The 57,671-nt window shown below is 44.4% G+C and carries 47 protein-coding genes, 3 tRNA genes, 1 other RNA gene and 1 pseudogene (2 of these 52 only partly in view); 20 read left to right on the top strand and 32 right to left on the bottom strand.

Features of this window, described 5'->3' with window-relative positions; all coding sequences use genetic code 11:
• The 3 genes in view from B143_RS0101315 to B143_RS0101305 are tightly spaced (at most 40 nt apart) and all read right to left on the bottom strand, a layout consistent with a single transcriptional unit that may run on beyond the window.
• Positions 1-200, bottom strand: the 5' portion of a protein-coding gene (locus B143_RS0101315; protein ID WP_018121870.1) for a DUF3553 domain-containing protein. 649 nt of this gene lie to the left of the window's left edge; 200 of the gene's 849 nt are visible here — the first part of the coding sequence; it begins with the start codon at positions 198-200; its stop codon lies beyond the left edge, outside the window.
• A gap of 37 nt (positions 201-237) precedes the next feature.
• Positions 238-921 carry a ribonuclease H1 domain-containing protein gene (locus tag B143_RS0101310; RefSeq protein ID WP_018121869.1) on the bottom strand — a complete coding sequence of 228 codons (684 nt, stop codon included), beginning with the start codon at positions 919-921 and terminating at the stop codon, positions 238-240.
• A 40-nt stretch (positions 922-961) separates the two neighbouring features.
• Complete coding sequence (locus B143_RS0101305; RefSeq protein ID WP_038195668.1) at positions 962-2,335, bottom strand: cryptochrome/photolyase family protein; 1,374 nt, start codon at positions 2,333-2,335, stop codon at positions 962-964.
• A 237-nt stretch (positions 2,336-2,572) separates the two neighbouring features.
• On the opposite strand from B143_RS0101305, the pseudogene B143_RS10140 reads away from it, so the two are divergent.
• Positions 2,573-2,707, top strand: a pseudogene (locus B143_RS10140) (integrase core domain-containing protein); the annotation flags it as partial.
• Positions 2,708-2,749: 42 nt separating this feature from the next.
• On the opposite strand, the gene B143_RS0101300 reads toward B143_RS10140, so the two are convergent.
• The 5 genes from B143_RS0101300 to B143_RS0101285 all read right to left on the bottom strand — a co-directional run bounded on the left by B143_RS0101300 (position 2,750) and on the right by B143_RS0101285 (position 5,481).
• Positions 2,750-3,493: a Fic family protein gene (locus B143_RS0101300; protein ID WP_018121867.1), complete on the bottom strand. Its 744-nt coding sequence runs from the start codon at positions 3,491-3,493 to the stop codon at positions 2,750-2,752.
• A gap of 23 nt (positions 3,494-3,516) precedes the next feature.
• Positions 3,517-4,725, bottom strand: coding sequence for a tyrosine-type recombinase/integrase (locus B143_RS0101295; protein ID WP_018121866.1), 1,209 nt, complete (start codon positions 4,723-4,725; stop codon positions 3,517-3,519).
• Between the two features lie 165 nt (positions 4,726-4,890).
• Positions 4,891-5,244, bottom strand: a transfer-messenger RNA (tmRNA) gene (gene ssrA, locus B143_RS09835).
• A 67-nt stretch (positions 5,245-5,311) separates the two neighbouring features.
• Positions 5,312-5,387, bottom strand: a tRNA-Phe gene (locus B143_RS0101290).
• Between the two features lie 18 nt (positions 5,388-5,405).
• Positions 5,406-5,481 (bottom strand) — tRNA-Phe (locus B143_RS0101285).
• A gap of 139 nt (positions 5,482-5,620) precedes the next feature.
• Here B143_RS0101285 and B143_RS0101280 point away from each other — a divergent pair.
• The 4 genes from B143_RS0101280 to B143_RS0101265 all read left to right on the top strand — a co-directional run bounded on the left by B143_RS0101280 (position 5,621) and on the right by B143_RS0101265 (position 11,531).
• On the top strand, positions 5,621-6,769 hold the full coding sequence (locus B143_RS0101280) for a serine hydrolase (protein ID WP_018121865.1): 1,149 nt from the start codon (positions 5,621-5,623) through the stop codon (positions 6,767-6,769).
• Positions 6,760-8,286, top strand: coding sequence for an apolipoprotein N-acyltransferase (gene lnt / locus B143_RS0101275; RefSeq protein ID WP_018121864.1), 1,527 nt, complete (start codon positions 6,760-6,762; stop codon positions 8,284-8,286). Before B143_RS0101280 ends, lnt begins: the two co-directional genes overlap by 10 nt.
• 74 nt (positions 8,287-8,360) lie before the next feature.
• On the top strand, positions 8,361-9,569 hold the full coding sequence (locus B143_RS0101270; protein ID WP_018121863.1) for an efflux RND transporter periplasmic adaptor subunit: 1,209 nt from the start codon (positions 8,361-8,363) through the stop codon (positions 9,567-9,569).
• 3 nt (positions 9,570-9,572) lie between these two features.
• Positions 9,573-11,531, top strand: coding sequence for a MacB family efflux pump subunit (locus B143_RS0101265; RefSeq protein WP_018121862.1), 1,959 nt, complete (start codon positions 9,573-9,575; stop codon positions 11,529-11,531).
• 52 nt (positions 11,532-11,583) lie between these two features.
• Here the strand turns inward: B143_RS0101265 and B143_RS0101260 are convergent, their stop codons facing one another.
• The 5 genes from B143_RS0101260 to trpF all read right to left on the bottom strand — a co-directional run bounded on the left by B143_RS0101260 (position 11,584) and on the right by trpF (position 14,984).
• Entirely contained in the window at positions 11,584-11,991 is a 408-nt protein-coding gene (locus B143_RS0101260; RefSeq protein ID WP_018121861.1) for a YeeE/YedE family protein, read from the bottom strand.
• A gap of 8 nt (positions 11,992-11,999) precedes the next feature.
• Entirely contained in the window at positions 12,000-12,419 is a 420-nt protein-coding gene (locus B143_RS0101255) for a YeeE/YedE family protein (protein ID WP_018121860.1), read from the bottom strand.
• A gap of 62 nt (positions 12,420-12,481) precedes the next feature.
• Positions 12,482-13,975 (bottom strand): malate dehydrogenase (quinone), encoded by a 1,494-nt coding sequence (gene mqo / locus B143_RS0101250; RefSeq protein ID WP_018121859.1) that lies wholly within the window; start codon positions 13,973-13,975, stop codon positions 12,482-12,484.
• Between the two features lie 9 nt (positions 13,976-13,984).
• Positions 13,985-14,377, bottom strand: coding sequence for a cupin domain-containing protein (locus B143_RS0101245; RefSeq protein WP_026165662.1), 393 nt, complete (start codon positions 14,375-14,377; stop codon positions 13,985-13,987).
• A gap of 37 nt (positions 14,378-14,414) precedes the next feature.
• Entirely contained in the window at positions 14,415-14,984 is a 570-nt protein-coding gene (trpF, locus tag B143_RS0101240; protein ID WP_018121858.1) for a phosphoribosylanthranilate isomerase, read from the bottom strand.
• A gap of 411 nt (positions 14,985-15,395) precedes the next feature.
• Here trpF and B143_RS0101235 point away from each other — a divergent pair.
• The 8 genes from B143_RS0101235 to B143_RS0101200 all read left to right on the top strand — a co-directional run bounded on the left by B143_RS0101235 (position 15,396) and on the right by B143_RS0101200 (position 25,688).
• Positions 15,396-15,485, top strand: a tRNA-Ser gene (locus tag B143_RS0101235).
• Between the two features lie 77 nt (positions 15,486-15,562).
• Entirely contained in the window at positions 15,563-16,372 is an 810-nt protein-coding gene (locus tag B143_RS0101230) for a GIY-YIG nuclease family protein (RefSeq protein ID WP_018121857.1), read from the top strand.
• 159 nt (positions 16,373-16,531) lie between these two features.
• Entirely contained in the window at positions 16,532-17,680 is a 1,149-nt protein-coding gene (gene cfa, locus B143_RS0101225) for a cyclopropane fatty acyl phospholipid synthase (RefSeq protein ID WP_026165660.1), read from the top strand.
• 114 nt (positions 17,681-17,794) lie between these two features.
• On the top strand, positions 17,795-19,231 hold the full coding sequence (locus tag B143_RS0101220; RefSeq protein WP_018121855.1) for an SWIM zinc finger family protein: 1,437 nt from the start codon (positions 17,795-17,797) through the stop codon (positions 19,229-19,231).
• A gap of 13 nt (positions 19,232-19,244) precedes the next feature.
• A complete protein-coding gene (locus tag B143_RS0101215; protein ID WP_018121854.1) occupies positions 19,245-21,110 on the top strand; it encodes a hypothetical protein in 1,866 nt (621 codons plus the stop codon).
• Positions 21,103-22,209 (top strand): ATP-binding protein, encoded by a 1,107-nt coding sequence (locus B143_RS0101210; protein WP_018121853.1) that lies wholly within the window; start codon positions 21,103-21,105, stop codon positions 22,207-22,209. Before B143_RS0101215 ends, B143_RS0101210 begins: the two co-directional genes overlap by 8 nt.
• A 3-nt stretch (positions 22,210-22,212) precedes the next feature.
• Positions 22,213-24,525 (top strand): DUF5682 family protein, encoded by a 2,313-nt coding sequence (locus tag B143_RS0101205; RefSeq protein WP_018121852.1) that lies wholly within the window; start codon positions 22,213-22,215, stop codon positions 24,523-24,525.
• A gap of 8 nt (positions 24,526-24,533) precedes the next feature.
• Positions 24,534-25,688: a VWA domain-containing protein gene (locus B143_RS0101200; RefSeq protein ID WP_018121851.1), complete on the top strand. Its 1,155-nt coding sequence runs from the start codon at positions 24,534-24,536 to the stop codon at positions 25,686-25,688.
• Here B143_RS0101200 and B143_RS0101195 read toward each other — a convergent pair whose 3' ends face one another.
• Together B143_RS0101195 and B143_RS0101190 are read right to left on the bottom strand one after the other, a co-directional pair.
• Complete coding sequence (locus tag B143_RS0101195) at positions 25,689-26,000, bottom strand: single-stranded DNA-binding protein (RefSeq protein ID WP_018121850.1); 312 nt, start codon at positions 25,998-26,000, stop codon at positions 25,689-25,691.
• A gap of 3 nt (positions 26,001-26,003) precedes the next feature.
• Positions 26,004-26,465: a hypothetical protein gene (locus B143_RS0101190; protein ID WP_018121849.1), complete on the bottom strand. Its 462-nt coding sequence runs from the start codon at positions 26,463-26,465 to the stop codon at positions 26,004-26,006.
• Positions 26,466-26,727: 262 nt separating this feature from the next.
• Between B143_RS0101190 and B143_RS0101185 the strand changes: the two genes are divergently transcribed.
• Complete coding sequence (locus tag B143_RS0101185; RefSeq protein ID WP_018121848.1) at positions 26,728-27,780, top strand: AEC family transporter; 1,053 nt, start codon at positions 26,728-26,730, stop codon at positions 27,778-27,780.
• Positions 27,781-27,803: 23 nt separating this feature from the next.
• The gene (locus B143_RS0101180; RefSeq protein ID WP_018121847.1) at positions 27,804-28,805 is read left to right on the top strand and encodes a 2-hydroxyacid dehydrogenase; all 1,002 of its coding nucleotides are present in this window, start codon (positions 27,804-27,806) and stop codon (positions 28,803-28,805) included.
• On the opposite strand, the gene B143_RS0101175 is transcribed toward B143_RS0101180, so the two are convergent.
• A complete protein-coding gene (locus B143_RS0101175; protein WP_018121846.1) occupies positions 28,802-29,086 on the bottom strand; it encodes a hypothetical protein in 285 nt (94 codons plus the stop codon). The two genes, B143_RS0101180 and B143_RS0101175, sit on opposite strands and share 4 nt — an antisense overlap.
• Positions 29,087-29,182: 96 nt before the next feature.
• Here B143_RS0101175 and B143_RS0101170 point away from each other — a divergent pair, with 96 nt between their 5' ends.
• Positions 29,183-30,157, top strand: a complete 975-nt coding sequence (locus tag B143_RS0101170; RefSeq protein ID WP_018121845.1) for a hypothetical protein — start codon at positions 29,183-29,185, stop codon at positions 30,155-30,157.
• A 55-nt stretch (positions 30,158-30,212) separates the two neighbouring features.
• Here B143_RS0101170 and B143_RS0101165 read toward each other — a convergent pair whose 3' ends face one another.
• Entirely contained in the window at positions 30,213-35,735 is a 5,523-nt protein-coding gene (locus tag B143_RS0101165; protein WP_018121844.1) for an autotransporter outer membrane beta-barrel domain-containing protein, read from the bottom strand.
• A 21-nt stretch (positions 35,736-35,756) separates the two neighbouring features.
• On the bottom strand, positions 35,757-38,534 hold the full coding sequence (locus B143_RS0101160) for an ESPR domain-containing protein (RefSeq protein ID WP_018121843.1): 2,778 nt from the start codon (positions 38,532-38,534) through the stop codon (positions 35,757-35,759).
• Positions 38,535-38,735: 201 nt separating this feature from the next.
• Between B143_RS0101160 and B143_RS0101155 the strand changes: the two genes are divergently transcribed.
• Positions 38,736-40,019, top strand: coding sequence for an NAD(P)/FAD-dependent oxidoreductase (locus B143_RS0101155; RefSeq protein WP_018121842.1), 1,284 nt, complete (start codon positions 38,736-38,738; stop codon positions 40,017-40,019).
• Positions 40,020-40,076: 57 nt separating this feature from the next.
• Here the strand turns inward: B143_RS0101155 and nhaA are convergent, their stop codons facing one another.
• From nhaA to B143_RS09645, 3 genes are all read right to left on the bottom strand, one after another.
• Positions 40,077-41,228, bottom strand: a complete 1,152-nt coding sequence (gene nhaA, locus B143_RS0101150; RefSeq protein ID WP_008315184.1) for a Na+/H+ antiporter NhaA — start codon at positions 41,226-41,228, stop codon at positions 40,077-40,079.
• 145 nt (positions 41,229-41,373) lie between these two features.
• Positions 41,374-42,228, bottom strand: coding sequence for a KPN_02809 family neutral zinc metallopeptidase (ypfJ, locus tag B143_RS0101145; protein ID WP_018121841.1), 855 nt, complete (start codon positions 42,226-42,228; stop codon positions 41,374-41,376).
• Positions 42,229-42,312: 84 nt separating this feature from the next.
• A complete protein-coding gene (locus tag B143_RS09645; protein WP_051063855.1) occupies positions 42,313-43,143 on the bottom strand; it encodes a sulfurtransferase in 831 nt (276 codons plus the stop codon).
• A 73-nt stretch (positions 43,144-43,216) separates the two neighbouring features.
• On the opposite strand from B143_RS09645, the gene B143_RS0101135 reads away from it, so the two are divergent.
• The gene (locus tag B143_RS0101135; protein ID WP_026165659.1) at positions 43,217-43,861 is read left to right on the top strand and encodes an epoxyqueuosine reductase QueH; all 645 of its coding nucleotides are present in this window, start codon (positions 43,217-43,219) and stop codon (positions 43,859-43,861) included.
• A gap of 48 nt (positions 43,862-43,909) precedes the next feature.
• Here B143_RS0101135 and pyk read toward each other — a convergent pair whose 3' ends face one another.
• Positions 43,910-45,340, bottom strand: coding sequence for a pyruvate kinase (gene pyk, locus B143_RS0101130; RefSeq protein WP_018121839.1), 1,431 nt, complete (start codon positions 45,338-45,340; stop codon positions 43,910-43,912).
• A 131-nt stretch (positions 45,341-45,471) separates the two neighbouring features.
• Here pyk and hemN point away from each other — a divergent pair, with 131 nt between their 5' ends.
• A complete protein-coding gene (gene hemN / locus B143_RS0101125) occupies positions 45,472-46,848 on the top strand; it encodes an oxygen-independent coproporphyrinogen III oxidase (RefSeq protein ID WP_018121838.1) in 1,377 nt (458 codons plus the stop codon).
• Positions 46,849-46,939: 91 nt separating this feature from the next.
• Positions 46,940-47,737 carry a bifunctional hydroxymethylpyrimidine kinase/phosphomethylpyrimidine kinase gene (gene thiD, locus B143_RS0101120; protein ID WP_018121837.1) on the top strand — a complete coding sequence of 266 codons (798 nt, stop codon included), beginning with the start codon at positions 46,940-46,942 and terminating at the stop codon, positions 47,735-47,737.
• Positions 47,738-47,781: 44 nt separating this feature from the next.
• On the opposite strand, the gene B143_RS0101115 is transcribed toward thiD, so the two are convergent.
• The 10 genes from B143_RS0101115 to B143_RS0101070 form a co-directional block, all read right to left on the bottom strand.
• Entirely contained in the window at positions 47,782-48,192 is a 411-nt protein-coding gene (locus tag B143_RS0101115; protein WP_018121836.1) for a hypothetical protein, read from the bottom strand.
• Between the two features lie 76 nt (positions 48,193-48,268).
• The gene (locus B143_RS0101110) at positions 48,269-48,868 is read right to left on the bottom strand and encodes an IMPACT family protein (RefSeq protein ID WP_018121835.1); all 600 of its coding nucleotides are present in this window, start codon (positions 48,866-48,868) and stop codon (positions 48,269-48,271) included.
• A gap of 2 nt (positions 48,869-48,870) precedes the next feature.
• Positions 48,871-49,953 (bottom strand): phospho-N-acetylmuramoyl-pentapeptide-transferase, encoded by a 1,083-nt coding sequence (mraY, locus tag B143_RS0101105; protein ID WP_008315194.1) that lies wholly within the window; start codon positions 49,951-49,953, stop codon positions 48,871-48,873.
• Positions 49,954-51,303 (bottom strand): UDP-N-acetylmuramoyl-tripeptide--D-alanyl-D-alanine ligase, encoded by a 1,350-nt coding sequence (locus B143_RS0101100; protein WP_018121834.1) that lies wholly within the window; start codon positions 51,301-51,303, stop codon positions 49,954-49,956.
• Between the two features lie 6 nt (positions 51,304-51,309).
• Positions 51,310-52,794 carry a UDP-N-acetylmuramoyl-L-alanyl-D-glutamate--2,6-diaminopimelate ligase gene (locus B143_RS0101095; protein WP_018121833.1) on the bottom strand — a complete coding sequence of 495 codons (1,485 nt, stop codon included), beginning with the start codon at positions 52,792-52,794 and terminating at the stop codon, positions 51,310-51,312.
• A gap of 13 nt (positions 52,795-52,807) precedes the next feature.
• Positions 52,808-54,562 (bottom strand): peptidoglycan D,D-transpeptidase FtsI family protein, encoded by a 1,755-nt coding sequence (locus tag B143_RS09640; protein ID WP_018121832.1) that lies wholly within the window; start codon positions 54,560-54,562, stop codon positions 52,808-52,810.
• Between the two features lie 3 nt (positions 54,563-54,565).
• Positions 54,566-54,889 (bottom strand): cell division protein FtsL, encoded by a 324-nt coding sequence (ftsL, locus tag B143_RS0101085; protein ID WP_008315201.1) that lies wholly within the window; start codon positions 54,887-54,889, stop codon positions 54,566-54,568.
• Positions 54,886-55,812: a 16S rRNA (cytosine(1402)-N(4))-methyltransferase RsmH gene (gene rsmH / locus B143_RS0101080; protein WP_018121831.1), complete on the bottom strand. Its 927-nt coding sequence runs from the start codon at positions 55,810-55,812 to the stop codon at positions 54,886-54,888. Before rsmH ends, ftsL begins: the two co-directional genes overlap by 4 nt.
• Positions 55,813-56,118: 306 nt before the next feature.
• Entirely contained in the window at positions 56,119-56,463 is a 345-nt protein-coding gene (locus B143_RS0101075) for a DUF1622 domain-containing protein (protein WP_008315203.1), read from the bottom strand.
• Between the two features lie 8 nt (positions 56,464-56,471).
• On the bottom strand, positions 56,472-57,671 hold the 3' portion of the coding sequence (locus B143_RS0101070) for an ArsB/NhaD family transporter (RefSeq protein ID WP_018121830.1). Its footprint extends 45 nt past the window's final position; the window shows 1,200 of its 1,245 coding nt (coding positions 46-1,245); its start codon lies beyond the right edge, outside the window; its stop codon occupies positions 56,472-56,474.

Raw genomic sequence — 57,671 nt, 5'->3', positions numbered from 1 at the left:
CTAACAATTAAATTGCGGTGTCGAAAGCTAGCATCTTCAATGAGTTCTAATTGGACTCGATTCAAAGACAATCTTTTGGTTTCATTTAATTCTGTAAAAAAAATTTCAACAATGTCATGACGACTATCTTCAATCACGACGCCCACTCCCCATTGTGGTTGAGCTGGATGTTTAACTAATTGATCTTTAATTAATTGCATGCGTAATATCCTTTCTATTATAGTTCTTTAATTATCTCTATGAGAGCATCGCCTGATATGCCAATTGATCCGCTTTCTCGTTATATTCTATACCAGCATGGCCTTTGACCCACACAAATTCAATGTCCAAGATCTTTTGGTATTTTGCCAATTCTGCCATAAAGAGTTTCGAAATATCAGCATGCGCTTGATATTCGCCCCTTGCCCATTTACCCGTATTTTGCAAATCATGATAAATCGTAATCGCCTTGTATCCATGGCTAGATGCCCAGTTTAAAGCTTCTAAAGCCCCAAAAACTTCGGGTGCAATATTTCGGCTTGAAGCATACTGATCAGTCGCCATCTTCTTGCCAATCTCAACAGGTTTGATTTCATCCTGATGCAGGATATAACAGCCAAATCCAGCAAGAGGCACACCCGTTGAATCACTAAAGCTACCATCAACAAATGCCACAACCCTAGCATTTTTTAAGTCCGCAATCACGCGCTGATCATAATCCTCAATGATGGGCGCTATTTTACTTTTTACGCTTTTATTCTGACTTTTGTCTTTTTGTAGACTTTCTGTGCTTAATAAAAATGCCTCTGCATCGGCTAAAATCGGGAAACTTTTGAAGACAGCGCCTTTAAATCCATTCGTTTGAGCCTGACATTCTGCCCAGGTTTGATAAATCCCAGGCTGACGACCAACACGAACAGCATAGTATTTTTGTTGACTCATCAATCCACCCAAATGTATGACAATAAAAGGTGACTCAATACTACTCCGACAAACGTTTAAACGCCTCTATTGCCCTGATCCGACTACTTTTCAGATCCACAATGACATTTTTCTGCACTTTATGAATCTGCTGATGATCTAAATGCGATAATTCCGGGCACCATTGACGAATGAAATCACCCTTTGGATCAAATCGCTCAGACTGCGTCACAGGATTAAAGATCCTAAAATACGGCACGGCATCGGTGCCTGTAGACGCCGACCATTGCCATCCGCCATTGTTGGCAGCAAAATCGCCATCAATGAGATTTTGCATAAACCATGCTTCCCCTTTGCGCCAATCGATTAAGAGATTTTTTGTTAAAAACATCGCGGTAATCATTCGCCCTCGATTATGCATCCAGCCTGTTGCTTTGAGTTGCCTCATAAATGCATCGACGATGGGCACGCCTGTTTTGCCATTTTTCCAGGCGTCAAAATCTGCCTCATTGTCTCGCCATTGAATTTTTTCTGTTTTCTCCTGAAAAGCTCGATTCTTAGAAACATTCGGGAAATTCCACATGATATGGTAATAAAATTCCCGCCAATACAGCTCATTCATCCAAGTCAGAATGCCTTCATCGCCCGTTTTAAAATGCCCTTCATTGAGAATTAACGCTTCTCTCAATAACGCTTTGACAGAAACAACGCCTTGCGCAAGATAGGGTGATAAACGACTGGTGCCATCGATCGCAGGAATATCCCGATGATTATGGTAATGAAAAATATCCTCTTTTAAGAAATCTTGCAGCACGCCAAACGCTGCATCTTCGCCTGCTTGATACGCTAAATCATCAAACGCTTGGTAAGGATTCACCTGAATGTCATCACTTGTGAGCCCTGTTGGCACTTGCACAGGAATCTCACAATCATTCTCAAACGGTTGATGTTCCAACACTTCTATCAATCGCTTTTTAAAAGCCGTAAAAACCTTATAAGGGTTATTGTCTCCATTGAGTATCGAGCCGAGTTTGACCAATGTTTTATCGTGGCAATGATTAATCTTAAAACCACTCTTTTTTAATTGTCGATAAACCGCACGATCTCTTTCGACTTCATTAATGCCCACCTCATGATTAAAATACAGCGATGAGATTTGATGGTCGAGCATCAATTGATTGATGCGCTCTGGGATTTGTGCCCATGAATCTACTTCAATGATCTTTAAAGGAATATTTTTATGGTCAAGCGCCTTTTGAAGTGCTTGTAGATTTCTCCACATAAACGCCAGTTTCAATTTAGCATCATGATGCTTTTGCCAGTCTTCATGGGCAATGATAAAAAGTGCAATCGCCTGCTGATTTTGAGTCGCTTTATATAAAGCTTCATTATCATGAATTCGTAAATCAGATCGAAACCACATTAAAGATCGCATAATACCCCTGAGCTCTACTCAAAAATTAGATCATTATAATATAGCCTATAAATAAGATGGCTATTCAAAAAAGGCGTTTTTCGACACATACACGTGCAAGGATTGATTTAAGTTTTGAAGTCCTAAAAAAGGGGATGATGCTCTTGCTTTGAATCTACGAATTAAACCTAAAAGACGATTAAAAAGACATCAGTCTGAGCCCTTGAAAGAGCCCATTAAGGCTAATCAAGTTTGGTCTATAGTTGGTTGAGCCAAAATTTGTTTGATACGCTTGAAGAAGTACAAAATTATGCCACCAAGTGGCTTTGGCATTATAATCATGAAAGACCACATCAAGCTAACCAAGGAAAGCCACCTTTAATGGTTGCTTAACCTCTACTTTTAACTTCGGTTATTAATGGGAGGATTACCATATCACCCAACAATATCCCAATATCTTTCCAAAGATCTCAATTCTTCCTGGATAAATAATTCATTAATCAATGAATAATCTTGTGCTCGGCAAGCCAAATCCAATGCATCGTAATAAGCCAAGCGATTTTCAGCACGAATGATGACGGGTAGATAATCAGCTTGCATGAGGATCAAATTGCTTAATAAACGGCCTGTACGACCATTACCATCACTGAATGGATGAATTTTTACAAACTCGTTATGAAATATAGCTGCGCGAATCACAGGATGATATTGATTAAATTCTTCACTATTGAACCACTGAATCAATTCCGCCATCGCTTCAGGCACTTTGATATGGTTAGGTGGCGTTGTTGATGCTCCACTAATTACAACATTTTGTGTTCGATATGCTCCTGCATCTTTAACTGTGTTTTTCGTCACCAAATAATGCGTTTCTTTAATAATATTTTCAGTTAAATCTGCATCACTCTGAATGAGAGATTGGATATAATCAATTGCTTCCTGGTGATTGATAACTTCTAAATGCTCGCGTAATGTTTTGCCCTGGCCAACTGTTAATCCCTCAAGGATAACCTTAGTTTCATTCAGTGTCAGCGTATTACCTTCAATGGCATTCGAATGATAGATCCATTCAAGATTCATAGCTTCTTGCAACGATGAAAGTGTCAACTCAGGCAATGGACGTAAGCTATGGATCTGATCTCGCAAAGCATCAATCTTATTTAAATTTTCATTAATCATATCTATTCCTTACCTATATTCTTTTAATCATTCAAAATTAGATGCAATTCATCTAAAGCAGCAAGATTACCCTTTTGGGTTGAGCACTTATCAATAAAATCACTCCACCATTGCAATACTTCTCTTTTCTGTTTGATATATTTGGCTTTATTGTAAATCACACGCGTTTTATTTTCATCAGCATGAGCCAAACATGATTCAATCACATCTCTATTAAATAAACCTGTTTCATTCAAAATTGTTGAAGCTAAATGCCTTAATCCATGAATTGTTGTATCAATTCCATGCCTTTTAGCCAATGTTAATGGATATGAGATACTCATATGATCAACAAAATTACTTCGTGGAAAAATATAGGTACCACCTTTACTAAGCATTTTCATTTTATCTAATATAGCAATAGATTGGTGGGATAGAGGAATATAGTGATTGCGATCTATTTTCATATCCTCACCTTCAATTATGATGCATTGCTGTTTTTCATCATATTGATCCCACCTAGCTGTGGCAGACTCAACAGGCCTAGTGATATTTCTAAAGATGAATTCAGTACATAATCTACCTGACAAACTCACATTTTCATTCTGAAATAACTCAAAGAACTGATAAATTTTATCTTGATCAACAGACTTAAACTGTTTTGCTTTTCTTGTTTTAAATGCTTGATTAGACACTTGAATAACAGGATTATATTTACATAAACCTCTCGCAACAGCAAAATCAAATGCCATCTTAATAAATGATTTAGTTTTAATTAATTGAGCCAGTGCTTCTCGCGCTTCCACAGCCAAAAGAGCATCAACAACATGCTTAGCTTCAATTTCATGGATTTTCATATTTCCTATTTTGGGAAATACATCAGCAACCATTGTATTCATTGCTCTTGTATGATGACGCTCTGAAACACCATGCTTCCAACGTTCATACCAATCCATAAAAACGGATTCATATGTATGATTACTGCTGGTTTGAATGGCTTCACCATTGATTAACTGAAGCTTTAATGCATCACGCTTTATTCTTGCATCTGCTAATGTAATTAAATTTGCATCACCAATCGTATATGTTTTTCGTTTTTTATTATGATCATGATAATCAAAGCGCCAAACTTTACTCCCACTTGGATGAATGCAAAGTTGCAAGCCATTACCATCATATAATCTATAAAGCTTCTCTTGTGGTTTAGCATCTTTCACTTGCTTAACCGTCAGTGGTACGATGATTCTAGCCATAATAGTAGTATATCTATTGAGTAAAATTAATATACTACCATTTTTACTTCCATTTTACTCTAAAACAAACCCATTCAACCTAAACCATAAGCAATAAAAAAGCCACTCAAACTCAGTGTTTTAGTGGCTTTCCGTCAAATACTCTTAATCAGTATTTATGTTATCTGGTGGAGGCGGCGGGATTTGAACCCGCGTCCGAAAACTATCCATCCTTGGTACTACATGTTTAGCCGTGTCTTCAATTTAACTGTGTCTCATCCGACCGGCAGGATAACAAACAGCTGTCCTAGTTAGGTTTCGAGAGGGTGCTCCTAGGCAAACATCTCTCTAGATCGTTTAAGTTGACTGATGTTACCACCGAACGAACACAGTAGTAAGATCAGTTAGCAGGCTTAAGCTGCTAAAGCGTAGTTATTATCGTTTGCAATTATAACTGATTGCCGCGTTTTTACGAGACTCTCGACCTTCTCGACATGCACCTCAAACTTCAACATCCCCGTCGAATCCAAGAACGCCCCCATTTAAGTTTTTTTAGTATAAAACAAAAACAGTAAAATAGCAATGTATTTTACTGTTCTCTAGAATATGGTGGCTCGAGACAGAATCGAACTGTCGACACGAGGATTTTCAATCCTCTGCTCTACCAACTGAGCTATCGAGCCGTATTGTGTTTGCATTAATGGTGGCTCGAGACAGAATCGAACTGTCGACACGAGGATTTTCAATCCTCTGCTCTACCAACTGAGCTATCGAGCCATTTTGCAATGTTTCATCGCTAATGCAGGTGAGCATTAAACACTATTAATTCACTTTGGTCAAGCGCCGCACATGACTAACTTTTAGCCACATCGCACTTTTCTCTTTTTTGTCACCTAAAATATAAGGTTCATATCTTATGGAACCTGTTGAAATGCTACTGGCAAATCTTGAGACAAACATTCGCGCATCGATCGATGCAGGGCTTGATTCTGCGCAATTATTGATCGCTCAATCCGAAACCATCCTCCATCATCAAGCCTATGGCAATGCCACGTGCCAGACAATGTATGACATTGCCTCCCTCACTAAAATCTTTGCCACCACCTATTTGTATCAATATTATGCGCAAACGGCAGTGCTTGATCTCAATTCAACCTTAGCAGAAATTTTTCCTGCACAATTTGCTAATGATCAATTCACAGATAAAGCACACATCACCCTTCGCATGTTGCTTGCGCATGAAGCGGGCTTTGAACCGAATCCTCTATTTTATGATGCGCATTATAATCCTGCGCTCTTTTGTCAGAATCGGGCAGAATTTCTCCCAAAACTGTTATCTGCCCCGCTCATTCACACGCCAGGCACTCAATCCCTCTATTCCGATGTGGACTTTATGCTCTTAACCTTTGCATTAGAGCATCTTTATGGCGCGCCCTTTGATCACCTTTGGCGACAAGCCTTTTCTATGCTCAAACATGAGCGCATCACCTTTACACCGCTTGCACATGGCTATTCACACGATGACATCGCCCCCACAGAGTTGCATGGCAATACCCGCGATCATACCATTGACTTTGCCAACGTCCGCATGCACACAGTGCACGGCGAAGTGCAAGATGAAAAGGCATTTCACTGTATGGCGGGCATATCTGGTCATGCTGGGCTTTTTGCCAATTGCCAAGCGCTTTATCAAGCGTTGCAACTCATGACGGCACCACAGCCCTTTTTCATGCCAGAGATTCAACAGCAATTTGTCCACAGTCAACAACATGATCCCAGCTTTGGGCTCGGTTGGCGCCTCAATCAAGGGGGCGACATGCAATACCATTTTGGACAATTTGCTTCAGATCGCGCCTACGGTCACACAGGTTGGACGGGCTGCGTATGCGTCATTGACCCACAATATGATTTAACCATCCTCTACTTAACGAACCGAAAACATAGTAAAGTACTCAAGCCCAGAGACAATCCCCATCGCTTTTTAGGGGACATTTTGTGGGCAGGACAATATCGCAACATCATCAATGAGATTTATACGGCACTAGGATTAACGGCATGCAACTAACCCAACGCTTTTTACCCCCCATCATCGCCCTTTTATTCGGCGCATTGATGCCTTTGGCTTTTGCACCTTTTCATGCTTGGTATGTGGCACCGATTGCGCTCGCATCCTTCATCTATTCGGTGCAATCCCGCAGCGCAAAGGCAAGCGGTTGGCTGGGTTTTCTCTTTGGTTTAAGCATGTTTACGGTGGGATTGTGGTGGGTGCGCATCAGCGTCCATCAATTTGGCGGTGCGCCGCTCCCTTTAGCCATTGCGATGGTGTTGTTGCTCGCTGCTTATCTTGCCCTCTATTATGGTGCGCTTCTATACGGCGTACGTAAATTTAATTTTCCGCCCGCCCTACGTTATCTTGTGTGGCTGCCAACGCTGGGCACACTGTTAGAAGTGTTGCGCGCACATCTTTTCACGGGTTTTCCATGGTTGGCGCTCGGCTATTCACTGACGGATACACCCTTTGCCTTATGGCTCTTTCCCACTTTTGGCGCATTGCTCTCAAGTTTTGTGATCTATTTTATGGCAGGATTGCTGCTGTACATCGTTGTGCATGTCAGATCCCTTAAAAACCTTGTGCCAATGGCCATTGGCATCGTTGCCATTGCTCTGATCACCGCTATTTTTTCACGCATGAGCGACCCGATTGAGGATCAATCCGAAACCCTCAACATCGCTTTAGTCCAAGGCAACATCACGCAGGATCAAAAGTTTGATGAAGCCCATTTTTATCAATCCATTCAAACGTATGTGGATCTCACCAGTACTGTGATTGAGCAAGCAAATCTTGTGATCTGGCCAGAAACAGCCGTCGTTGCCTATTATGATCAAGTCTCTGATTTGATGAATAATCTTCGTCATTGGTCTGACCTGACGGACACTGAGATTTTAATCGGCATCCCGAGAGAAAATGCAGCCCTTGAACAATTTAATGCCTTTGTCCATCTAGGGCAAACGGCAAACGCGGATCAATTTTATGATAAGCATCGCCTCTTGCCTTTTGGCGAATACATTCCTGCCCCTGCCATCTTTGGCACCATTTATGATTGGATCAACATGCCGCTGGTGGGCTTCACAAAAGGCCAAGCGCAGCAAGCGCCCTTCACCTTCCCACAATTTAGCACACAAACCACCGGTTCCATTTGCTTTGAGGCCGTCTTTGGGGAATCACTGCGTTATCAAGCAGAGCAAAGTGGCTTTTTAGTGAACATCAGTAATGATGCATGGTTTGGCGACTCCCTTGCGCCGTGGCAACATTTACAAATTGTGCAAGCGCGCGCCCTTGAGTTTGCCCGCCCCATTGCCCGCGCCACAAATACAGGCGTGACGGCATTTGTGGATCATCACGGCAACATCATCGCCAAAGCGCCGCTTTTTACCGCCACCACCTTAACCCATGACATCACAGGTCAACAGGGATTGACGGCATATGTCAAACTTGGGGATACCCTTGGCATTAGTTTAATGGGCGCATTGCTCATCCTGCTTGTGCTCTATCGCATCCTCAAACGCCGCAATGACCCGTAAACCTTTACATTCTCTATACAAATTTATCGGTTTTCTTCGCTATAATCCCGTGCACACTGTTAGGATAGTTCATCATGAAAATCAAACGCACAAAAACTGTGATCTTTACCCTCATCGCGGCGCTCGCGGTGGGTTATGGCGTGTATCAAAAATATTTCACCAAAACGCCCATTTACTATTTAACCGACACCGTCAAAACGCAAGATTTAGAAGTCATCATTTTAGCTGATGGCAAACTAGAAGCCTCTGAACAAGTGGAAGTGGGCGCACAGGTTTCAGGGCAGATCAAAAAGCTCCACGTTAAATTAGGCGATGTGGTGACAAAAGGGCAATTACTTGCAGAGATTGATGACCTGCCCCGCCAAAATGCCGTCAAAGACAGCGAAGCACGCCTTAAAAATGTACAAGCGGCAAAAGTGGCAAAACAAGCACAAATCGTCAATGCACGCATTAATCTACAGCGCCAACAAAACCTCATTAAACAAAAAGCCACCGCCCAATCTGAAGTGGACATGGCAGAGGCCAATCTACAAGTACTAGAAGCTGAGCTTGAGTCATTAGATGCACAAATTGCCCAAGCAAAAATCGCGCTAGACTCCGCACAATTGGATTTAGATTACACTAAAATCATCTCCCCAATTGATGGCGTTGTGGTGGCCACCGTAGTGAAAGAGGGGCAAACCGTGAATGCCTCACAAACAGCGCCCACCATTGTGAAAGTTGCGGATTTAGACACCATGAACATCAAAGCACAAATCTCTGAAGCGGACATCACCAAAATCACACCGGGCATGAAGGCATATTTCACAATTTTGGGTGAACCAAAAAATCACTATCCTGCCACGCTAGAATCCACAGAGCCTGCGCCCGAGAAATTCCAAACCGCCACAGGCAATACAGCCACCACCGCCAGCAATGAAGCCATCTATTATGCAGGCATTTTAACGGTGGACAACCATGAGCGCCGCTTTAGAATCGACATGACGGCGCAAGTTTACATTGTGGTTGATGGCGTGACGAATCAACCCACCATTTCCACCATGGCAACGCGCTTTAAACCCTCTAATCTCCCCATGCCAGAAGGACGATTGCAGCCGAATGAAGCTTATGTGTGGGTCAAAAATAGCGATGGCACCATTGCCCCGAAAAAAGTGACGTTGGGCATCAGTAATAATATCCACACAGAAGTGATCGATGGTTTAACGGGCGATGAGGTGATTGTGCTCTCTGAAACGAGTTCAGATGCCAAAAATGGCCCCAACCGTATGCCGCGAATGAGGTAAGCCATGGCACTCATTGAGTTATCTGGCATCACCCGCGCCTTTCAATCAGGGGATCAAACGGTACAAATCCTTAAAGGCATTGATCTGACCATTGAGGCTGGGGAAATGGTGGCCATCATTGGCGCATCGGGCTCGGGCAAATCCACCTTGATGAACATTTTAGGCTGCTTAGATCAGGCTTCTACCGGCGATTATCATTTCCATGGGGAAAACATTGGCCACTACGATGATGATCAATTGGCAGAGCTGCGCCGTGAGCACTTTGGTTTCATCTTTCAGCGTTACCATCTATTATCTACGTTGAATGCTCAAGGCAATGTGGAAGTGCCCGCCATATATGCAGGTTTTTCGCCCCATCAACGCAAAACCCGTGCCGATGCCTTATTAGCCGCCCTTGGACTCAAAGAGCGCATCAAATATTATCCCACGCAGCTTTCAGGCGGTCAGCAGCAACGCGTCAGCATTGCGCGTGCTTTAATGAATGGTGGCGAGGTGATTTTAGCCGATGAGCCCACCGGTGCACTTGACAGTGAAAGTGGCGAGCAAGTGCTCAAAATCTTGCAAGAGCTCAATCAAGCGGGACACACGATTATTTTGGTCACCCATGATCCGAATGTTGCCAAGCATGCCACACGCATCATTGAGCTCAAAGATGGTCATGTGATCCGTGATGAGAAAAATACGCCGCCCACTTTACCAACCCATGCGCCTACTGTGGATCTTCCGCCTTTGACCAGCAAACGCGGCGCATCGTGGATCTTGATGATGGATCGCGTGCTCAATGCCTTTCGTATGGCATTGATCTCTATGTCCATGCAGCGAATGCGCACCTTTTTAACCATGCTTGGCATCATCATTGGCATTGCCTCTGTGGTGCTCGTCATTGCCCTTGGGCAAGGCACCATGAACCAAATTTTAAGCAACATCAACTCGATGGGCACAAGTACGCTCACCATTTATCCCGGCAGCGGCTTTGGCGATGCTCGCTCAGGGCGCGTGCGCAGTTTAACGCCACAAGATGTGGAATTCTTAAAGCAGCAGCCCTTTGTCAAAAATGTGACGCCCGTTGTGGCAACATCCGCCCTTGCCCGCTATGGCAATACGGAAAAAAATGTCTCCGTCATGGGTGTGGGCAGCCAATATTTTGAAACTGAAGGCTACACGCCCGCAGAAGGCATCTTTTTTGATGAAACCAGTGAAGAGAATTTAAGCCTTGAAGTGGTGATTGATGAAGGCACGCGTGATGAACTCTTTAGCGATGGCACCGATCCCATTGGCGAGGTGATCATCATGAACCGTTTACCGGTGCGCGTCATTGGTGTTGCCACCTCAAAAGCGCAACGCGCTGGCGGCTATAGCAATCTTAATGTAATGATTCCCTATTCTACCGCCATGAAGCGCTTACTTGGGCAGAGCTATCTTCGCAACATTACCGTCACTGTGCAGGATAACATTGACATGAAATTGGCAGAGCAAACCCTCACCAATCTCATGACGCAGCTCCACGGCAGCAAGGACTTTTTCATCTTCACCGCCGATTCCTTTAAAGAACTCTTAGAAGAAACCACGTTTATGATGCGCTTTTTGATCTTCTCCATTGCCATGATCTCCCTTGTGGTCGGCGGCATTGGTGTGATGAACATCATGCTTGTCTCTGTGGCAGAGCGCACCAAAGAGATCGGCATGCGCATGGCGGTGGGTGCGCGTAAAAGCGACATCTCCATGCAGTTTTTAATTGAGGCGGTGCTGGTGTGTCTGCTCGGTGGCATCGTGGGAATTTTAGTGGCATATGCTGCGGGCTTTGGCATCAATCAATTGAAGATGGATTTAAGCGTGGGCTTTTCTGCAAGCTCAATCATTATTGCCTTAGGGGCATCGAGCGCCATTGGCATGCTCTTTGGTTATTTCCCGGCACGAAGAGCCGCACAACTTGCGCCGATTGAAGCACTTGAACGATCTTAATGCCCAACAAAAAAGCTCAGCCATGCTGAGCTTTTCTTTTAAAGCCGACCCATTATTTTTTAAATAATCGTGGGATGAATAAGCCAATGATCATGGCTGCGGCAAAGATTAAGCCATCGCTGCTACCTTCACCGACTAAAACCAAAGCAGGTGCAGGACAAATACCCACCAAGCCCCAACCCACACCAAAGATCAATCCGCCAATGATGAGTTTTTGATCCAAAGGCGTATTAGTGGGCAAATGATGCGGCTCACCTAAGAGCGTTTGACCGCGTTTTTTAAGGATCGTGACGGCAATGAAACTCACCACCAAAGCGCCCACCATCACCCACATTAAAGCAGGATTCCAAGCGCCAAAGACATCTAAGAATCCTTGTACCACCGCGGGATTGGCCATCCCCGATAAAATCAAACCCAAACCAAATACGATGCCTGCGATCAATGAAATCAATGCGTACATATTGCCCCCTACAGTCTCAATAAATGTTTCACGAAAAAGACAGCAATGCCGCCCGCCACCATAAAGATCATCGTCACCACCACAGACGTTGGCGACAAACGTGAAATGCCACAAATGGAGTGTCCGCTTGTACAACCGGAGCTTAATGCAGCGCCAACGCCCACAAGTAAGCCTGCCACAATGAGCAGAATTTTATTATTCGTGATTTCTGGCACAGGTAAAGGTGCGATGAGACTATAAATCCAAGGGGAGATGATCACACCCACCACAAACAGCAAGCGCCAACTTGTCAAACCACAGCGGCTCAATAGATTGCCTAAAATGCCACTGACGCCCATCACGCGCCCTAAAAAGAGAAAATAAATTGCGGCGGAGAGCCCAATGAGCAATCCGCCGAGCAATGCAGGCAGAGAAAAAAATGATGACATAATGTTACCTTATGAAAATGAATGTTGAATAAACATTAATTATACACTTGGTAACATAATTATCACATCTTTAGCTTCAATACTTCTGTCGTTTCGCTTCTAATGTCGCGGCATGCTTGTGCATCCACTTTCAAATCAATGCCATAGCTTGGGATCATCGCTTTTAAACGCGCTTGCCAATCGGTTTGTGCCATATCATCAGCAAAACATTTATTGAGCACATTCAGTGCCATTTGTGCCGCAGTTGAAGCACCAGGCGATGCCCCTAACAATACTGCCAAGGATTTGTTTTCATTGGTGATGAGCTCTGTACCAAATTCCAACACGCCTTTTTTCTCTTTATTTGGGCGAATGATCTGCACTCGCTGACCCGCCACCGCTTTATTCCAATGGATGCGCTCTGCATTTGGATAGAAATCTTTTAATGCATTGAATTGACTTTGTGAACTTTGCAACACTTGACCAATTAAATATTTCGTCAAATCCCAGTTGTCTTTTGCAACCGCTAGCATCGGCTCAATGTTATTGCCTTTGATGGAACCGAACAAATCCATGTACGAACCGTGTTTTAAGAATTTTGTGGAGAAACCTGCATAAGGACCAAACAATAGTGAGCGTTTACCATTGACCACGCGCGTGTCTAAATGCGGAACAGACATTGGTGGTGAACCCGTGGAGGCTTTACCATACACTTTTGCTTCATGGCGTGAGGCAATCGATTCATCATCACAACGCAACCAAATGCCACTGACTGGAAAACCGCCATACCCTTTACCTTCAGGAATGCCCGATTTTTGCAACAAATCAATGGAGCGGCCACCTGCCCCAACGAAGACAAATTTGGCAGAAATGTCACATTTTTGGCCAGATTTTAAATCCTTCACCATAACGCGCCAGCCGCCTTGGCCATTGTCTTTTAAATCCAACACTTCGTGCTGGTAATTCACCGTGAATCCTGGTTGCTTCACCAATTCTTTCATTAATAAGTGAGTTAAAGCGCCAAAATCCACATCCGTGCCTTCTAAAGAACGCGTGGCGGCTAATGGTAAATCTGTGCCGCGCCCTTCCATGATCAAAGGTGCCCACGCTTCGATCTGTGCGCGATCTTCTGTAAATTCCATCGCCCCAAAGCAATGATGCTCGGACAATTGTTTAAAACGTTGACGCAAAAACTGAACATTTGCATCGCCCCACACAAAGCTCATGTGTGGGCATGGCGTGATGAAATCACGAGGATTTTCGATCTTGCCTGCTTTGACTAAATATGTCCACAATTGGCGTGACACATCAAACTCAGTATTGACTTTCACAGCTTTACTGATGTCAACCGTGCCGTCTGATTTTTGTGGTGTGTAATTTAATTCACAATGGGCAGCGTGACCTGTACCCGCATTATTCCATGGAAACGAACTCTCTTGTGCGCAATCTTCTAAGCGTTCAAACATCATTATATTTAACGACGGTTCGAGTTCTTTTAAAAATGTGGCGAGCGTCGCGCTCATAATCCCGCCGCCAATTAAAACGACATCCGCCTGTTCTGTCATGGATTGACTCATCACTTCTCCCTATTTCTTCACTGTTGGCACAAAACATAAATCAGCATCATCTTGATACACCACATAAGCACGTCGCCAAGGCTCATCGCCAATTAAACGCCATTTATGACCTGTACCGCTGTTATCCTGCGCCAATAGTATATCACCTTGATGGAGTACAAATGTAGCGCCATTTTTCATTTCGAACTCTAAAGTGCCTGATAATGTAATGACATATCGTGGCACGGGATCTTGATGCCAATCATATGAGCCCCCTGAGGTTGTTTCACGAAACGACAACTCTTTGACAGGAATGCTAAAACTTGCGTGATCCCCACGCTCCCCCGATTTTAATGTTATAAAGCCCTCTTCAAACTGAGAGTTACCATCGTCACCTGTCCACATCCGAACGCAACGTATCATCACCACTCCTCCTTTTTGTGGTTAATTGGTTATGCTGTTATACCATCATTTTAACATTCATCTCAAAACCTAACAGCTTTTTAGCCACTTTTGGCGGTGTTGTATCATTCACCCAGTTGCCAGAGAGAAAGACATTCTCCATGTTTAAATGCTCTAAAAGCGCCCAATTAGGTGTCAATTGTTCCCCAACATGGCCACCAAGGAGGTAAAAGTCCACATTTTGATAATTCATTTTCGGGTTACCATCACACATATGAGCGATTTTAATAATTTTAATGTGCATCGGTAAACGCGCTCGAAGGTCATTGATAAAACCCTGTGTTTCCCAACCATTGAGCAAAACGGCAAACAATGGAATCTGCTCACTCACATATAAGATGTCCTCAAGGTCAGAATTTTGAAAAATGCCAATGAGCGGAATGGGCGAAGCCTCTGCAAACTCAAGCGCTGCATCAATGGCAATGCCATAAGGCGATGTGAGCACAAAAATGAGTCCTGCATAGGTTGCGCCCATCTCTATAGCAATTTTTAGATCATCTGCATTCGTAATGCCACTGATGATGGATTCAGTTGCGGGTAATGTTTTCAATTGTGTCAGTGAGGCCATCTCATTTTCCTTAGGTATAAAAAAAGCCCGCAGTGTGCGGGCTTCGATGATTGTTTGTGTGGTTATTTTTGGTACACGCAACAACATCTCCCCGCGAAGTGGAGATAATAATCGTAATAAGTTGCGAATAAATGTGTCATAACGTGCCCAAAAAAACAGTGAATCTTGATCATAGCGCGTTTTTATCCTTTGTCAATCTTTCACATCAACACTGCATCATGATTTTTTTACGCATAGATATGCATAATTTTGCTTAAGTTTTAGGCATAATACATCTTTTAGAGGAATAATTTATATTTTATAATCAATTAGATAAATCAAATTTACACCTTAAATCAGCCATTGATCAAAAAAACTACAACATAAAAACTTGCAACAATGAAATTTTTATATATAATGAGCTTCTCTTTTGGAGGCGTGGCCGAGTGGTTGAAGGCACCGGTCTTGAAAACCGGCAACGGGTTAAACCGTTCGTGAGTTCGAATCCCACCGCCTCCGCCATATTGAGAAAGCCCTTAGCAATGCTAAGGGCTTTTTTATTGTCTGTTATTCTTGATCATAAAAAATGGGACATTACTATGATTAAACTTAATGACATTTTAAAATTAGATGACTTGATAAATACCAAAATCCGTTTTAACTTAATGCTTGATGGAAACAGAAATCCCATTGATATGTTTAAAAATGGGAATGTTGATCGCATCATGACAGGTCAATATTGGAACTATAAACGTAATAAATCCTATAAAGTTGGGCAGATCAATCTTGGATTCATCAAAATTAATGCGTCAGAAAATCAATGGCTCTTATTTCACATCGGTCGAGTGACAAAAGATTTAAATATTCTTAATGGTATGGGTTATGAATATGAATCACTGCCTGAATATGAGCCTTACATTGGTCGCTTGATTATTTCATATAAGAATAAAAGCCAAATGATGATCAGAAATGCACTGTCTGTGATTGATGATTGTTCTGTGCATGAAATTCTACCTGATATTTTCAATGAGGATTTATTTCCCGGATATGAAAATATAGATCTTTCATGGCATGATCTTGCTCGTGTCCTTGACAAGGATACATGGAAAACTGCACTGAGAAACCAAAAAGGTGTTTATTTAATCACCGATCAAGCAACAGGAAAGATGTATATCGGCGCAGCTTATGGCGAAGATATGTTATTGAATCGTTGGCAAGCTTATGTGAGAACATATCATGGCGGCAACGTTGGACTCAAAGTGCTAACGGATGACTACATCAAACAAAATTTTCGTTATTCTATTTTGGATATTTTCAAATCCACAACAAATGATAATGTGATTTTAGCGCGAGAAAACTGGTGGAAGCAGATATTATTAACCCGAAAATTTGGTTATAACTTTAACTAATTCATGCCAATTGCACCCAAAACTCACCATTAAAATTATCAATCCCCCAATCATATAATTTTAGATAATATATTGATTATTCATTTTTTAATCATTCATATAAATACCATCCCCACAATCGAAAGATGATTATGAACAAAATGACCATGGGAGAATGTTATGAGTCAAATGACAGAGGTAGCATCAAAAAAAGTTGCGCATTCACAACGCATCATTGAAGAAATGCTCCATAAAGCGGGGATCGAGATCAATGGAACACGTCCTTATGACATCACAGTCAATCATCCTGATTTTTTTGATCGCGTGTTGCAACAAGGCTCCATTGGCCTTGGCGAAAGCTATATGGACGGTTGGTGGGATTGTGAGCGCCTCGATATTTTCTTCACGCGCGTACTAAGTGCAAAATTAGACGATCAATTACCAAATAATTGGCATGACACTTTGAGAATCCTCGCCGCGCGCATTTGGAACCTACAGAACAAAAGCCGTGCATGGATCGTGGGTAAAGAGCATTATGACCTTGGAAATGATCTGTTCATGCACATGCTAGATCCTTACATGCAATACTCCTGCGGCTATTGGAAAACCGCCACGGACTTAGAAAGTGCCCAGCGCGATAAATTAGAACTCATTTGCCAAAAACTTGAATTAAAACCCGGCATGCGTTTATTGGACATTGGCTGCGGCTGGGGCGGATTGTCTGCTTATGCTGCACAACATTATGGCGTTTGCGTCACTGGCGTCACCATCTCAAAAGAGCAGCAGCAATTTGCACAAGATCGCTGTCAAGATTTAGATGTCACCATTTTGTTGGAAGATTATCGTGATCTCAATGATCAATTTGATCGCATTGTTTCCGTTGGAATGTTTGAGCATGTGGGCCCTAAAAATTATCGTGAATATTTTAATGTAGTGCGCCGCAACATTAAGGAAGATGGGCTCTTTTTATTGCACACCATTGGCTCAAAATACAATAAAATCAACGTTGATCCTTGGATTGAGAAATACATCTTCCCGAATGGCATTTTACCCTCCATGCAAAAAATTGCCGATGCCAGTGAAAATCAATGGGTGATGGAAGACTGGCACAACTTTGGCGCGGATTATGATCGCACGTTGATGGCTTGGTTTGAGCGTTTTCAAGCCGCTTGGCCAGAATTATGTGATCAATATACACCGCGATTTGAACGCATGTTCCGCTACTATTTATTGGTTTGCGCGGGGGCTTTTCGCTCTCGAGAAATCCAATTGTGGCAAATCATGTGGAGCCCAAATGGCGTACAAGGTGGCTTGAGAACACCTCGATAAATCCTTTTGATTTGCATGTTTTTTATTCACTTGCTTCTATTTTATTTGGGCGCGATTTTGTTATCCTACACGGAAATATATCGAGCTACATATCCATAACAGAAGTGAGTGAGTATGAACATCAACGAATCGAGCATTGTATCGCTCGCACCGAACGCAGCAGCCGCTAAAAATGGCTATGCGCTCTATGCGAAAAGTAAATTCAGTCAGATGCAAATCTCACCCGATCAAGATTTGATCTGGGCAGAGTGCGCAGGCAGCGGTAAAAATCCTTATTACTGCTCTGCTGACTATATTGATGAGCACAATCCTGTGTTCCGCTGTACGTGCCCGAGCCGTCAGTTCCCATGTAAACATGCCCTTGGCCTGCTCTATCTCTATAGCAATGCACCCACGCAATTTGCAGAGCATCCTGTCCCTGACGACATCGCCGCAAAGCGTGGGAAAATGGAGATGCGTGCGGAAAAGAAAAAGGCAGACGCTGCAAGCGCAAAAAGTGCTGACAAGCCCAAAAAAATCAACGCCACCACGGTGCGTAAGCGCATTGATCAACAGCTGCTTGGGCTGGATATTGCAGACACTCTCCTCAATAGCATTGTGCATTCTGGCTTAGCCGCATTAGATGGTCAGCTCATTGATGCCTATCAAGCACAAATTAAAGAGCTCGGAAATTACAACATCAATGGCATTCAAACGGCATTTAATCACCTGATTGTCGCCATTACACACATTGAAGCGGATGATTACACCATCGCCATTGATCAAGTCAATTACATCGCAACCCTTCTTAAAAAGAGCCGTGCGCATTTAACCACATGGCATGCAGAACCCACGCAATCGCCTGATGTGAGCTCCGCGATTGAGGAGCAAATTGGGCGCACTTGGAAAATCAATGAATTGGCAGAATTGCAACAATTTGAAGAAAATGCATCATTGATCCAGCTCTCTTTTAATGTCTTTGATCACACTGCGCGCAAAGAATTCGTGGACGAAGGCTTATGGCTCAATTTAAATACGGGGCGCATCTTCACCACCCTCAATTATCGCCCTTATCGCGCGGCTAAATACATTCAGCAAACGAATTCCACCGCGGAGATTCATACGCTAAATACCTTGTACATTTACCCTGGCGATGTCAATCCGCGCATTCGCTGGGAAGATCAAGAGTGCAAAACGCGCGCCGCAGAACCTAACGATTACGCCCGTACATTGACGTATGCTGCGACTGATTATGCTGAGCTCATTAAATCTGTGAAAAACAGCATTAAAAATCCGCTGGCAGATAAATATCCCGTTGCCCTCATTGCCTTTCATCGTGCTGCGCTCGTGGATGATAGGCCTGTTTTGATGGATCAAAAGGGTGCAACATTAGTGGTCAAAGATCTTAAAAACAGTGAGCCAACCACCACATTATTGGCCAATCTATTGCCAGAAACTGCGGACAATACTGCTTTAGTGGTGCGTTGTCACACGGATTTAGCCTCTGCAACCTTTGCCGTACAAGTGCTCGCCATTGTGCGTACAGATGGCATCATTCGCTTAATTTACTAATAGGACGCCATTTATGTTACTACAGCCTTTATCCGACCTACGCACAGAGGTCAATCGCTTGATGATCGCGGGCAGCCGTTTTGCTCATCATGATCCGCGCTTACAAAAATTACTGCCCATCTTTGAAAAAATGGGGGAAAAAGCCCCCATTTTTAAAAAAATTGCTGAGCACATCCACACCTTGGTCAATGCAGAGACACAAGACAGCGCCGCCCATTTAACTGCACTCTCCACCCTGCTCTATGCTGTGTTATACACACAAGGCAAAAGTGTGATTAATGGCGAGCAAACATCACCCCAACCGATCTTAGACATCGAAACCCTCAAAACGCCGCTGACTTATTTAGAACTTGCCCCCACCATCACCGCATTGAATACCACAGGTTCAGGGCGCTATGAAATCATCACAGATGCTTATGCGCGTGGCTTGATTCATGATGTGCGCCTATACAGCCACATCGCCCGCGGCATTGAAGATAAATATGCAGACATTGCTGATGAAGTCGCCGAGACCATCATTCCAGCCATTGGCGCACCGATGATTCCGTTTTTATTGGCAGACCTCACGTTAGTGGACAATAAAGGCAATGCGCGCCGCATTGAACTGCTTGATCAACTTGGGCACACATTCACCGATGAATGGATTGACAATATCCTCAATGGTAAAGCCACGAAGCTACAAGTGGCATTGATGCCAGCGCTCTCAAGAAATTTGCATCATCTTGATCATTTATTAGCAGCTGCCAAAAGTCAGAAAAAAGCGTTGAAAGAAGCGGCTTATCTTGGACTTGCGCGTTCACCTTTGCCAGAAGCTTGGGATTTCTTAATGGCGGCATTTAACACGCAAAAATTAAGCACGCTTGAGCTCATGGCTAACACGTTACAATCCCTCACAGATTTGAGAGGATATGATGCAACGTTCTTTGCCCCTCTATTGACTCAGATTGAAGCACTCAGCACATTTGAGTGGTCAGAAGATTATGGTAAAACTGCTGATATTTTCCGTCACATCAATGCGTATGTGCGTATTTTTGACCACATCTATTATCCTGAGCTCATCGAGCATTTAATCAGTTTCAGCCAGCAACTCAATGATTATGAAGGTCAGCGCAGCCAAAAACAGGGCGATGCCAATTTTAAACCCTTTTCAGAAGAATTTGATCGCCTACAATCCTCAATTGCCCGCTATTTTGGTGAGCTAAGATTGCCCGAAGATCATCCTGATTTTGAACGCACATTAAATGCTGTACTGATACAGGATCATTATGCACGAAGACTATTCATCGAGAATATGCGCCATTTAAGCTTCTGCCCGCATTTTATCTATCGTGCGTTTAAACAGCTCTATCCGATGGATCAGGTGATCAATTTTGCCAACATCCTCTGTTATTTGATTGACTCAGTGGACAATTCACCTTATACCGATGGCATTGCGCCACGTTTTTATGTGCTCTATCAATATGCATTGACGGCGCCTAATCCACAATATGCCGATCCACGCTGGGCTGATGATCTCTATGATTTTTGTTCCACACAAGAATTTTTAATGATGCTGCGCTCTAATTACACCAAACGTGGTCAAAATGCTCACAATGCCTTTGATGTCTTAGCACTACTGCATGGCCTTGAGCCGAAAGATAGCCCGCGCATGATTGAGTGCCTCACTCATATGATGCACTATTTATCCTACGATAAAATGGGCACAATTTTTGCATATTTAGAAGAACGCATGGGCAGTGCTAAAGCTGCGCCACGCATCATCGAAAAAATCAATGCAGAGTTTGCGCGCCTTGGCAAAAAGCCACAAGGCAGCGTTGAATATCTTGCCAACCTCACACAACGCGCCGCGGCGCAAAACAACGGAGTCACCCATGGCTAAAAAAGCTCAAAAAACCAACGATGCCCTGCGCTTACCTGCAGAACTTTTATATGCCCATGAGTTAGATGCCCTTAAAAAAGAGGATGCCACACAGGAAAAACCCGCCGGTTGGCAGCTCTCCCCAAAAGCCGTGCTTAAATTCATCGTGGGCGGTGAAGCAAATGGCGTGATCATCACACCAAAATACATTGGTCATGATCGCTTAGTGGAGATCGCCATTGCGACACTTTTAACCGATCGCTCCCTCTTATTAATTGGCGAACCGGGCACCGCGAAATCATGGTTATCTGAAAACTTAACCGCCGCCATCTGTGGTGATTCCGGTAAAGTGGTGCAAGGCACAGCCGGCACGACAGAAGAGCACATTCGTTACTCCTGGAACTATGCAATGCTTCTAGCGAATGGCCCATCTGAAGAGGCTTTGATCCAAAGCCCAATTTTCCGAGCAATGGAAACAGGTTCAGTGGCACGCTTTGAGGAGATTTCTCGCTGCGCCTCTGAAGTGCAAGATGCATTGATCTCTATTTTGTCTGAAAAAACAGTTTCTGTGCCTGAACTTGCCCGCGAACAGCGCGCACAACGTGGTTTTGCCATCATTGCCACTGCCAATACACGCGATAAAGGGGTCAATGATATGTCCTCTGCCCTCAAGCGCCGCTTTAACATCATTGTGTTACCTGCGCCAAGCACGCTTGATACTGAAGTGAGCATTGTCACTAAACGCGTGGCTGAAATTGCCAGCAGTTATCAACTCAAAGCGGCATTACCCACAAGCGCGGACATTGAAAAAATCGTCACCATTTTCCGCGAACTGCGTGAAGGCAAAACCCTTGATCAAAAACAGAAACTCAAATGCCCAAGCGGCGTGGTTTCTACGGCGGAAGCCATCTCTTTGATCACCAACAGCATGGCGCTTGCTGCAAGTTTTGGCACAGGCACCATTTGTGAAAATGATCTTGCCGCAGGGCTTCAAGGCGCGATTGTTAAAGATGATGAAAAAGATCAAATCGTTTGGAGAGAGTATTTAGAAAACGTGATGAAAAAGCGTGGCGCCAACTGGCGTGATCTTTACCACAGCTGCATTGAAATGAATGGATAATCTATGACGCCACAAATCTTTGGTGTGCGTCATCTATCGCCCGCGGCGGCGCACCATTTACAGCGCTATCTATCAAAAAAGCAGCCTAAATGCATCTTGATTGAAGGGCCAAGCGATGCGACAGATCTGATTGATCACATCATTAAACCAGAGGTTCGCCTGCCAATTGCCATCATGGCCTATACGCAAGCGTTTCCGATGGAGAGCATTCTCTATCCGCTCGCAGATTATTCCCCTGAATATCAAGCGATGCGCTGGGGCAAAGCACATGATTGCGATGTGGCATTTTTTGATCTCCCATCTGAAAGCTCTCTAAAATTTAGGCAATTGATGCGGGAAGCACAATCCTTGAGTCATGATCAGTCTGATGATAATGATGCGATGGATTTTTATCAGCATCAAAAAATGCTCTATGACACGATTGCTCAGCTCAGTGATGAGCAGGATTATGACAGTTATTTTGAGCGAAACTTTGAGCAAACGGCCGATGATGATGCCTATCAAGCGGCAATGCTCTATCAATCCGAACAAATTCGCGCACTGACGGAAAAGCAAGAGCACCATGCAAAACCGCTTGATCATGCCTATAACCACATCCGCGAAGCGTATATGCATCAAACGGTGCTACGCATTCAAAAGGAGAAGGGTTATCGCCTTGATGACATTGTGATGCTAGTGGGCGCTTATCATGTTTCGGGATTACAGCGTTTATTTGCCGCGCCCAATGTAGAGGCAATGCCGCCGCTGCCAAAAGTTGCCATCAAACAAACATTGATGCCCTACTCTTACTTACGTTTAAGCAGCCGCACCGGTTATGGCGCAGGCAACCGTGCACCCTATTATTTTGGCATGCTCTGGCAGGCGCTGCAAAACGGTACACAAGCGGAATTGTCCGCCAGATATTTGACCCACATTGCGCACCATTTACGAGATGAGGGACACAATGCATCCTCTGCGAGCGTCATTGAAGCGGTGCGCCTTGCCAATGCATTGACGATGCTCAAAGGTGGACAATATCCCGTTTTAAGTGATTTACATGAAGCTGCCATGACGTGCTTAGGTGAAGGCGAGATTGCTAAAGTCGCCGTTGCGTTAAATCGTGTGGACATTGGCACAGATATGGGATTTTTACCAGAAGGCGTTGGGCAAACGCCAATTCAAGAGGACATGGCAGAGCAACTCAAACGCCTTAAACTCAAAGAGTATCAAAACACTGTACAAAAAACTTTGGCCTTAGATTTACGGGAGAACATCCGTGTTAAATCAGAGGCTGCGGCATTTTTAGACTTGCATCGCTCCACATTTTTGCACCGCTTACAAGTCCTCAACGTTCCATTTGCCACACAAATACGCTTAACGCAGGACAATGCTTCATGGTCAGAAAAATGGGTGCTGCAATGGTCAACAGAAGTGGAAATCACAATCATTGAGAGCAACCTCAAAGGTGAAACCATCGAAATCGCTGCCGCTTACGAGCTACAGCAACGCTTAGAAAACTGTGACAACATCAGTGCAGCTGCACACATCATTCGGGCGATTTGTGAATGTNATTTAACCCACATGTTTGACAGCGCCATTGCTGCCTTGCAAGCCTTATTGGTGGACAATGAAGATTTTGATGCCATCAGTGATGCCTGCTTTGCCCTCAGCCATCTGTATCAATTTGGATCATTGCGCCGCATTGACACAGCAACCCTCAAGCCCATCATCGAACAGCTCTTTTTACGCGCCTCTCTCTTATTGTCTGATGCGGCAATGTGTGATTATCTCGCCGCTAAAAAGGTGGCCAGCAGCATACAAATGCTTGAGCGCGTGGCACATGATCTCTATGAATGGCTCAATGTGCCATTGTGGCAAACTCAATTGCGTACATTGGCGATGGAAGATCATCACAATACCTATTTATCCGGCACAGCCTTTGCGTTATTGCTCGAACATCAATTGGTGAGTGAAGAAGCATGCAGCATCGAAGTGGCCAGGCGATTTTCTCCCGGTGTTCCTGCTGATTTAGCCGCCACATGGTTTGAAGGCTTAGCCGCTTGCAATCGCTATGCACTCTTGTCACGCATTGCCATTTGGCGCGAGCTTAATGATTACGTCACACAATTAGATGAAGAAGGTTTTCAACGGGCGGTTGTCTTTTTACGCCGCACTCTTGGGCAATTTGAACCGAGTCAAAAGGCGAGCATTGTGGATTTACTCAATGATTTTTGGGGCACAAACGCCGCCGCGACTGCCGAGTTTTTACAAACTGAGCTCAGCACAGAGGAGCATGACGCGCTCGATGCCCTCAATGATTTTGACTTTGATTTTTAAAGGACAATATGGACAATCAAAATACGCAGCTTCGCCGCTGGCGCTTGATCTTAGGCGACAATGCGAGCACGCTAGAAGCCGCGCCATTATCAGATTCTGAACAGATCATGGATCAAGCCTTAGGATTGATCTATGAAGGCAATGGGCAAGATGATTCAAGTGCCCGCAGCGCAGGTCGAGGCGCAAGCTCACCTAAATTGGCCAAATGGCTGGTGGATGTGCGTAACCATTTCCCGAAAGATGTGGTGAGCGTGATTCAAGCCGATGCCATCGAACGCAAAGGGCTCACGCAACTGTTGCTTGAGCCTGAATCTTTGCAAAATGTCACGCCAGACATCAATATGGTGAGCAATCTCTTAGCCCTCAAAGATGCCATTCCGGAAAAGTCCAAAGATTCTGCGCGCGCGCTCATTAAAGCTGTCGTTGATCAAATCATGAAAAAGATGGAAACGGATCTTCGTCGTGCTGTGACGGGCGTTGTGAATAAAAAAGCACACACGCCAATCGCCAATTTTTCCAGCACCGATTGGAAAAGAACCATTGAGCGCAATCTTAAAAATTATGATGTTGCCACAAAGCGCCTCATTCCAGAACGATTTTTCTTCTTTGAGCGCAGCCAAAAGCAGAAAAATTGGACGGTGATTCTCGACATCGACCAAAGTGGTTCGATGTATGAATCCATCATCTATTCATCCATCATGGGGGCGATTTTTGCAAGCATGCCCGTACTTGAAACGCATGTGGTGGCATTTGATACCAACATCATGGATTTAACAGAATTGTGCCGAAACGATCCGGTGGATGCGCTCTTTGGCTTTCAAATGGGCGGCGGAACCGACATCAATAAATCCGTCTCGTATTGCCAAACCTTGATCACAGAGCCCAAAAAAACCATTTTTATTTTGATCTCTGATCTGTATGAAGGTGGCGTTCGCCAAGGTTTATTGCGCCGTTTAGCCAGCATGAAAGACGATGGCGTTATTGTCATCACACTGCTTGCCCTGACGGACAGCGGCCGCCCCGATTATGATAAAGCACTCGGTAAAGAGATCAGCAACCTTGGCGTGCCTTGCTTTGCTTGTACGCCAGATCAATTGCCCGAGATGATTGGCGCTGCATTGAAAGGACACGATTTGAAGCACTTTGAAACCACGACGCTATAATCATTCATCTAGCACCTGCAACACACCTTTTTGACCCACAATGATCTCAATATGTTCATGCGTTTGTCCCGTTAAATCTTTCGATGTGTGGGTTTGCAGGTGCCCTTCTAGATAAATCAATGTGCCTTGTGTTAAGGCAGCCGCTTGCTCGACCAAATGCCCATAAATTTTCACCACATGTTTTTCTACGTGTTTTTCCATCTCAATGGCGAGCGTGAACGTCACCATTTCGCTGCCTGTGGTGAGCATTTTTATCTCTGGGGCATTCAACAACTGCCCCACTAAAATCACTTGATTGATGCCAAACGTCATACATTAATCTAAACAGCTGAATCGCGCTTGATACACCTCTTTTGCTTGAGGCGTGATGATGCTCAATTGCCCAAACAAAATGGAGCTTTCGCCGTAATCCACAACGCGTGTGGTGTCAAATACCATAAAGAGATTCGCTTTTTGATTGTGCCAAATATAAGGCGTGGCAATGCCAATATTTTCACTGCTCACTTTAACGGGCGTATTTTTGAGTTTAACCACCATTTCCTCTGCGCCATCGCCAATGCCGCGCGCTAATGTTAAATCAGGCGCATCTTCTTTTGCATAAGGTTCATCGAGCACGATGTAGCAATAACTGTCAGGATCCGCATCTTTGCCATAGCCAGCTGCTTGATTAAACTCCGCCTTTGTCATTGATGGCGTTTGCAATAAACGCCCCTCTTTAGCATGCGCGATGGTGAGGCTCATTGTCATCGCCGTCATTAAGACCCATAATTTTTTCATTCTCTCTCCTTTCAAGGATTGTTTTCTATTGTTGTGATCTCTGATCTTAATCTAACCCTTTGCGCAGTGGTGTCAATCCTTTGCCATAAAATATTTATCCCCCGCCATGCAAATTAAATAAATAAATCCATTCCCTCTAGTATTTTCTTTATTATTATATAAAATATGTGTCGTTATTAATATTATAGATAATCATTATTATTCGCATTATCTGTGTAGCGGCTGCACATAGATGACTTTGATCAACATGAGGGCACACTCGATGGAACTTTTAGCATTGCTGCATAAAACCCTAAGTAATACTGCCATGATTGGTGCGATTTTCTCCACCATTTCAATCATTGGGCTTGGCTACTATTTTAGAAAAACGGGCATCTTTAACAATCAAGTGGGTAAAATCCTCTCCTCTGTTGTCTTAACAGCAGCCCTGCCCGCTTTGGCGTTCACCTCCTTCATGCAGGACAATGATCCACAAAAAATGGCCGATGGTATGACACTTTTGGTGTTAGGCTTTGTCATCTATATTGCATTGATCATTGTCAGTAAATTCTTTTATTTTAAATACGTGGGCGATGAGCAAACGGCACTTCGTAACTTGAGCATCTTTGGCTCGACCACATTTTTCAGTACACCCATTATCAGCAGCCTTTTTGGTCCTGTGGGCGTGATGCTGAGCTCTATTTTCAACATCAGCTATCGCGTGTTCCTCTACTCATATGGCTACATTCAAATGAGTGGCTTGAAAATGAGCAGCAAAAACATCAAAGAGATGTTCTTAAACCCAATTGTGATCGCAACCTTCGCGGGCTTATTCATTTGGGCATTTCAAAACTCATTGCCACAAGTGGATGTGACCACAAGTGGCGGCGCTGTGAAGCAATATGCCTTCCTTCGCATCGATCAAACTGCGCCTTGGTTACAACAAGCCATGAAATATTTGGCAGGGCTCGCTTCCCCATTGGCATGGTTATCCATTGGTGCAACCCTTGGACAAATCAACTTAAAACAGGCTGCGGAAAACAAAACTACATGGTATTACAGCTTCATTAAAGTTGTCTTGATTCCTGCGCTCATTTTGGTGGTGTTATTGTTCCTCCATGGCACAGGCATTATGCCAATGAGCTATGATGTGATCGCTGTTGTGGTGCTCATGATGATGGCGCCTGCTGCAACTGTTGTGACCACTTATGCCATCAGCTTTGATCGCGAAGCACTCCTTGCCTCAAACAGCTCATTGATCTCCACCATTTTAGCGGTGATCTTCATCCCGATCTGGATCGTGGTGCTTGAGCTCATTCAACACTATTTCTTTTAACTCACGAATCATAGGTGACTGATATGTTTAAAATTGCATGCTATGGCGTTAGACACAATGAAATTGAGTACTTTAACAAACTCAATAAATATAATTATGACTTAACGCTCATTCCCGACTTATTGCGCCATGATAACGTGAGCACCGCAGAACATCACGATGCGGTTCTATTGCGCGGCAACTCTGTGGCTGATAAACAAAACCTTGATGCGCTGCACAGTTATGGCATCAAATATGTCTTTACGCGCACTGTGGGTTTTAACCACATTGATGTGGAATATGCCCGCTCCCTTGGCATTCGCATGGCACGCGTGCCTTCCTATTCACCGACGGCAATTGCAGAGCTTTCCGTCACACTTGCGATGATGCTCCTTCGTAAAACAGCTTACATGACGGTGAAATCTGCCTATCGTGACTTCATCATTGATGATGAAATGTTCACGCGTGAAATCCATAACTGTACTGTGGGCATCATCGGACTTGGGAAAATTGGGCTCGCTGAAGCTAAACTCTTTCACGGTTTAGGTGCGCGCGTGATTGGCTATGACATTTTTGAGTCCGAAAAAGCCAAAGAGTTTGTGGAATTTATGACGCTCGATGAATTATTGCCCCAAAGCGACATCATCAGCCTGCATGTGCCGTATGTACCGGGACAAAATGAAAAATTCGTCAATGCAGAATTCATCGGCAAAATGAAGCAAGATGCCATTTTAGTCAATACCGCCCGCGGCGAGATTCAAGACAATGAAGCCGTGCTTGCTGCCCTTGAGAGCAAAAAACTCAGCGGCTTTGCCACGGATGTCTTCTCAAATGAAGCAGAATTTTTCCAACGCAAATTCATGCCTTGGCAAACTGTTCCTGATGGCACGGTACAAAAACTCATTGAACTTTTCCCGCGCGTTCTTGTGACCCCACATGTGGGCTCAAATACAGAAGAAGCGCTGTCAAACATGGTGGAAACCAGTTATGAAAACTTCCATGAAATGCTCACGCGCGGTGCTTGCATCAATGAGATTTGCCCTTAATTAACAATCCTCTGTTCTACTCGTTCCTTACCCCTCTTTGCACCATTTTGTGATGGTGCTTTTTTTTGCCATTTTTCAAGATACGTTAAAATGCGCGCCGTATAACGCACGGGAAACACCATTTTTGTATACTCTAAATGAAAACGCCCATGATAACGGCGGCGCATGTCCATCAACAATTCGACCGTATCATCATTCATCATTGCCTCAATGCAAAGGCTGCCTTCTGCTAAAGTGTGTACCGTTAAACGTGTATTGTGAATGTCATAGTGCTGTTGCATAAAATACCTCCATTGATTGAATGGATCGATTGTGACAAGTATCATGAGGCGAAAACAGACCATAACCCAGTATGTAACCGGGTAAGGAGAGTGTAAATGACTGAATCTATTGAAACCATTGAGGCACTTTATGCCATCTTACAGACCCATAAATCCCTAAAAAAGACGGATCATTGCCTGCGTTATTTGTGTGAATGCACCCTCAATGCCCATCAAAAAGGGGAAGAATTTCATGGATTATCACGCCATACGATGAAGGCGGACTATGATGATTCAAAGGGAATTGCGGACTATGTGCCCCCTGCTAATCTCAATAAATGGATCAATCAAAGCATGCTCAATCAGCAATGCGAACGCATTGTTTTACAAAATCGTGCAGTGTTTGAAAACATTGGGTATGTGCCATCCATTGCCGGCACCAACCCACAAGGCGGCAAAGGCAATGAAAATTTGATGTATATTGACATCCAACCGATTGCCAAAGAAATCCCGCCTGAAGAGATGGACCCCACATCGATCCGCTACCACAGAACACCTCCTGCCAATATTAAAATTGCATGGTACATGCGCCCTTTCATGCATCAAGGCACCTTTAGAAATCGTAGCCTTCGCGGCATGAGTTTTTATCTCATGTGGTTTTTATTGACATTGATGGCTCTAGCAGGACTCCTCATCATCATTGTTGGCGTTGCCCTTAAAACGGATCATCTCACCCTGTGGCAGCTGCTCTATCTCTCAATACCAATGGGCTATTTTTATTTGGTGATGCGTTATGTGACACTGCCCCTATTTCGATTGCCAGAATATCGCATTTTAAAGGCGCCGCCGTGGATGATCGCCATGAATCAATCTTCTGCTGAAATCGAAATGCACCGCGATGAACATTCACAAATCACAAGTTTGACACAATTCATTGGTGAATGCCCCATTTGCAGTGCTCAAGTGACATTGCGTGAAGGTTGGAAAGATCAGCGTTTACCATTGGTGGGCCGCTGTGGTGAAAGTCCGTTTGATCATGTGTATAGTTTTGATCGCGTTGAGATGACCGGTCGTTTATTAACGCGCCGTTGATCGAATATCCCGCCCATAAAAAAAGCGCCCGAAGGCGCTTTTTAATGCTGTTCACTTAGAAGTTATAACGCACCCCTAAAGTGACTTTGGTATCGTGATAGCTGTTTGAACCTGCGCGGTAACCCACATCACCCCAAACACTTAAGTTCTTCTGCACTTGGCCTTCAATACCGAGCTTCATTTCACCTAAGTTGCGTGAGCCATGTTGATCCACACGAACGCCATCAAAGCTGGCATAAAACGGTTTTGAATTGTGATAGTAATTCAATTCCATATAAGGCGTCACAACATTGCCATTGTCCAAGGTTTTCTCCATGAATAAGCGAGCCCCTAAACGCGTTTCAATGTTGTTTTTACTGCCTGTGATGCGCGTGCCTGTGGAATCTGTGATGCCGTTCATCTTCGCCCCCATCCACGTCACTTGCGCTTGTGGTTGTAGGTAAAGATCATCCGTCAATCCGAAGGTGTAACCGCCTTCTAATGAGGCAATGAAACCTTTGGTTTTCATCTTCTCGCTACTGATTTGATCACCGGTCACATTGTTGTCAAAGTAAACATATTGCAACGAGCCATCAAGGTAGAAGCCTTGCGTCAATTGATCGCCGAATGTCGCATAAAGCCCCAAGCCATAACCATCGCTGCTGCCTTTAGAGTTTAAGCCATTGTGTTGCTGTTGACTCTTGATTTTGCTGTGACCATATGCCCCAAAGACACCCACTTTAATTGGCTGATCATCCATCGTTGCGCGAAGGATATCACCACCGATCATCATACGATAACTGTCAATCGTGGTGCGGTTGTGTTTGCCATTGTCATAGAATTGACTGAACTGGCCACCCACCAATGTCCAAATGCGGCTATCTTCTGACAAATAGTTACGCTCAGATAATTTGTGGTTGAACAACGTATTCGCCACATTTAAGCCACCAACATACACACCTGTTTCAGGACGGCGACTTTCATCATCCGCAGCCGTCACTAACCACCAGTTGCCATCGCTGCCTTTTTCTAAGTGATAGTCAAAGGCACCGCGCACCGCACGGCCTTCTTGTGTGAGTACCATGGTATTGGTTTTGCCGCCAATGCTCACCACTTCAACTTTCTGCGTACCATCGGCTAATTGCGTCAATGGCGCACCGTGCATGTCATCCACTTTAAGGCCACTTTCACCTTCCGCATTACCGGTGATGATTAAGCGACCGGCCAATTCACCGTCACTGGCGATGTGAATGAGGCTGCCTTTTTCAGCTTTAAAGTTGCCTTGCACTGTAAAGTTGCCCATCGGTTGATCCGCTTGATGATTCACTGTGCTGCCCACATCTAAATGGCCTTTTAAGAACACATCACCATTAACTGTACCATAACCGCCCATGCCAGCATTTTGATCCACGGTAACCAATGCCGTGCCATTACCATAGACTGCATCTTTCTCAATGTTGAGATAACCATTTTTCACCCATGTATGGCTGCCAAACTGATCATGATTACCTTGTACGCGGATTTGCATATCTTGAGCACCATCGATCACCAATGTACCGCCATTGCCTTTCATGGTATCACCAAGTAACGTGCTCGATTTACGTACTGTCAATTCACCACCATTGATGCTGAGTGCTGAACCTGACGCCACATTCAATTGATCCACCGTTTGCTTCATGCCATTGAGATCAAACTGACCTTTGTTGTCAATGGTGAGATTGCCTTGCGTACCAAACACTTGATTCATGCCCGCAGTGATGCTTGTGCCATCAATCACAGTATCGCCCGCATAGGTGTTCAAATTGCCAGAGAGCGTGATGCCTTCGCTGCCTTTAAAGATGAAGCCACCTTCACCTTTAAGCTCCGCACGTAGATCACGGCTATCTGTGGTTGTATTGCTTGCATCCGATAAAACCACCACATTTTTGTCTTTAAAGGCTTCAATTTCATCTAAACCATAATTTAAATGAATGCCTTTGTCATCCGTACGCAAACCATTAAAGCCATAGAATGCTTCACCGGCACCATTTTGAATCACAGCAGAACTCTGTTTAACATCTTTAGACTCAATGAGTTGGCCATTCATATCCGCTAAGAAAATGCCCTCATAATCCGTCACTTGATCACCCTTCGCATCTTTAGTGACCACTTTGCCTGAAATCAAGGTTTCACCAGTCACGCCAAACTGTTGATCTAAGAATGATGTCTTTTGATCCACCTGATCAGCATCAATGCCATGTTTTTCCACCGTGGTTCGATCCACTTTCAATAAGTTCTGATCCCCCACCAATGTGATGGTGTCAGATACAGTTAAATGGTTAGAACGGTTGCCACCACTCTCTTTTTGTAGTGTCATCGCCCCCTGATTAAAGGTGAGGTTTTTCAAGGTTTGACCATCAAGCGTTAAGTTCGCTTCACCACCCGCTAAATTCACATGGGCTTGATCAAGCACGGTAAAGCCCGTTTGATCAAGGGCAAGTTCACCACCTTTGACAGCAAATTCACCGGTAAAGTCGTTTGCACCCACATTTTTAAGGGTAATGGCGCCGTTAGCATCGACAGACACGGTACCTGCACCAGACAATGCATAATTGACATCATACGGTGCATCGGTTTGAATGTTCCACGAGCCTTGATCTGCCACACTCACTGTGCCATTAAAGGCATCATGCTGACCTTTCACCGCCACTTGACCGGTGGGCGTCACATTGATATTCCCGCTGCCAGCGATTGTGTTCAACAAATCACCTTGACCGGCAATGTTCACCACAGCTTTATCCGTCAAATTCAATTGACCATGACCTAAACCTTGTGTCTGATTTAAATTCACCGAGGCATCATCTACATTGACCGTTGCCGCAAACTCTTTGTTGATGCTCTCAACATTCACCGTGCCTTTAGCAATGTTCAATGTTGCTGTTTGATCCCCGAGCAATGCACCTTTAATGTCAGAGGTTTGTTGATCATTTAACGTGAGTGTGCCGGCATTTAGTTCAAGACGCGCACCTTCATCAATCACCAACTGATCCACTGTTTGCGCGTGACCATTGAGATAAAATTGTCCTTGATTCACCAAATTCAAGGCACCTTTTTCCCCAAAGACATTGTCTGCGCCTGCAGTGACAGTGGCACCATCAATCACCGTGTTACCTGTGTAGCTGTTTTTGCCATTAGAGACCTCAATGCCAAGATTGCCTTTGAAGGTAAAATCACCCTGACCGATTAATTCAGCCGATAAATTGCGTGACTCAGTGGTGACATTCGTTGTGCTCGACAACACCGCCACATTTTGACCTTGATAGGCTTCAATCGCAGATAAGCCATAATTCAAATGAATGCCTTGATCATCTGTGCGTAAGCCATTGAAACCATAAAATGCTTGACCGGCACCTTCTTGAATTGTCACCGCGCTTTTTGCCACTGCATCATTATCAACGCGTTGGCCTTGCAAATCTGCTAAATGGATCTGTGCATCACCTTGTTTCACCACTTGACCTTTGATCAACGTTTCACCGATGAAACCCTCTTGCTGATCTAAAAATGAGAGCGATGTGTCCACTTTGTGATCAAACTCTGTTTTTTCCAATTTCGTGGGATCAACACGCAAACTGTTATCCTGACCTTCAAGTGTCACTAAACCTGTGACATTCAAATGGTTCACACGATCATTCGTGTCTTTAGTTCGCAACGTCATCGAGCCTTGATTAAAGGTTAAGTTTTTCAATGATTGATCATCTAATTGAAGCGATGCATCACCACCAACTAAACTCACACTTGCATTTGTTAAGACATCAAAACCTGTTTGATCAAGAGCAAGTTCACCGCCTTTCACAGCAAATTCACCCGTAAAGTCTTTTGCACCGGCATTTTTAAGGGTAATGGCGCCACTAGCATCCACAGATACGGTGCCCACACCTGACAATGCATAATTGAGATCATACGGTGCATCGGTTGTGATGTTCCAAGCCGATTGATCGGCTAATGTCACCGTGCCCGTTAAAGCGCCATGTTCGCCTTTGACATTTAAATCACTGCCTTTGCCAAGTGCAACGGTCCCTGCACCACTGATGACATTATTTAAATCGCCTTTGACGCCATCATTGATGTTCAATGTACCGGCCACATCCACAGTTGCAGTGCCAAGGCTATTGAGGGCTAACACATTTGCGGCGCCTTGATCCATGACCTTTAAAGTGCCTGTGAAGTCACTGTTGTCTTTATGCAGCGTGACACCATCGGCTGCAATGTTTAAGGTGCCTTTGCCGGCAATCGTATTGTTTAAATCACCTGCCCCCTTAAGGGTCAATGTACTCTCATCATTGAGGGTCACATTGCCTTGCCCTAAACCATCGACTTTCGCTAAGGTCACTGCGGATTGATTGTTTAAAGTCACCGCAGCATCTAAACTGCCATTACTAGCGTTAATGGCCACTTTACCGTGATCGATCGTCAATTGAGAATCTTTACGACCAAGCAATTCACCTTCAATCGTGGAATTTTCATCTTTCGTTAACGTTAAATGACCACCATTAAGATTCACTACACTCAGTTGATCCACATTCAATGCATCCACCGATTGCTTCATGCCCGCTAAATCAAAAGTGGATTGACCTTTTAAGGTTAAATCACCTTGTTGGCCAAACACATTGTCCATGCCCGCGGTGATCACCGTGCCATCAATAATCGTATTGCCTGTGTAGGTATTTGGGTTACCTGATAAGGTAATGCCTTGATCGCCCGTAAAAGTAAAGCCACCTTTACCCACCAATTCCACGCGTAAATCACGGCTGTTTGTGGTCACGTTGCTTTGGTCAGATTTGACCGTCACCACTTTGCCATCATAGGCCTGAATTTCATCTAAACCATAGTTTAAATGAATGCCTTTATCATCGGTGCGCAATCCATTGAAGCCATAATATGCTTCACCAGCGCCATTTTGGATCTCAACGGTACTTTGTCCCACATCTTTTGCTTCAATGAGTTGACCATTGCGATCCCGTAAGAAAATGGCTTCAAAGTCATCAATCGGGTTGCCGGCATTGTCTTTGGTCACCACCTTACCGGACACCAATGTTTCACCCACAAACCCTTCTTGCTGATCTAAGAACGAGGTGGTTTGATCCACTTGCCCTGCGCTCGCATCGGTCACATGTTTATCCACCGTATCTTTATCCACCACGATGGCATTTTTATCGCCAATCAAAGTGATGGTATCGGTCACTTTAAGGTGATTGGATGCATTCGGGTCTTTTGGATCTAACGACAATGTTCCATTGTGAATCACCAAATTGTCCACATGCTGGCCATCGACGGTCACCGTCGCCGCCCCGCCCGTTAGATTTAAACTCGCATTATTTAAAACATCAAAGGCGGTTTGATCGAGCTGTGCATTGCCGCCCTTCACAGTAAAGTTACCCGTAAAGTCTTTTGCACCCACATTTTTAAGGGCAATGTCACCGTTAGCATCCACAGAAACAGTACCTGTACCAGACAATGCATAATTGACATCATACGGTGCATCACTGCTCACATTCCATGTGGCTTCATCACCGGTGGTGAGTGTGCCTGTAAAGCCATCATGTTCGCCTTTAACATTCAATTGATTGTCCGTTAAAGTGATTTAACCGTCACCACTGAAGCCATTATTGAGATCACCATTGATGCCATCGGCAAAGTTTAACTTGCCTTCAATCTCTAAAGCACCTGTGCCTAGATTATTCATGGCGGTCACATTCGCTGCTGCAGGTTTTTCAATGCTGATTTTCCCCGCAAACTGGCTGTTGTCACCTTTTAAGGTCACATCACCTGTATTGAGCGCTAAAGTATTGGTATTGTCACCGACAAATGCATTGGCCAATGTGCCGCCGCCATTGATATTAACAGCGTTTGCGCCTTGAAGCGTCACCTTGCCTTTGCCTAAGCCATCGGCTTTGGCAAGATCCGCCGTGACTTTGTTGCCTAACGTTACGTTAGCGACCAATTCACCATTGCTTGCGCCCACTTTGAGCGCGCCTTGCTGTACATTCAATGCTGATTGATTCGTGCCATTCAATTGTCCATTAATCTCATGGATTTGATTTCCGGTTAAATTTAATGTCCCTGCGTCAAGGTTCAATTGTGTCTTATTGCTTGCTGTTACTCCCGCCACATTTTTTGTGTGTGTGCCTAAATCTAATTGAGCTTGATCAGATAGCGTCAATGCCCCTTTTTGACCAAGGGCTTGATCCACGCCCAGCGCCACTTTTGCATCATTTGTTAATGCCGTCGCGCCTTCATAATCATTCGTTTGCCCGGTCACTGTCACCAAGGGTGCACCAGTAAAGGTAAAACCACCTTTGCCCGTCAATTGTACAAAGAGTTTTTGCTCGCTTGCCCCTGTACTATCAATGGTCACAGATTGGTTTTCATTGGCAGACAGTGCTTTTAAACCATAACCCGCATGTAAACCGGTATCATCTGCCACCACTTTTTGATAACCGTAAACACCTTGCCCCTTCGCTTCTTGACCCACGATGTCTTTTTTAATATTCATGGCATTAATATCGCCACTGTTGGCCACTAATGTCACATCATCACGATCTCCTGAAGTTTTACCTGCGGCAAAGGTTTCCCCTAAAGTCACTTGATTTTGTTGATCTAATAAAGTGCCTGTGGGCTTCATTTGATCAATGGCAGATTTTTGACCCAATAAATTGGCATCATCAATCATAATGGTATTTTTACCCGTCAAAGTGATGCCATTTTTCGCCGTCAATAAATTAAATGCCGTGCCATTATTTAACACATGCAATTTAGCATTTTGTAATCCTAAGCTGCCCACAGAAACATTGTCATGCACCTGTCCTGTACCATTTGGCAAAATGCCAAGATACGCATTGCCTAATGCATTTTCACTCAATGAATCTACTTTTAAAATGCCGCGCTCTACTGTAAATTTACCCGTAAAATCTTGATTTTTCGTTTCATTTTTAAAAGTAATCATTTGATTTTGATTACCGGCACTGATGTTAACACTCCCAGCGCCTTTGAGCTGATAGTAGAAATCATAGTTATACAGTTTTTGTAGATTCCATGTTGAATCTGCCGTTGCCACATTCAGCACGCCTTTGAAACTACCATGACCACCGGTGACTTTAATGGTATTTTTACCCACATTGATGGTACCAGCATCATAAAGATCACTGTTAAAATCTGTCACTTTACCATCTGCAAATGTTAATGGACCTTTAACCCAAACCTTATTATTTGTGCCAATCCCATTATTCACACTGACAATTGCTGACCCTGATGTATTGATCGATGTATTACCCGTGAATTGATTTTGCGCATGATCAAAACTATTTTGTGCATAAATATCTAAGCGCCCATCGCCAATGATGGTATTTAGAAACTGACCATTTGCCCTTGTTTCAACAATCCCTAAATTCGTTAAATTAATATCTACAGAGCCAAACGCATCTAATTTATACAGTTTCAATACGGCTGCTTTGACCTGACCATCTTCAATGCCCACATTCAATTTTGCATTAAAATCAGGGTTAGAGGTACGGGCATTCATTGTGCCACTTAAATTATAGGTGCTTGTGTCATCTGTAATGAGGCGTAAGTTATCGTTAGAAGTTAAAGTACCACCATAACCATTATTGATGACACTACCATTGGTGAATTTAATGTATGGTTTAAGCTCACGTGGAGAATCAAAACCAACCAAAGAGTTGTACAGTAAAGCTGTACTCCAAACATTGAGCACACTGCCATTGTCCACCTCTACGCCACCACGATAGCCGAGTGAGAGTACACGTCCACCTAACTGGCTATTATTATCAACTTGCACAATAAATTTAGTGGTATCTGAGAGTGGCACATATCCCCCACCTATATACATCCAGTTATCAAATATTACCTGACTGTTATTGATGATCTTTGTATAATACGTATTTTGATCAGTGGAGGTCACGCCAGAAAGATCATAGCCTGTATAATAACGTCCGTTAATGGTCAAATGACTGTTGTCCACTGTCCAACTGGTATCCCCTGCTTGACCGCCATTATTGACCCAAAAAATCTCTCTTTCATCGGTAATATTAGAAGCAAAATTAAGCGTATAAGTCTTATCTTTCGTCAAAATTGACTCTGTGGTGTAATAAAAGGCACGTTTCTCAGATAGACCGCTGTCCTGTCCATTATTTAATAAATCCTTTAAGCTGTCGGCCTGCGCACCACCTAGGGCTGCCGAAAGCAACAATAAAATGCTCGCTGCGATCTTAGTGCGTTTAAATGTGCGTGCCCCCTCTGTCACGACACTGCCGCCCATACCACTTGAATGCTTGGCATATTCTGATGCCACCACCAACATGTTTAAAGACTGATTCCAAACAACTTTAAAAATATTATTCATAATGCATGACCCTTTTCATTAAGTGGTACTATTTTTTTGATGTATTCGAAAGCATATTAAAATATCAAATACAGTTTCTTAAAACTCATATAATTTTTAAATTCCCATGGTACTTATACCATGTTATTATTAAAATAATTAAACTAATATTATAATTATATTATTTAATTTACTCATCACTGATCACACAAGGAGTCTTTTATGCAAAAGAAAGTTGTTGTTTTAGGTGGTAATTTTGCGGGCCTTGGCGCGGCACAAAAAATCAAAGAATACTCAAAAGATGATGTGGCCATTACCGTCATTGATCGAAAATCTTATCTATTGTATGTGCCAAATATCCCTGCTGAAGTCTTAGAAAATCGCAATCCTGAGCTTTCCCTTACGATGGACATTCGTAAAGTGCTCCACAAAGAACACATGGATTTCATTCAAGCGGAGATCACTCAAGTTGATCCCATCAAACAAACCGTCACAATCACGCCGAATGAACGCCCCGGTGCTGAGCCACAGATCATTGATTACGATTATTTAGTCATTGCCGTAGGCGCAAAGCTTGCCTACGATCACATCGAAGGTTTTGCAGAATATGGCGATACGGTGTCTGACTTTTACCATGGCAATAAATTGCGTAAAAAGCTCCATGATGGCACCTACAAAGGTGGCCCGATTGTCGTCACCTCTGCCCACTTCCATCAAGGTGATGGCGCAGATGGTTTAGCACCTTATCCTGGCGGCTCAATCCCACAAGCGATGGCAGCCTGTGAAGGGCCACCGGTTGAAATCAGCTTAGGGCTTGCCGATTGGCTGGTGCGCCATAAAATGGGCGATGCCAGTAAGATTTCCCTTGTCACACCCGGTAAAATGATCGCAGAAGATGCCGGTGAAAAAGTCGTCACCGAATTGCTCAATACCGCTGCAAAAATGGGCTTTAAATACCATAACAATGTGGAAGATGTGGTCAAACTGACGAAAGATTCTATCATTTTTGCCAATGGTTTAGAGCTGCCGGCGGAGCTTAAAATCGTCTTCCCTGATTGGGTGGCGCATGATTTTGTCAAAAACATCGAGCATGTGGCCGACAGCAAAGGCTTTGTGATCACAGATCTCCTGATGCGTAACCCGACTTACAAAAACATCTTTGCAGCGGGCGATTGCGCGGCAGTTACCATGCCAAAATTGGGCGCAATTGGCCATCAGGAAGGTGAAATCATCGGGCGACAAATTGCCTTAGATTTAGGGCACATGAGCGCTGATAAAGCAAACGAGCCCTTAAAACCTGTTGTGTTCTGCATTGGGGACATCGGCAGCGGCAAAGGCTTTTACATTCGTTCCGACTCATGGTTTGGCGGCGATACACAAATGCTGAAAATGGGTCGCATTCCTTATATGCTCAAAATGCAGTATAAAGACATTTTCTTTAACACCGATGGCAAAGTGCCCGTTTGGGGTGAAGAGGTGGCGCGGATTTTGGCAGAGGACTTCTAATCATCACAATCAAAAAGGCAGCCTAAGCTGCCTTTTTTATATTATGCACGACTTAACTTATGCCGCTTTTACCACAGGATGGAAACGCAAAATCAAGTAGCCTAAAATGCCCGACAAGAATGAGCCGATAAAGACGCCAATCTTACTTAAATCTTGTAATTCAGGGGCAGCAAATGCCAACATGCTGATGAACAAGCTCATGGTAAAGCCGATACCGCACAACAATGCCACGCCATACACTTGTAACCATGTGGCACCCGTTGGGCGATTGAATAGACCCAATTTTTCACCGATGAATACAATGCCAAAAATACCGATCTGTTTACCTAAGAATAAGCCCACAGCCACGCCTAACACAACAGGATGTGCCAACATCGATAACTCTAAGCCCGCAAAGGAAACGCCCGCATTTGCTAAACCAAACACCGGAATGATGAGAAAGCTCACCCAATTGGCCAAACCATGCTCCCAAGCCAATAATGGTGTTTCACCTTTTGCATTCTCTTTTACGCCATTTAATGGAATGGTTAAAGCCAACGTCACGCCCGCTAATGTGGCATGAATGCCGGATTTTAACACCATGAACCATAAAATCACGCCAAACAAGAGATACAAATAAGGTTGCACCACTTTTGTCTTATTGAGGACCACAAGCGCAATGATGCTCGCTAACGCGCCTAACAAGTAAATCAAGTTCAATTCACTGGTGTAGAACACTGCAATGATGATGATCGCCGCTAAGTCATCAATGATGGCCAATGCCGTTAAAAACACCTTCAATGACAATGGCACGCGGCTGCCTAACAATGCTACGATCCCAAGGGCAAAGGCAATGTCTGTGGCTGTCGGAATCGCCCAACCATTGAGGGCTGCGCCATCATTTCGGTTAAAGAGATAATAGATCACAGCTGGCATTGCAAGCCCTGCTAACGCGGCTAACCCTGGAAGAATACGCTGAGAATTCGTTGCCAGCTCACCCACCAAAAATTCACGTTTTAATTCAAGGCCCACATACAAAAAGAAGATTGCCATAAAGGCATCATTGATCCAATGTAAAACGGATAAACCTGCCACATAACTTTCTAAGATGGCAAAGTACTGGCCAGACAATGGACTGTTGGCAATCACAAGGCCAAGCAGTGCCGAAATCATCAAGACAATGCCGCCTGCCGTGGGTAAAGAAAAAAAGTATTGAATTTTTTTGTACATCTAATCTCCTAAATCGCATTTTAATCAAGCTGCTAATTTACTAGAAAAGTGGTTTAAAAAACAATATTTCCGAAAAAAATATCATAAATGATTTAAACAAACGCAATCAAGCACACCGAAAAATCACGCAATGACTGCATTTTCCTCATTGAAAGGTATTGCACGCGTTGAGGTCGCCGGTTTTAAATCCACGCTCAAACCATGCTTGACGCTGTGCAGATGTGCCATGCGTAAAGCTATCCGGCACCACAGCGCCACCGCTTTGTTTTTGTAAACGGTCATCCCCAATGGCTTCCGCTGTTTTCATGGCTTTGTCTAAATCGCCCATTTCAAGCAAACCACGTTCTTGCACATATTTGCCCCAAATGCCCGCAAAACAATCTGCTTGCAACTCCATTTTGACGGACAATTGATTGGCCTCTTTTTTACTCGCGCGTTGCTGCAATTGACGCACTTGTTGATTGATGCCCAATAAATTCTGCACATGATGGCCAACCTCATGCGCCACCACATAACCTTGAGCAAAATCGCCGCCACCGCCTAAGCTTTTACGCATGTCATCATAAAAGGAGAGATCAATGTACACTTTATAATCAGCCGGACAATAAAATGGCCCCATCGCCGCTTGGCCATAACCACACGCTGTTGAGGTTTGCCCTGAATAGATCACAAGTGTGGGTTCTTGATACGTTTTGCCAAGCTTTTTAAATTCGCGCTGCCAGAGATCTTCCGTCATGCCCAATGATGTTGATGTGAAATTCGCCATACGCTCTTCTTCGGGTGAAATATTCGCCGATTGCGCATTTGTTTGTGTAGGCATTTGCCCTTCTAATAACGGCGATAAATCCACGCCATAGTAGCCGGCAATCATCACCACAATAAAGAGTACGACGCCTGCTTTACCATTCATCGGAATCGGCAAGCCCCCTAAACTGTTTTGACCACCTGAGCGGCGACGATCTTCGACATTTTCACTGCGTCTTTCATTTTCCCAGCGCATGTTTACTCCATCTATTCATTTGATTGAAAGTGTGTATTGTAGATCATTACGGGCAAATGTGAGGATTTCTAATCATCGCCAAGCTTAATTGGGTGCAGAGGATTTTTGCACCATTCGCTCCATGAACCGGCATACAGCGCCGTTGCCCCAAAGCCTGCATAGGCCATCGCCAATAGATTGTGGCACGCGGATACCTGAGCCACATTGATGCACAATGGTTTGATCCTGATGATGCTTGAGCAAATGATTGAATGCTTCTGCCAAGATGGCTTTTGGTTTAAATGTGCCATCACTCTGCAAGTTGAGTTCAAAAGGTCGATTGATGGCAGTCGGAATGTGCCCTGCCACAGGATCAAGTGGCTCAACTTCTCCTTTAAAGCGTGCATGGCCACGCGCATCAATGATGCAAAGGGGTGGCTGAGGCTGAGAAATCGATGCCATAATATCATCCGCCGTCACCGTCTGAAAATTGGATGGCAATGGCATGATGTCCCCTTGTTGAGGCGCAGCATCAGGCACAGAGGACACATCGCCCTCGGCCGCTTGCCATGCGCGTAAACCGCCATTGAGAACAAAAGTTTGCCCATGACCTAAATGGTGCAAAATCCACCAAATGTATGCTGCCATCATGGTGTTGCCAGCATCGTACACAACCACTGTATCACCTTGATGAATGCCTAAGCGCTGCATCACATGGATCAATTCATCCGTACTTTTTAAGGGATGGCGCCCTGATAACGGCGTCACCGTTGTACACACATCCTTTTCTAAATCAATGCGCCGCGCGCCTTTGATGTAACAATGATCCGCTTGAATGGGCTGCATGCTCGATTCTGCCGCTAAAATCACGAGCGATGCCGATGGCATCTGCGCTTTTAACGACTCTACTGAAATGAGGGATGAAATGGCTGACACTTTGACCTCCTTAAGGGATTGATTTTATCGAAAAGTATTGTAATCTAACTCATTTTAACCATTGGAGCGCCTCTTGACTGAACTTGTCCGCGACACCTTAACCCTGCCAAACAATGGCCAAAAATTACTGCTCCACTCTTGCTGCGCTCCGTGCTCAGGTGAGGTGATGGAAGCAATGGTGGCTTCTGGCATAGACTTTACCATCTATTTTTATAACCCGAATATCCATCCATTGAAAGAGTATGAAATCCGCAAAGAGGAAAACATTCGCTTTGCTGAAAAATTCAACATCCCTTTCATTGATGCCGATTATGATAAAGACAATTGGTTTGAGCGCGCAAAAGGCATGGAAATGGAACCCGAACGCGGCATTCGTTGCACCATGTGTTTTGACATGCGCTTTGAACGTACAGCGCTCTATGCTCATGAACATGGCTTTGATGTGATGACAAGTTCCCTTGGCATTTCACGCTGGAAGAACATGGCACAAATCAATGATTGTGGTGAGCGCGCCGTTGCCCCTTATCCAAACCTCACTTATTGGGATTACAATTGGCGCAAAGGCGGTGGTTCTGCACGCATGATCGAGATCAGTAAGCGCGAACACTTTTATCAACAAGAGTATTGCGGCTGCGCCTATTCACTGCGTGACACCAATAAATTCCGTAAAAGCAAAGGGCGCGCACCGATTAAACTTGGCGTCATGTATTATCAATAAATCAAAATCCCGAGCATTGCTCGGGATCGTTTTATGGTTCATCGACTGTTATTCAACCACTGCAATGCGAAGGTTATTCGTTCCGCCTTGCACATAATTGAGGGAACCGCGCGTAATGATAATGCGATCGCCCTCTGTCACCGCTTGATTCTCTTTTAAGACCGCAATTACTTCATTGACCACATCTTCTTCATTCGCATGATGAATGTTAAATTCTAACGGTTCGACACCGCGATATAAGGTCATCCAACCCGCAGTTTTCGCATGACGTGTTAAAGCATAAATGGGAATGTCAGAATTGACGCGGCTCATGAGCATTGCTGTGGTGCCCGATTCCGTTAAACACACCAACGCTTGCACATCATAATGGTTGGCCAACACCATTGAGGACATCGCGATCGCCTCATCCGTTTGCGTGAACTGTTTATTTTTAATCATGGAGTTAGCGCTTAAATGATTCATCATCTCGCTCTCTGCCCCAATGCAGATTTCTGCCATCGCTTTGACCGTTTCCACAGGATATTTACCGGCGGCGCTTTCAGCAGAGAGCATCACAGCATCTGTGCCATCTAACACCGCATTAGAGACATCCATCACCTCTGCGCGCGTTGGGCATGAGTTCTCAATCATCGACTCCATCATTTGCGTCGCAGTAATGGTGGCACGATTCAACTCACGCGCCCTTAAAATGAAGCGCTTTTGCACGCCCATCAATTTTGCATCGCCAATTTCCACCGCCAAATCGCCGCGGGCAATCATGATGGCATCTGACGCTAAAATGATCTCATCGATGTTCGCCACCGCTTCAATGCGCTCGATTTTTGCCACCAAATGCGCCTGTGAACCTGCTTTTTTCAGCAATTCACGCGCTTCATCCATATCACTGCCATTTCTTGGGAAAGAGACTGCAATGTAATCGGTGTTAAAATTCGCCGCGCAAATGAGATCTTCGCGATCCTTATCCGTTAAAGCAGGCGCAGACAAACCGCCGCCCTGTAAATTGATGCCTTTACGGTTTGACAATGTGCCGCCAATCACAACTTTGGTATACACCTCTAAATCTTTCACTGCCGTCACTTCAAGAACGATTTTGCCATCATCGAGCAGCAAAATATCCTTAGGTTTCACATCATTGACTAATTCTTTATACGCAATGCCCACACGCGTTTCATCGCCGGCATCATCGGCATGTGCGCTGTCTAAAATAAAGGACGCGCCTTCTGTCAATTCAACCGAACCATTTTTAAATTTCTCAATGCGAATTTTAGGACCTTGTAAATCCGATAAAATCCCCACATTCACTTTTAAACGCGCAGCAATTTCACGCACGGCATTGACGCGTTTAATGTGATCCTCATGGGTGCCATGGGAGAAATTCAGACGCACCACATTCACCCCAGCTTTAATCATACCTTCTAACACACCCGGGCGATCACTCGCTGGCCCTAATGTTGCAACAATCTTTGTCCTTCTTTTCATCAATTGCTCCTTTTTTCATGCATTATGAATATAAATCTGCCCCATCGATAAAACAAAATCGCAGTTTGTGGTGTAATTCAGTACAATATACCGCATGATTACTTTATTAACGAATATACTAGTTGGGCAACATGACACAATCTATTTTTAATCGTGAACTCATCGATAAATATGACAAGGCTGGTCCTCGTTATACCTCTTACCCCACCGCTGTACAATTTACCACCGAATTCACCCGCGAAGATTACATTCAAGCCGCATTAGCCTCCAATGAATCTGATCGAGATTTGTCCCTTTATTTTCACATGCCATTTTGTGACACCATCTGTTTTTACTGTGGCTGTAACAAAATCATCACCAAAAATCGTAAGCGCTCTTTGCCATATGTTGAGCATTTACTCAAAGAGATTGAAATGCAGGGCAAGCTTTTTGATCGTCAACGCAAAGTGAAACAGCTCCATTGGGGCGGCGGTACGCCAACGTTTTTATCCCGTGATGAAATGCTCACGGTGATGGATGCCACTGCTAAACACTTCACATTGCTCGATCAAGATCAAGGCGAATACTCCATTGAAGTGGACCCGCGTGAAGCAAATGCTGACACTGTGCGCTTTTTACGCAGCATCGGCTTTAACCGCTTGAGCATGGGCGTGCAAGACTTCAACCCAAAAGTGCAAGTGGCGGTCAATCGCATTCAACCAAAAGAGATCACCCTTGAAACCTTAACCGCCGCACGCGAATGTGGTTTTAGCTCCATCTCTGTGGATTTGATTTATGGTTTACCTTTCCAAACGGTCGATACCTTCAATCAAACGTTAGAAGAGATGATTGAAATCTCACCGGATCGTTTATCCGTCTTTAACTATGCTCACATGCCGCATCTCTTTAAAACACAAAAGCAGATGAATGCAGAAGACATGCCAAAGCCTGAAGAGAAACTCTTGATCTTCAAAAACATCATTGAGCGCTTAACTGATGCAGGTTATGTGTATATTGGTATGGATCACTTTGCAAAACCGACGGATCAATTGGCCATCGCGCAGCGTGAAGGCAATTTATATCGCAATTTCCAAGGTTACAGCACCCATTCTGATTGTGATTTAGTGGGCATGGGTTTATCGTCCATCTCGCAAATTGGCAACATCTATGCACAAAATGTGAAAGACATGCCAGATTATGAAGCGGTGATCAACAGCGAACAGTTGCCGATTTGGCGCGGCGTGACTCTGACGCCTGAAGATGAACTTCGTCGTTATGTGATCACAGAGCTCATGTGTAACTTAAAGCTCGACATCAATGATGTCAGCCGCCGTTTTAACATCGATGCAAAAGAGCATTTTAAAATTGAATTGGAAGATCTTCGTGCAATGGGGCCAGATGGCTTAATCGTTGTCGAAGGTGACACTTATTACGTACAAGATCGTGGCCGCTTACTCATTCGCAACATTGGCATGGTGTTTGATGCCTATTTGCAAAAGAATGATCAGCGTTTCTCCCGCGTCATTTAAAAAACTTCCTGAAAAGCTCTATAAATTTAGAGCTTTTTTTTGTACTCTATATTTTCCACCTATTTGCTGGATATAATACAAAGGATTTTCGATGAAAAAGATATTGACCATTGCAGGTTCAGACTCAAGCGGCGGCGCTGGCATTCAAGCGGATTTACGCACCTTTGCTAAGCATGATTTGTATGGCTTTTGTGCCCTCACAGTGATCGTGACGATGGAAACGGACACATGGTCACACGGCGTGTTCCCGATTGAATTGCCTGTGATTGATGCTCAAATCAAAACAGCCCTTGAGGGCGTCGGCGTCGATGCCATTAAACTTGGCATGTTGCCAACCCCAGCCATCATTGAAAATGTCGATGGTTATTTAAAGACTTGGGCGAAAAAAGTGCCTGTTGTTGTCGATCCTGTGATGGTGTGTAAAGGCAATAAACCTTTATTCCCAGAACATGCCGAAGCCATCCGCACCCATTTGATCAAACATGCCACCGTCACAACGCCAAACTTATTTGAAGCGGCACAATTAGCAGGCATGGAAGAGATCACCAATTATGAAGAAGCTAAAGAAGCTGCACGCCGCATTTTAGCTTTAGGTTGTCAAGCTGTGGCCATCACTAATGTTGGCCGCGTGATGGCACCGAAAACCTCTGGCGATCTATTCTATGATGGCCATGAGTTTGTGTTGATGGAAGGCGCCTTCATTGATACCCATCACACCCATGGTTTAGGCTGTACATTTGCCGCACATGTGGCTGCAAACCTTTGCAAGGGTTTTTCTCCGCGCGAATCTGTCTTTGAAGCCAAAGAAGCCATTAAAAAAGGCATTAAAAATCACTGGGCGCTCAATCAATTTGTGGGCACCTTAGATTTTCCAGACAGTTTTAAATAAATGACATTAAACCATTGATGCTAAAACCCTGCTTGCAGGGTTTTTTATTCTGGCCAAGATAAGCTTTGCATATAGCGGTCAAATACAAAGCGCCCCCCTTGATGCTCAAAGAGTTGCGTACTGACACGCACACAATGATAACTGTTAGATTGGCATAAATGCACCACACAATCGGGGTTTGGATCATGATCTGTATTGGTATAAATGCTGGTTAAATTAAAGATTTGGGATAAAAATGAGTAAAGATATTCTTCTTCAAATGCCGTGACATTTGCAGAAAGGATCAAAATGGCTGTGGGCGGATGAATGGGCTGATTGGCAAACTCGGTGCGTTGGATCTCAAATTCTGCACGATTAGGATGGTGAAGAACGACATATTGCACATGACCATTGTGCCACACGAGCTCATCATAAGTACTGCTCCATGCAAGCGTTAAAGAAAGCAAACCTAACATCACACCACAAACGAATCGTTTCCACACCTGCATCATTGCTCACTTTATATCACGGGCCAATGATCCATTGGCATCTTTAAGGACTGAGTAACTGCGTGTTTTTTATTTGCATCAATTTATGTTTAAAATCGTCGATCTGTGATGGCTCAAGCGAAACCGTACACACACAACGCTCTGCATAATCCGTGGCTTCCACCACCGCTTTTGACACATGTAACAGTTGTTGAATATCACTGGTTACATCATAATCATAAACGAACTGTAGGGATTGTAAAATTTTATGCTCGATAACTTGAGCTGCGTCTAATGTTAGGCGTGCAGACTTCTGATAGTTCGCCACAAGCCCGCCGGTGCCAAGCTTAATGCCGCCAAAATAACGCACAACTGCCACCAAAATATTGGTGACTTTAAACGCTTCAATCTGCCCAAAGATTGGGCGCCCTGCTGTGCCACCGGGCTCACCATCATCACTAAAGCGATACAATTCATAATGTTTGCCAAGCCGATAGGCATAGCAAACATGATTGGCATTTGGATGCATTGCCCGTAAATCTGCAATGATGGCTTTAATTTCCTCTTCAGATTGCACGCGATGGGCAAAGCCCAGAAATTTACTCTTTTGTTCAGTAAATTCTGAGTGCACATTCGCCGCAATTTCAAAGTAGGTTTCAGTCATGATTAACGAATTTTAAGGGAGGCTAAACCGATTAAGACCAAGATCACCGTCAAAATCCAAAAGCGTACAATCACGCGTGGCTCAGGCCAACCTTTCAGCTCAAAGTGATGATGAATCGGCGCCATTCTAAACACGCGCTTTTTAAACATGCGGTATGAACCCACTTGAATGAACACAGAGAGTGTTTCCACCACAAATAAACCACTCATGATGAAGAAAACAAGCTCTTGGCGCACCACCACAGAGATCGCACCCAATGCGCCACCTAATGCTAAAGCACCGACATCGCCCATAAAGACTTGTGCAGGATAAGTATTGAACCATAAAAAGCCTAAACCTGCGCCAAAGATTGCGGCACAAATGATGGCCATTTCGCCTGCGCCTTGCACATATGGAATGGCTAAATAGTTGGCAAATTCCACGTGCCCTGTGGCATAAGCAAAAATGGCAAGCGCAGCAGCAATTAAAATGGTGGGCATGATGGCCAAACCATCTAAACCATCGGTTAAATTCACAGCATTACTTGCGCCCACAATCACAAAATAGACAAACGGAATGAAGAAAATGCCTAAAGGAATGTACCACTCTTTAAAATATGGAATGAGAAGTTGCGTGCCCTGATCGCCTGCATTGTAATACAAAATCACCGCAGCCAATAATCCGCCAATGGTTAAATAGAGATACTTTTCTTTAGCGCGCAGCCCAAGGGATTGCTTTTTAACCACTTTGCGATAGTCATCAATAAAGCCCACATAACCAAAGCCCCATAACACGCCCATCACCACCCAAACATTGATGTTGCTTAAATCAGCCCACAACAACACCGCCACAGAAATGCTCGCAATGATGAGCACGCCGCCCATCGTTGGCGTCCCTTTTTTGGATAAATGGGATTGCGGACCATCGTCACGCACAAATTGCCCAATTTGATTGGCCTGCAATTTACGAATGAATTTCGGGCCAAAAAAGAGCGCAAACACCAGCGCCGTCAAAACCGCACAGATGCCACGCATCGATAAATATTGAAACACTCGCAAAGCACCCCATTGATGCTCCGCTAAGTATGTGAGTAACGCATATAACATTTAAGCTTCCTTCTCTTTTTGAACCATCGCCTCGGCAATTAAATACATTTTCATGGAGTTTGAACCCTTCACCAAAATGGCAACCGATTCATCTTTAAGTGTGGCCAATGTTTGGTTGATGTGGTCAATGATGGCATCGTGATCTGCATACACTTGCCCGCCTTCACCAAAGGCCTCAGCACTTTTTGCGGACATCTCACCTAAGGCCAAAAGCTGATCAAAGCCGCGCACTTTTGCATAACGCCCGCACTCTTCATGCATTTGCACCGCTTGTGTGCCCAATTCACGCATGTCTCCTAACACAAGCCAGGTGTGATCGGCAATGCCTTCTAATGCGTCAATCCCTGCGCGCAAAGAGGCAGGATTGCCGTTATAAGCATCATTGAGCAAAATGTGATGATCGCTCAATTGAATCTTCTCTAAACGCCCTTTGACGCAGTGCAGATTTTCAAGCCCTGTTTTAATTTCATCTAAAGAGGCGCCTAAAGCATACGTAGCGGCCGCCGCTGCACAGGCATTTAAGATATTGTGAATGCCCACTAATGCCAACGTCACACGGATAGATTGCCCATGAATCACCAAGTCAAATGATTGACCACTGATGTTTTTTGCCATCACATCGGCAGTGTTACGAATGCCAAACGTTAAGACGCGATGTTCTGTATTCAGGCTCTGCCAATAGTCTGCATAATCATCATCGGCATTGATGATCGCTGTTCCACCCGCTTTTAAGCCTTCAAAGATTTCACCTTTAGCGCGCGCAACACCTTCAATGCTGCCAAAACCTTCTAAATGGCAAGGTCCTGCATTGTTCAAAATCGCCACATCTGGACACGCAATATGAGTTAAATAACGAATCTCATCAAAGTGATTCGCCCCCATTTCTAACACGGCATATTCATACTGATCGGTGAGCTTTAAAATCGTCAATGGGCAACCCACATGATTGTTATAGTTGCCCTCTGTGGCCAGCGTTGCCCCTTTGCCACGCAAAATGGAGGCAATCATCTCTTTTAATGTGGTTTTGCCATTTGACCCCGTCAATGCAACCGTTGTGCCCTGCCAATCGGCCATCCATGCCTTTGCCAATATGCCAAGCGCCTTTTGGCTGTCTTTGACCACAATTTGGCTGATGTTCACAGATGGCGTATAACGCTCAACCACCGCACCAATGGCACCTTTTGCCTCAATGCTGTCTAAAAAATTATGAGCATCGTGCTTATCGCCTTTCCATGCAAAAAAGAGCTGGCCGGCTTGAATCAAGCGCGTATCTGTAGAGGCACCATAAAAAATGGCATCCATGCCTTTGAGCTCACCTTGTAGGATTTGGGCTGCTTGTGAAAGTTTCATACAATATCAACGATCCTGTGTAATGAATGCTGCAACAATTTCAGCATCGGAAAAATGGTGTTTGGTGTGGCCAATGATTTGATAATCTTCATGCCCTTTACCCGCAATTAAGATAATGTCCCCGGCTTTGGCCACACTCACAGCATGTTCAATGGCCAATTTGCGATCTAAAATGCGCTGAACTTTTTCTGGCGCTTTAAAGCCTGTAAAAATCTCATCGCTGATGGCAAGATCATTTTCCGTGCGTGGGTTATCATTGGTCACAATCACATGATCCGCATGGGCTTCGGCAATCTCCGCCATCAATGGACGTTTGCCGCGATCACGATCCCCGCCACAACCAAAAATACAGTATAAATCGCCATTTGGAATGTGTTTTTTCAAGGCTTTTAACACTTGCAATAAGGCATTAGGCTTATGGGCATAATCAATCACCGCTACGGCACCATTGTCTAAAAAGATCGCTTCCATACGCCCTTTGACCAAAGTGATTTCAGGCAGTAAGTCAATGATGCGCAGCATCTCAATGCCAAGGGCCAATAAATTGCCCACCATCGCCACTAAATTATGGGCATTGAAATGGCCATACAATGGGCTCTCAATGGCATAAGATTGCCCTTGATGCGTCAATGTGAAACGTAAGCCTTGGGCATGAAGATCAATCTCTGAAATGCGTAAATCATTCTCATGCTCACATGCCTGCTCCCCAAAAGGATATAAAGCGCGCTCACCTTTTGCTTGTAAAGCCTTAAATAAATCATATCCAACAACATCATCGATGTTCAACACTGAGGCGGTCGAGGCATACTCATTAAATAAGCGCTCTTTCGCGGCGCGATAATTGGCCACGGTTTCATGGTAATCTAAGTGATCACGGGCAAGGTTCAAAAAGGTGGAGACCGCAAAAGATAAACCGGCCACGCGCCCTTGATCAAGGGCATGAGAGGTGACTTCTAAGACAATGTCCACAGATTCAGCAGTTTCAAATGCTGCCACAATCTCATCAATGGAGCGATAGAGTGCTAAAAAATCCGGCGTGGTGTGAGTGTTTTCTTTAAGGTTATCTAATGGACCAATGCCATTCGTCCCAATCATGCCCACCGCTCTGCCTAACTTTTGTAGGGCAACGGCTGTAAACATCGCCACAGAGGTTTTGCCTTCCGTCCCTGTGATGCCTATGATGTTGGTTTTTTTAAGTGCCGCTTGATAAAACATCACCGCAGCTTCTTTCATGAGTGCATGAATGTCTGCCACTTTAAATGCAGGAATGTCGGAGGGCACATTGCCCGGCTCACCCTCATAAAAAATGGCGGCAATGCCCGTTTTACGTAATCCATCGATATAATCTAAACCGTGACCGTTTGCCCCTTGCAATGCAAAAAACAGATCACCCTGCTTAGCATAGCGACTGTCTGACGACAACCCCGAGACCGTCACTTCTTGCAACGAAATGGGCAGTTCAAGCGTTGGAAATAAGTGTAAAAGTTTCATGGGGTTTTCCTTATCAGTGGGATAACATTTGTAGTTTAGGTAACTCCGCTAAACCATCGGGTTTGACATTCAAAATGCGCAGTGTATCACCCATAATTTCAGAGAATACCGGCGCTGCCACAGCACCACCATAATATTGACCCGCGGAAGGCTCATCAATCATCACCACCACCACATAACGAGGGTTAGAGATTGGGCCAAAGCCGGCAAAAAATGCACGGTGCTTGGTATTACTATAGCGTCCTTTTTCAATTTTACGTGCGGTGCCCGATTTACCGGCCACGCGATAATGCGGCACTTTCGCTTTAGAGGTGGGGTTATTGGTGATCACTTTCTCAAGCATGCCCACCATGGAGGCCGCCACAGGTTTAGAGAAAATGCGGCGGCGCTGTTGATCTGTCTGAGGGGGTAAATCTTTGACAATTTTTAAAGGCTCATAAACGCCACCATTGGCAAACACAGAGTACATCTGCGCCAATTGCGCCGTATTTAGGCTGATGCCATAACCAAAGGATTTGGTGGCATGTTCAAACTGATTGCGCTGCCAAGGGCGTACATTGCCTAAGTGACCGGCTTGCTCACCGACGATCCCTAAGCCCGTTTTATGCCCAATGCCTAAAGATTTATATAAATTCCATAAAACCTCTGGCGGCATTGAAAGCGCCACACGCGCCACACCAATGTTACTCGACTTCACCAATACGGTGATCAAATCCATGGATTCTGATTTAGACACGTCTTTGATGGCATTGCCGCTCACCATGAATTGATAACCCGTTGGTACCACGCTTGTGGGGCGCCATTTTTTAGACTCAAGGCCAAGGGCAATCACAAAAGGTTTAATGGTGGAACCTGGCTCATACACATCGGCAATGGCGCGGTTTTTCATCATTTCAGGAATGCGGTGCTGTAAATTATTCGGATTGCCAGAAGGCTGACTGACCAATGCGAGCACTTCGCCCGTCCAAGCGTCCACCACCATCGCAGTACCACTTTTTGCTTTATGCTCAATGATGGCATTTTTAAGGGCTTGATAGGCCGCCAATTGAATGCGTCGATCAATGGTGAGCACTAAGTTTTTACCGGATTCTGCCCCTTCAATCAATTTAAATTGATCAATGATGCGATTGGCCGAATCTTTCACCACCTGTTTTTTACCCATTTTACCTTTGAGGTGATCCTCAAACGTCAGCTCAATTCCCTCGATGCCCACATCTTCTGAGTTCGTAAAGCCAAGGAGCTGGGCGGTCACTTCCGCATCCGGATAATAACGCTTATACTCTTTTTCAATGGTCACGCCCGGTAAATTCAGTTTGACCACATCATTCGTTGCATGGGGCGGCAATTGGCGCTTTAACCACACAAAGCGAGAATTGTCACGCTTGGTCAACAACTCATACAGATGCTTTTCCTTCATGTCGAGGGCTTTGGCTAAATCTGGCAAATACTCGGCATAAGGCAATAAAATTTTAGGGTCCGCCCAAATGGAATAAACTTCCGTCGAGATGGCCAAAGACTCATGGTTGCGATCCATGATTGCCCCTCTCACCGCAGGAATGTTTTGTGTGCGTAAAACACGGTTGTTGCTCTCTGATTGCAAAAATTGCTGATTGAGAATCTGTAAATCAAAGGCACTGATCATCAATGCAACGGCTAAAAGATAAAAAATACCGAGCACAAACATGCGACGGTAATTTTGACCGGGCAACACTGGTCGTTTGCTTTTCGCCTTTTTCGAGCGACGCTTCTTTGGAGTTTGACGCATCATGAATTATTGAATGTAACGATCTTTATCATTTTGAGCACTCACCAATGTTGCAGTCTTTTTCTCTGTCACATAGACGATGCTCTCTTGTTTAGGTAATACCATGTTCAAGCGATCACGGATCGTTTTGTCCATCAACACCGCTGTGATCAACATGCTCTCTTCTAACTTGAGTTTGTTCCACTCTGTATCGTAGTCCATTTTTTGCGTCAGTGCTTTTTCGTACTGATGCCATAAATGACGATGCTCTTGTGTGGTGTGAATTTTTAACATTCCCACAGCAATGAGCGCTAAACCACACAAAATCACCAAACTTTTTGTGATATTCACGGTAATTTCTCCGCTATACGCATGATGGCACTTCTGGCCCGAGGATTATGACGCGACTCTTCATCGCTCGCTTTCACAGGTTTGCCGATCAATTTAAGTGTGGGCTCAGACACAAACTGCGCCACAGGTAAATCTGGCAATAAATCTTTCGGTTTCGCATGGTGATTCATGAAGTTTTTCACGATGCGATCCTCTAATGAGTGGAAGCTGATCACCACTAAACGACCCCCAGGATTTAATAAATCATAGGCGGCATTTAAGGTTTGGCTCAGCTCCGTCAGCTCTTCATTGACGGCAATGCGAATGGCTTGAAACACACGTGTTGCCGGGTGTTTATGTTTATCTTTAAAAGGCACCGCTTCTGAGATGATCTCTGCCAATTGATGAGTGGTTTCAATCGGGGCAAGCTCGCGGCATTTAATGATGTGACCGGCAATTTTACCCGCAAAACGCTCTTCCCCAAATTCACGAAAGACGCTGGCCATCGTGGCAAAATCACTCGTTGCCACCCATGTCGCTGCACTGATGCCAGAGGTTGGGTCCATGCGCATGTCAAGCGGGCCATCTTTCATAAAGCTAAAGCCACGTTCTGCATCATCTAATTGAGGTGATGACACACCAATGTCTAACAATACACCATCGACTTTTTCAAAATGTGCAGAAGCCACCGCCGCTTTAATATCACTCATGCAGCCGGCAAAAAATGTGAAATTTTCAGCCCCTTTAAAACGCTCTTTGGCACAGGCTTGCGCCGTTGGGTCGCGATCAATGCTGATTAAGTGTCCTGCTGTCAATCGTTTTAGGATTTCAGAGGAATGACCGCCGCGGCCAAATGTCCCATCCACGTAGACGCCGGCAGGTTGAATATTGAGCGCATTAATCGCCTCATTTAAAAGAACGGAAACGTGCTGAAACTCTGACATGAAAAAATCGATCCAAATATAGTTTTATGCCATACTTTTACCACTTTTCCCCACTTTTTTCCACTCTTATTTCCACTCTTATTTCCAAGCGCCGCCTTGGCTGCATCATTATTGCGCACCTCATTTGTGCACAACGCCACATTCCATGCAGCTGCAATGCCATTACATTCATCTCTTTGAATTTAAATTATTTTTTTAAAAACCATACCCAAAAACCCCAATATTGCATGGGGTTTTGAGGGGAATTTCATGAGTTTTTCACAAAGTTATCCACAGAAGATGTGGATAACCTAGGATAACTTTGACTTAAGATGTGCGCTCTTTTTCCGCCACTTCAATCTCTTTGCCTAAAAAGTAAGAAATGGTTGTACGAATCACCACAATGCCAGCAAGCACTAAAATGTCATCTAAACTCGGATTCATGATGGTTTCGATGATGTCTGAGGCAATCAACACCTCTAAACTCAATAAAATGTACGAGCCTAAATAGATTTTAATGTGGTTATTTTTAGAGGCCACATCAAAGCGATCACCGCCCTTGCCTTCATTGATAATGAAACCAAAAAAGGCTTTGATCACGCCCACAAGCAAAATGGCGATGGAAAAAACATTGAGTGCAAGCACCGTATAATGCGTGATTAAATGCAACATATTGCCTCCTAATGGATGAAAGTTAACAGAACAATCCATGCCGCCGCCATCGCTAAGCAAATGCATGCGACGGGAACGCCCGCTTTGGCAAACTCTTTAAAAGAGATCATGATGCCATATTTTGCGCTCTCCTCCACGGCAATGATGCCGGCTAAACTGCCAAACACGATTAAATTGCTGGAAAATCCTGTGCCAAGCACTAAAGCAGCACCTAACACATCGGCATTGCTGCCCACATGAACATAAGGCGCAAGAAGCATCACCGCAGGATTGTTGCCCACAATGTTGCTCAATACAGCGCTTGAGAAAAAGAGGGATAAAGGATCATTGAGATTCAAACCAATGGCCTTTAAATCACCGAGCAATGCTTGTGGTAAACCTGTTTTTGCCATCGCCGCATTGACCACAAATAGACTCATGATCAAAATGAGCAAACTATAATCCACCTCTTTTAACACATCTTGGGAAGAGATTTTGCGATTCATCAGCAACACCGCCGCACCTGCAAGTGCCACAATCGCTTGCGGCCAAATATTGAGCATAAAGGCGATGATCACTGCCACTGTCACGATGCTCGCTTTAATGGTTTCTACGGTATTGAGCACCGCAACATTCGGCGATGTGTCATGGCTTTTACGATAAAACGGCGGCAGATCCCAACGATTACGATAAATGAGCACAATCGCCGCCCACACAATCAACAGTGACAATACAGCAGGCACGCCTGCAACCTTTAACAATCCTGTGAATGAGAGTTCTAACTGCTGTGCAATGATCATATTTTGTGGGCTACCGATCAATGTGCCCGCTGATCCTGTATTCGCAGCAAAGCAGAATGCCAACACAAATGGCACCGGGTTTAAACCACGCGACAATGTCACTGCAATCAACAGTGGCGTCATTGCCACCACCACAACATCATTCGTTAACACTGAGGATAAAACGCCCGACACTACAATCAAAATGGCCAGTAATTTTGGCGGACTCACTTTTAACGTCGCCACGCGCTCGGCTGCAAAGCGGTAAAAGCCTGACACGCCAAAAGCGCCCGACACCACCATTAAACCAAACAATAAGCCTAAACTTGGATAACTGATGGCATTCCATGCTTCTTGACCGCTGATTGCGCCCATCACCAACATGGCAAGCGCGCCAACAAGCGCAGCGCCCGTGCGATCGAGTTTGAGCCCCGGAAACTTCCCTAACGC

The organism is Wohlfahrtiimonas chitiniclastica DSM 18708 (assembly GCF_000375345.1).
Lineage (GTDB): Bacteria > Pseudomonadota > Gammaproteobacteria > Cardiobacteriales > Wohlfahrtiimonadaceae > Wohlfahrtiimonas > Wohlfahrtiimonas chitiniclastica.
The sequence above is the reverse complement of the archived record's forward strand: the minus strand, read 5'-3'. Positions and strand labels throughout refer to the sequence as shown.

What these genes read in the sequence shown, in the direction of transcription:
- B143_RS0101110 (WP_018121835.1), bottom strand. Translation starts at nt 48,868, where the DNA reads ATGACTGAAACCTACTTTGAAATTGCGGCGAATGTGCACTCAGAATTT.
- B143_RS0101260 (WP_018121861.1), bottom strand. Translation starts at nt 11,991, where the DNA reads ATGTACGCATTGATTTCATTGATCGCAGGCATCGTATTTGGTTTGGGT.
- nhaA (WP_008315184.1), bottom strand. Translation starts at nt 41,228, where the DNA reads ATGTACAAAAAAATTCAATACTTTTTTTCTTTACCCACGGCAGGCGGC.
- pyk (WP_018121839.1), bottom strand. Translation starts at nt 45,340, where the DNA reads ATGAAAAGAAGGACAAAGATTGTTGCAACATTAGGGCCAGCGAGTGAT.
- B143_RS0101200 (WP_018121851.1), top strand. Translation starts at nt 24,534, where the DNA reads ATGGACAATCAAAATACGCAGCTTCGCCGCTGGCGCTTGATCTTAGGC.
- B143_RS0101305 (WP_038195668.1), bottom strand. Translation starts at nt 2,335, where the DNA reads ATGCGATCTTTAATGTGGTTTCGATCTGATTTACGAATTCATGATAAT.
- B143_RS0101295 (WP_018121866.1), bottom strand. Translation starts at nt 4,725, where the DNA reads ATGGCTAGAATCATCGTACCACTGACGGTTAAGCAAGTGAAAGATGCT.
- B143_RS0101095 (WP_018121833.1), bottom strand. Translation starts at nt 52,794, where the DNA reads ATGAAACTTTTACACTTATTTCCAACGCTTGAACTGCCCATTTCGTTG.
- B143_RS0101265 (WP_018121862.1), top strand. Translation starts at nt 9,573, where the DNA reads ATGGCACTCATTGAGTTATCTGGCATCACCCGCGCCTTTCAATCAGGG.
- B143_RS0101270 (WP_018121863.1), top strand. Translation starts at nt 8,361, where the DNA reads ATGAAAATCAAACGCACAAAAACTGTGATCTTTACCCTCATCGCGGCG.
- B143_RS0101255 (WP_018121860.1), bottom strand. Translation starts at nt 12,419, where the DNA reads ATGTCATCATTTTTTTCTCTGCCTGCATTGCTCGGCGGATTGCTCATT.
- B143_RS0101210 (WP_018121853.1), top strand. Translation starts at nt 21,103, where the DNA reads ATGGCTAAAAAAGCTCAAAAAACCAACGATGCCCTGCGCTTACCTGCA.
- cfa (WP_026165660.1), top strand. Translation starts at nt 16,532, where the DNA reads ATGAGTCAAATGACAGAGGTAGCATCAAAAAAAGTTGCGCATTCACAA.
- B143_RS0101280 (WP_018121865.1), top strand. Translation starts at nt 5,621, where the DNA reads ATGGAACCTGTTGAAATGCTACTGGCAAATCTTGAGACAAACATTCGC.
- B143_RS0101230 (WP_018121857.1), top strand. Translation starts at nt 15,563, where the DNA reads ATGATTAAACTTAATGACATTTTAAAATTAGATGACTTGATAAATACC.
- B143_RS0101160 (WP_018121843.1), bottom strand. Translation starts at nt 38,534, where the DNA reads ATGAATAATATTTTTAAAGTTGTTTGGAATCAGTCTTTAAACATGTTG.
- B143_RS0101180 (WP_018121847.1), top strand. Translation starts at nt 27,804, where the DNA reads ATGTTTAAAATTGCATGCTATGGCGTTAGACACAATGAAATTGAGTAC.
- lnt (WP_018121864.1), top strand. Translation starts at nt 6,760, where the DNA reads ATGCAACTAACCCAACGCTTTTTACCCCCCATCATCGCCCTTTTATTC.
- trpF (WP_018121858.1), bottom strand. Translation starts at nt 14,984, where the DNA reads ATGGCCTCACTGACACAATTGAAAACATTACCCGCAACTGAATCCATC.
- B143_RS0101215 (WP_018121854.1), top strand. Translation starts at nt 19,245, where the DNA reads ATGTTACTACAGCCTTTATCCGACCTACGCACAGAGGTCAATCGCTTG.
- thiD (WP_018121837.1), top strand. Translation starts at nt 46,940, where the DNA reads ATGAAAAAGATATTGACCATTGCAGGTTCAGACTCAAGCGGCGGCGCT.
- B143_RS0101075 (WP_008315203.1), bottom strand. Translation starts at nt 56,463, where the DNA reads ATGTTGCATTTAATCACGCATTATACGGTGCTTGCACTCAATGTTTTT.
- rsmH (WP_018121831.1), bottom strand. Translation starts at nt 55,812, where the DNA reads ATGTCAGAGTTTCAGCACGTTTCCGTTCTTTTAAATGAGGCGATTAAT.
- B143_RS0101310 (WP_018121869.1), bottom strand. Translation starts at nt 921, where the DNA reads ATGAGTCAACAAAAATACTATGCTGTTCGTGTTGGTCGTCAGCCTGGG.
- hemN (WP_018121838.1), top strand. Translation starts at nt 45,472, where the DNA reads ATGACACAATCTATTTTTAATCGTGAACTCATCGATAAATATGACAAG.
- B143_RS0101175 (WP_018121846.1), bottom strand. Translation starts at nt 29,086, where the DNA reads ATGCAACAGCACTATGACATTCACAATACACGTTTAACGGTACACACT.
- mraY (WP_008315194.1), bottom strand. Translation starts at nt 49,953, where the DNA reads ATGTTATATGCGTTACTCACATACTTAGCGGAGCATCAATGGGGTGCT.
- B143_RS0101300 (WP_018121867.1), bottom strand. Translation starts at nt 3,493, where the DNA reads ATGATTAATGAAAATTTAAATAAGATTGATGCTTTGCGAGATCAGATC.
- ypfJ (WP_018121841.1), bottom strand. Translation starts at nt 42,228, where the DNA reads ATGCGCTGGGAAAATGAAAGACGCAGTGAAAATGTCGAAGATCGTCGC.
- B143_RS09640 (WP_018121832.1), bottom strand. Translation starts at nt 54,562, where the DNA reads ATGATGCGTCAAACTCCAAAGAAGCGTCGCTCGAAAAAGGCGAAAAGC.
- B143_RS0101170 (WP_018121845.1), top strand. Translation starts at nt 29,183, where the DNA reads ATGACTGAATCTATTGAAACCATTGAGGCACTTTATGCCATCTTACAG.
- B143_RS0101245 (WP_026165662.1), bottom strand. Translation starts at nt 14,377, where the DNA reads ATGATACGTTGCGTTCGGATGTGGACAGGTGACGATGGTAACTCTCAG.
- B143_RS0101115 (WP_018121836.1), bottom strand. Translation starts at nt 48,192, where the DNA reads ATGTTAGGTTTGCTTTCTTTAACGCTTGCATGGAGCAGTACTTATGAT.
- B143_RS0101100 (WP_018121834.1), bottom strand. Translation starts at nt 51,303, where the DNA reads ATGAAACTTTCACAAGCAGCCCAAATCCTACAAGGTGAGCTCAAAGGC.
- B143_RS0101195 (WP_018121850.1), bottom strand. Translation starts at nt 26,000, where the DNA reads ATGACGTTTGGCATCAATCAAGTGATTTTAGTGGGGCAGTTGTTGAAT.
- mqo (WP_018121859.1), bottom strand. Translation starts at nt 13,975, where the DNA reads ATGAGTCAATCCATGACAGAACAGGCGGATGTCGTTTTAATTGGCGGC.
- B143_RS0101220 (WP_018121855.1), top strand. Translation starts at nt 17,795, where the DNA reads ATGAACATCAACGAATCGAGCATTGTATCGCTCGCACCGAACGCAGCA.
- B143_RS0101155 (WP_018121842.1), top strand. Translation starts at nt 38,736, where the DNA reads ATGCAAAAGAAAGTTGTTGTTTTAGGTGGTAATTTTGCGGGCCTTGGC.
- B143_RS0101190 (WP_018121849.1), bottom strand. Translation starts at nt 26,465, where the DNA reads ATGAAAAAATTATGGGTCTTAATGACGGCGATGACAATGAGCCTCACC.
- B143_RS0101185 (WP_018121848.1), top strand. Translation starts at nt 26,728, where the DNA reads ATGGAACTTTTAGCATTGCTGCATAAAACCCTAAGTAATACTGCCATG.